The 57079-nt window shown below is 55.7% G+C and carries 54 protein-coding genes, 3 pseudogenes and 2 riboswitches (1 of these 59 cut by a window edge); of the genes and pseudogenes, 42 read left to right on the top strand and 15 right to left on the bottom strand.

Features of this window, described 5'->3' with window-relative positions; genetic code table 11:
• On the top strand, nt 1-701 hold the 3' portion of the coding sequence (locus tag VMV64_RS16120) for a methyl-accepting chemotaxis protein (RefSeq protein WP_325332181.1). Its footprint begins 1453 nt before the window's first position; the window shows 701 of its 2154 coding nt (coding positions 1454-2154); its start codon lies beyond the left edge, outside the window; it ends in the stop codon at nt 699-701.
• Nucleotides 702-714: 13 nt separating this feature from the next.
• The gene (locus tag VMV64_RS16115; RefSeq protein ID WP_325332179.1) at nt 715-6414 is read left to right on the top strand and encodes an Hpt domain-containing protein; all 5700 of its coding nucleotides are present in this window, start codon (nt 715-717) and stop codon (nt 6412-6414) included.
• Nucleotides 6415-6640: 226 nt separating this feature from the next.
• Here VMV64_RS16115 and VMV64_RS16110 read toward each other — a convergent pair whose 3' ends face one another.
• Together VMV64_RS16110 and thiC are read right to left on the bottom strand one after the other, a co-directional pair.
• Nucleotides 6641-7468 (bottom strand): undecaprenyl-diphosphate phosphatase, encoded by an 828-nt coding sequence (locus VMV64_RS16110; RefSeq protein ID WP_325332177.1) that lies wholly within the window; start codon nt 7466-7468, stop codon nt 6641-6643.
• 3 nt (nt 7469-7471) lie between these two features.
• Nucleotides 7472-9343 carry a phosphomethylpyrimidine synthase ThiC gene (gene thiC, locus VMV64_RS16105; RefSeq protein ID WP_325332175.1) on the bottom strand — a complete coding sequence of 624 codons (1872 nt, stop codon included), beginning with the start codon at nt 9341-9343 and terminating at the stop codon, nt 7472-7474.
• A 30-nt stretch (nt 9344-9373) separates the two neighbouring features.
• Nucleotides 9374-9477: riboswitch (TPP riboswitch) on the bottom strand.
• A gap of 62 nt (nt 9478-9539) precedes the next feature.
• On the opposite strand from thiC, the gene VMV64_RS16100 reads away from it, so the two are divergent.
• Together VMV64_RS16100 and VMV64_RS16095 are read left to right on the top strand one after the other, a co-directional pair.
• On the top strand, nt 9540-10205 hold the full coding sequence (locus VMV64_RS16100; RefSeq protein WP_325332173.1) for a protein-L-isoaspartate O-methyltransferase: 666 nt from the start codon (nt 9540-9542) through the stop codon (nt 10203-10205).
• Nucleotides 10206-10290: 85 nt separating this feature from the next.
• Nucleotides 10291-11625, top strand: a complete 1335-nt coding sequence (locus tag VMV64_RS16095; protein ID WP_325332171.1) for a TolC family outer membrane protein — start codon at nt 10291-10293, stop codon at nt 11623-11625.
• Nucleotides 11626-11949: 324 nt separating this feature from the next.
• On the opposite strand, the gene waaA is transcribed toward VMV64_RS16095, so the two are convergent.
• Nucleotides 11950-13206, bottom strand: a complete 1257-nt coding sequence (gene waaA, locus VMV64_RS16090) for a lipid IV(A) 3-deoxy-D-manno-octulosonic acid transferase (RefSeq protein ID WP_325332169.1) — start codon at nt 13204-13206, stop codon at nt 11950-11952.
• Nucleotides 13203-14162, bottom strand: coding sequence for a lipopolysaccharide heptosyltransferase I (gene waaC / locus VMV64_RS16085; protein ID WP_325332167.1), 960 nt, complete (start codon nt 14160-14162; stop codon nt 13203-13205). Before waaC ends, waaA begins: the two co-directional genes overlap by 4 nt.
• 216 nt (nt 14163-14378) lie before the next feature.
• Between waaC and VMV64_RS16080 the strand changes: the two genes are divergently transcribed.
• The 11 genes from VMV64_RS16080 to rfbD all read left to right on the top strand — a co-directional run bounded on the left by VMV64_RS16080 (nt 14379) and on the right by rfbD (nt 21437).
• Nucleotides 14379-15140, top strand: a complete 762-nt coding sequence (locus tag VMV64_RS16080; RefSeq protein ID WP_325332165.1) for a glycosyltransferase family 2 protein — start codon at nt 14379-14381, stop codon at nt 15138-15140.
• Nucleotides 15137-16153, top strand: coding sequence for an NAD-dependent epimerase (locus VMV64_RS16075; RefSeq protein ID WP_325332163.1), 1017 nt, complete (start codon nt 15137-15139; stop codon nt 16151-16153). Before VMV64_RS16080 ends, VMV64_RS16075 begins: the two co-directional genes overlap by 4 nt.
• Complete coding sequence (rfbB, locus tag VMV64_RS16070; protein WP_325332161.1) at nt 16150-17205, top strand: dTDP-glucose 4,6-dehydratase; 1056 nt, start codon at nt 16150-16152, stop codon at nt 17203-17205. Before VMV64_RS16075 ends, rfbB begins: the two co-directional genes overlap by 4 nt.
• A complete protein-coding gene (locus VMV64_RS16065; protein ID WP_325332159.1) occupies nt 17198-17590 on the top strand; it encodes a four helix bundle protein in 393 nt (130 codons plus the stop codon). Before rfbB ends, VMV64_RS16065 begins: the two co-directional genes overlap by 8 nt.
• On the top strand, nt 17587-18501 hold the full coding sequence (gene rfbA, locus VMV64_RS16060) for a glucose-1-phosphate thymidylyltransferase RfbA (RefSeq protein WP_325332157.1): 915 nt from the start codon (nt 17587-17589) through the stop codon (nt 18499-18501). The genes VMV64_RS16065 and rfbA overlap by 4 nt, the downstream gene beginning before the upstream one ends.
• The gene (gene rfbC, locus VMV64_RS16055; protein WP_325332155.1) at nt 18501-19043 is read left to right on the top strand and encodes a dTDP-4-dehydrorhamnose 3,5-epimerase; all 543 of its coding nucleotides are present in this window, start codon (nt 18501-18503) and stop codon (nt 19041-19043) included. The genes rfbA and rfbC overlap by 1 nt, the downstream gene beginning before the upstream one ends.
• A gap of 194 nt (nt 19044-19237) precedes the next feature.
• Nucleotides 19238-19555: a nucleotidyltransferase domain-containing protein gene (locus VMV64_RS16050; protein ID WP_325332153.1), complete on the top strand. Its 318-nt coding sequence runs from the start codon at nt 19238-19240 to the stop codon at nt 19553-19555.
• Nucleotides 19548-19934 (top strand): HI0074 family nucleotidyltransferase substrate-binding subunit, encoded by a 387-nt coding sequence (locus tag VMV64_RS16045; RefSeq protein WP_325332151.1) that lies wholly within the window; start codon nt 19548-19550, stop codon nt 19932-19934. Before VMV64_RS16050 ends, VMV64_RS16045 begins: the two co-directional genes overlap by 8 nt.
• A gap of 144 nt (nt 19935-20078) precedes the next feature.
• The gene (locus tag VMV64_RS16040; protein ID WP_325332149.1) at nt 20079-20396 is read left to right on the top strand and encodes a nucleotidyltransferase domain-containing protein; all 318 of its coding nucleotides are present in this window, start codon (nt 20079-20081) and stop codon (nt 20394-20396) included.
• Complete coding sequence (locus VMV64_RS16035) at nt 20393-20515, top strand: hypothetical protein (protein WP_325332147.1); 123 nt, start codon at nt 20393-20395, stop codon at nt 20513-20515. Before VMV64_RS16040 ends, VMV64_RS16035 begins: the two co-directional genes overlap by 4 nt.
• Before the next feature lies 1 nt (nt 20516).
• Nucleotides 20517-21437 (top strand): dTDP-4-dehydrorhamnose reductase, encoded by a 921-nt coding sequence (rfbD, locus tag VMV64_RS16030; RefSeq protein WP_325332145.1) that lies wholly within the window; start codon nt 20517-20519, stop codon nt 21435-21437.
• A 279-nt stretch (nt 21438-21716) separates the two neighbouring features.
• On the opposite strand, the gene VMV64_RS16025 is transcribed toward rfbD, so the two are convergent.
• Nucleotides 21717-22763 (bottom strand): NAD-dependent epimerase/dehydratase family protein, encoded by a 1047-nt coding sequence (locus VMV64_RS16025; protein WP_325332143.1) that lies wholly within the window; start codon nt 22761-22763, stop codon nt 21717-21719.
• Nucleotides 22764-22770: 7 nt separating this feature from the next.
• A complete protein-coding gene (locus VMV64_RS16020) occupies nt 22771-24060 on the bottom strand; it encodes a nucleotide sugar dehydrogenase (protein WP_325332141.1) in 1290 nt (429 codons plus the stop codon).
• 171 nt (nt 24061-24231) lie between these two features.
• Between VMV64_RS16020 and VMV64_RS17465 the strand changes: the two genes are divergently transcribed.
• The 25 genes and pseudogenes from VMV64_RS17465 to VMV64_RS15910 all read left to right on the top strand — a co-directional run bounded on the left by VMV64_RS17465 (nt 24232) and on the right by VMV64_RS15910 (nt 43637).
• Entirely contained in the window at nt 24232-24408 is a 177-nt protein-coding gene (locus VMV64_RS17465) for a sugar phosphate nucleotidyltransferase (RefSeq protein WP_414718913.1), read from the top strand.
• 157 nt (nt 24409-24565) lie between these two features.
• Nucleotides 24566-24865: a hypothetical protein gene (locus VMV64_RS16015; RefSeq protein ID WP_325332139.1), complete on the top strand. Its 300-nt coding sequence runs from the start codon at nt 24566-24568 to the stop codon at nt 24863-24865.
• Entirely contained in the window at nt 24862-25341 is a 480-nt protein-coding gene (locus VMV64_RS16010) for a hypothetical protein (RefSeq protein WP_325332137.1), read from the top strand. Before VMV64_RS16015 ends, VMV64_RS16010 begins: the two co-directional genes overlap by 4 nt.
• A 416-nt stretch (nt 25342-25757) precedes the next feature.
• The gene (locus VMV64_RS16005; RefSeq protein WP_325332135.1) at nt 25758-25976 is read left to right on the top strand and encodes a hypothetical protein; all 219 of its coding nucleotides are present in this window, start codon (nt 25758-25760) and stop codon (nt 25974-25976) included.
• A pseudogene (locus VMV64_RS17460) lies at nt 25966-26199 on the top strand (hypothetical protein); the annotation flags it as partial. The gene VMV64_RS16005 and the pseudogene VMV64_RS17460, both read left to right, overlap by 11 nt.
• Before the next feature lie 406 nt (nt 26200-26605).
• Nucleotides 26606-26848 carry a sugar phosphate nucleotidyltransferase gene (locus VMV64_RS17305; RefSeq protein ID WP_349255111.1) on the top strand — a complete coding sequence of 81 codons (243 nt, stop codon included), beginning with the start codon at nt 26606-26608 and terminating at the stop codon, nt 26846-26848.
• Nucleotides 26849-26968: 120 nt separating this feature from the next.
• A complete protein-coding gene (locus VMV64_RS16000; RefSeq protein WP_325332133.1) occupies nt 26969-27958 on the top strand; it encodes a nucleotidyltransferase domain-containing protein in 990 nt (329 codons plus the stop codon).
• Nucleotides 27959-28056: 98 nt separating this feature from the next.
• Complete coding sequence (locus VMV64_RS15995; protein WP_325332131.1) at nt 28057-29475, top strand: mannose-1-phosphate guanylyltransferase/mannose-6-phosphate isomerase; 1419 nt, start codon at nt 28057-28059, stop codon at nt 29473-29475.
• A gap of 14 nt (nt 29476-29489) precedes the next feature.
• Entirely contained in the window at nt 29490-30362 is an 873-nt protein-coding gene (locus VMV64_RS15990; RefSeq protein WP_325332129.1) for a Wzz/FepE/Etk N-terminal domain-containing protein, read from the top strand.
• A gap of 6 nt (nt 30363-30368) precedes the next feature.
• Nucleotides 30369-30446: pseudogene (locus tag VMV64_RS15985) on the top strand (glucose-1-phosphate cytidylyltransferase); the annotation flags it as partial.
• 76 nt (nt 30447-30522) lie between these two features.
• Entirely contained in the window at nt 30523-31842 is a 1320-nt protein-coding gene (locus VMV64_RS15980; protein WP_325332127.1) for an MATE family efflux transporter, read from the top strand.
• Between the two features lie 69 nt (nt 31843-31911).
• The gene (locus tag VMV64_RS15975; RefSeq protein ID WP_325332125.1) at nt 31912-32646 is read left to right on the top strand and encodes a class I SAM-dependent methyltransferase; all 735 of its coding nucleotides are present in this window, start codon (nt 31912-31914) and stop codon (nt 32644-32646) included.
• Nucleotides 32647-32659: 13 nt separating this feature from the next.
• A complete protein-coding gene (locus VMV64_RS15970) occupies nt 32660-33793 on the top strand; it encodes a glycosyltransferase family 1 protein (RefSeq protein WP_325332123.1) in 1134 nt (377 codons plus the stop codon).
• Nucleotides 33786-34754 (top strand): methyltransferase domain-containing protein, encoded by a 969-nt coding sequence (locus VMV64_RS15965; RefSeq protein WP_325332121.1) that lies wholly within the window; start codon nt 33786-33788, stop codon nt 34752-34754. Before VMV64_RS15970 ends, VMV64_RS15965 begins: the two co-directional genes overlap by 8 nt.
• A gap of 21 nt (nt 34755-34775) precedes the next feature.
• The gene (locus VMV64_RS15960; protein WP_325332119.1) at nt 34776-35894 is read left to right on the top strand and encodes a hypothetical protein; all 1119 of its coding nucleotides are present in this window, start codon (nt 34776-34778) and stop codon (nt 35892-35894) included.
• Nucleotides 35891-37042 (top strand): glycosyltransferase, encoded by a 1152-nt coding sequence (locus VMV64_RS15955; protein WP_325332117.1) that lies wholly within the window; start codon nt 35891-35893, stop codon nt 37040-37042. The genes VMV64_RS15960 and VMV64_RS15955 overlap by 4 nt, the downstream gene beginning before the upstream one ends.
• A gap of 18 nt (nt 37043-37060) precedes the next feature.
• Entirely contained in the window at nt 37061-37993 is a 933-nt protein-coding gene (locus tag VMV64_RS15950) for an NAD-dependent epimerase/dehydratase family protein (protein ID WP_325332115.1), read from the top strand.
• A 192-nt stretch (nt 37994-38185) separates the two neighbouring features.
• Nucleotides 38186-39103, top strand: coding sequence for a GDP-mannose 4,6-dehydratase (locus VMV64_RS15945; RefSeq protein WP_325332113.1), 918 nt, complete (start codon nt 38186-38188; stop codon nt 39101-39103).
• On the top strand, nt 39100-40074 hold the full coding sequence (gene gmd, locus VMV64_RS15940; RefSeq protein WP_325332111.1) for a GDP-mannose 4,6-dehydratase: 975 nt from the start codon (nt 39100-39102) through the stop codon (nt 40072-40074). The genes VMV64_RS15945 and gmd overlap by 4 nt, the downstream gene beginning before the upstream one ends.
• 79 nt (nt 40075-40153) lie before the next feature.
• Entirely contained in the window at nt 40154-41524 is a 1371-nt protein-coding gene (locus VMV64_RS15935) for an undecaprenyl-phosphate glucose phosphotransferase (protein ID WP_325332109.1), read from the top strand.
• A gap of 365 nt (nt 41525-41889) precedes the next feature.
• Nucleotides 41890-42150, top strand: a complete 261-nt coding sequence (locus tag VMV64_RS15930; RefSeq protein ID WP_414718911.1) for a type II toxin-antitoxin system RelE/ParE family toxin — start codon at nt 41890-41892, stop codon at nt 42148-42150.
• Nucleotides 42128-42433: a helix-turn-helix domain-containing protein gene (locus VMV64_RS15925; RefSeq protein WP_414718921.1), complete on the top strand. Its 306-nt coding sequence runs from the start codon at nt 42128-42130 to the stop codon at nt 42431-42433. Before VMV64_RS15930 ends, VMV64_RS15925 begins: the two co-directional genes overlap by 23 nt.
• Nucleotides 42432-42854: pseudogene (locus tag VMV64_RS15920) on the top strand (sugar transferase); the annotation flags it as partial. The gene VMV64_RS15925 and the pseudogene VMV64_RS15920, both read left to right, overlap by 2 nt.
• Nucleotides 42855-42928: 74 nt before the next feature.
• Nucleotides 42929-43228, top strand: a complete 300-nt coding sequence (locus VMV64_RS15915; protein ID WP_325332103.1) for a type II toxin-antitoxin system MqsR family toxin — start codon at nt 42929-42931, stop codon at nt 43226-43228.
• 1 nt (nt 43229) lies between these two features.
• The gene (locus VMV64_RS15910) at nt 43230-43637 is read left to right on the top strand and encodes a type II toxin-antitoxin system MqsA family antitoxin (protein ID WP_325332101.1); all 408 of its coding nucleotides are present in this window, start codon (nt 43230-43232) and stop codon (nt 43635-43637) included.
• A 435-nt stretch (nt 43638-44072) separates the two neighbouring features.
• Here VMV64_RS15910 and VMV64_RS15905 read toward each other — a convergent pair whose 3' ends face one another.
• The 9 genes from VMV64_RS15905 to rfaQ form a co-directional block, all read right to left on the bottom strand.
• Nucleotides 44073-45125, bottom strand: a complete 1053-nt coding sequence (locus VMV64_RS15905; protein WP_325332099.1) for a glycosyltransferase family 9 protein — start codon at nt 45123-45125, stop codon at nt 44073-44075.
• Between the two features lie 271 nt (nt 45126-45396).
• Complete coding sequence (locus VMV64_RS15900; RefSeq protein ID WP_325332097.1) at nt 45397-46701, bottom strand: O-antigen ligase family protein; 1305 nt, start codon at nt 46699-46701, stop codon at nt 45397-45399.
• Nucleotides 46702-46762: 61 nt separating this feature from the next.
• On the bottom strand, nt 46763-47809 hold the full coding sequence (locus VMV64_RS15895) for a CgeB family protein (RefSeq protein ID WP_325332095.1): 1047 nt from the start codon (nt 47807-47809) through the stop codon (nt 46763-46765).
• A complete protein-coding gene (locus VMV64_RS15890) occupies nt 47806-48132 on the bottom strand; it encodes a glycosyltransferase (RefSeq protein WP_325332093.1) in 327 nt (108 codons plus the stop codon). Before VMV64_RS15890 ends, VMV64_RS15895 begins: the two co-directional genes overlap by 4 nt.
• A gap of 43 nt (nt 48133-48175) precedes the next feature.
• The gene (locus VMV64_RS15885) at nt 48176-49291 is read right to left on the bottom strand and encodes a glycosyltransferase family 9 protein (protein WP_325332091.1); all 1116 of its coding nucleotides are present in this window, start codon (nt 49289-49291) and stop codon (nt 48176-48178) included.
• Nucleotides 49284-50375 (bottom strand): glycosyltransferase family 4 protein, encoded by a 1092-nt coding sequence (locus tag VMV64_RS15880; RefSeq protein ID WP_325332089.1) that lies wholly within the window; start codon nt 50373-50375, stop codon nt 49284-49286. Before VMV64_RS15880 ends, VMV64_RS15885 begins: the two co-directional genes overlap by 8 nt.
• Nucleotides 50376-50377: 2 nt before the next feature.
• Complete coding sequence (gene msbA / locus VMV64_RS15875) at nt 50378-52135, bottom strand: lipid A export permease/ATP-binding protein MsbA (RefSeq protein ID WP_325332087.1); 1758 nt, start codon at nt 52133-52135, stop codon at nt 50378-50380.
• Between the two features lie 42 nt (nt 52136-52177).
• Nucleotides 52178-53359: a glycosyltransferase family 4 protein gene (locus VMV64_RS15870; RefSeq protein ID WP_325332085.1), complete on the bottom strand. Its 1182-nt coding sequence runs from the start codon at nt 53357-53359 to the stop codon at nt 52178-52180.
• Complete coding sequence (rfaQ, locus tag VMV64_RS15865) at nt 53352-54437, bottom strand: putative lipopolysaccharide heptosyltransferase III (RefSeq protein WP_325332083.1); 1086 nt, start codon at nt 54435-54437, stop codon at nt 53352-53354. The genes VMV64_RS15870 and rfaQ overlap by 8 nt, the downstream gene beginning before the upstream one ends.
• 154 nt (nt 54438-54591) lie before the next feature.
• On the opposite strand from rfaQ, the gene VMV64_RS15860 reads away from it, so the two are divergent.
• Together VMV64_RS15860 and VMV64_RS15855 are read left to right on the top strand one after the other, a co-directional pair.
• Nucleotides 54592-55779 carry an ATP-binding protein gene (locus VMV64_RS15860; RefSeq protein ID WP_325332081.1) on the top strand — a complete coding sequence of 396 codons (1188 nt, stop codon included), beginning with the start codon at nt 54592-54594 and terminating at the stop codon, nt 55777-55779.
• Nucleotides 55780-56014: 235 nt separating this feature from the next.
• Nucleotides 56015-56222, top strand: a riboswitch (cobalamin riboswitch).
• 110 nt (nt 56223-56332) lie between these two features.
• On the top strand, nt 56333-57079 hold a 747-nt coding region (locus VMV64_RS15855; RefSeq protein WP_325332079.1), incomplete at its 3' end, for a TonB-dependent receptor.

The raw sequence follows: 57079 nt of genomic DNA, 5'->3' as shown, positions 1-57079 counted from the left end.
ACTCCATTAACGAGGTGTCGGCCAACGCCGCCGAGTCGGCGAAAGTGGCGCAGCAATCCCTGCAGGCTGCGGACAAGGGTGCCGTGGCGGTGCAGAACTCGATTGCCGGCATGAACGAGATTCGCGGCCAGATTCAGGAAACAGCGAAACGGATCAAGCGGCTGGGTGAAAGCTCCCAGGAGATTAGCGAGATCGTGGAACTGATTTCCGACATTACCGAACAAACCAACATTCTGGCGCTGAACGCGGCGATTCAGGCTGCTTCCGCCGGTGAGGCGGGACGCGGCTTCACGGTGGTGGCGGAAGAGGTGCAGCGGTTGGCGGAGCGTTCGGGCGAGGCAACCAAGCAGATCGGCGCGATCGTGAAGACCATTCAGACCGATACCCACGATGCGGTGGCAGCCATGGAGCAGAGTACCCAGGGTGTGGTGGAAGGCGCCAAGTTGTCGGATGCGGCGGGCCAGGCCCTGTCCGAGATCGAGCGGGTTACGCGCAGCCTGGCGGATCTGATCGACACCATTTCCAGGGCGACCCAGGCACAGGCGGAGGCCGTTGGCAAAGTGGCAACGAACATGCAGGATATTCAGGACATTACCAACCAGACCACGGACGGTACCAGGCAGACCGCCGCTTCCGTGGGTCAGTTGACCGAACTGGCTACCGAGCTGAAAGGCTCGGTGGCGGGCTTCAAACTTGCATAGGTAACCGAAGAGTATGGCCACCGAGTTGGACATCGGCCCACTGACCTGGGTCAAAGGCGAAATCGACCAGGCGCTGGACCAAGCCAGGCAGAACCTGGCGGGTTTCTTTGGCAACCCCGGCGATCTTTCCCCGCTACGCTATTGCCTGACCCACCTGCATCAGGTGAACGGGGCCATCATGATGGTCGGCCTGGATGGGGCCGCGCGAGTTAGCAGTGAAATCGAAAAACTGGTGGCCGCTCTGGAGAAGCAGGAGGTTGCTTCCTCCGCCGCCAATAGCGAAGTCGTTAACCAGGCCATTGCTGCGCTCTCCAAATATCTCTCCGGTCTGCTTGATGGCGAGCCGGATGTGCCGCTCAGGCTCTACCCCGTCTATAAAAGTTTGCGCCAGGCACGTAATGCCTCGGGTTTCGCCGAAAGCGACTTGTTTTTCCCGGATTTGTCCGCGCGCGCACCGAAGGACGCCAATGCGAAGCCAGTCAGCGAGGCCGAACTGCAAGTGCTGGCCAAGGCTGAGCGCGCGCGCTTTCAGAGGGGGTTGCTTAAATTTCTTCGCACGCCGGACGACCCGGCGGGGATGGAGGAGATGCGCGTGGCATTGCTGGCCATCGAGCGAGCTCAGAGCTTGCCGGCGCAACGCACCTTCTGGTGGTCCGCGGGGGCGCTGATAGAAGGTTTGCTCAACAAGGGGTTGAGTCCCGACGCCGAAGCCAAGCGGTTGCTGGGCAAGATTGATCAGCAGATTCGCAAGCTTGTCGAATCCTCGCCCAAGGTGGCGGAACACCTGCTGCGCGATTTGCTATACCGGGTGGCATGCAGCCAGCCGGTGAGCGAGCGGATCAAGCAGGTCAAGCATGTGTTCGATCTGGATAGCTGTTTGCCGCAGGCGGCCACTGCTGTCGAGGTCGACTCGGCTCGGCTCCAACCCCTGCTTCGGGAACTGAAGGAGTTGCTGGCGCCGGTCAAGGAGTTGTGGTTGAAATTCACCACGGGCCATAAAGAAAGCCTGAAGAATTTGCAGGAGCCCTTGAGCCGGCTGGTGGAAAAAAGCCGGGCGCTGGATAACCGCCCTTTGCATGGCCTGCTCGCGCAGACGCAAGCGCTCGCAGTAGTTCATCCGGAGCAGGATGGTGCCGGGGAAATGCTAGCGATAGAAGTGGCCACGGCTCTGCTGCTGGCGGAGAATGTGCTGGAAAACTTTGTCCAGTTCAACGATGAATTGGCAAAGCAGCTGGAAATTCAGACCCAGCGTATGTCGGCCGTTTTAAATGGCCGTCCGGAAGAAATTGATGCAGCGGGAATCCCCCACCTTGGCGACATCAGCCGCAAAGCCCAGAGAAAACTCCTGTTGGCTCAGGTAGCGCATGAAATTCAGGCCAATCTGCGGCGGATTGAGGAAGTGCTGGATGCGTTCTTCAGGGATACGACCAAGCGGGAGGGCATTCCCTCTCTCGAATCTGCCCTGAAGCAGATTTCCGGTGCCCTGACCATCCTCGACCTTGGAAAGGCGGACAAGCTGCTTGGCATCTGCCATTCCAGTATCCAGCGCTTTGCCGATCCGGCTTACGAGCCGAGCCCAGAGGAGCTGGAGGGGGTGGCTGAAGGCTTGAGCAGCCTGGGTTTCTACATCGAAGAAGTCCAGCATGGTCGCGCGGATGCGGAAAATATTATTAGCCGGACCCTGTCTCGTCTGACGGGCGAGCCGGAGGAAAAAACGGCTGTTCCGCAAGAAGAGGTCGAGGAAACACTTGCGGAAGAAAGCATCGAAGCCAGTCTGGATTCACAAAAACATCTGGCGCAGGAAAACTTCCAGGAGTGGCAGGCTAACCCCGAAGATTTGGCGGCGCGTCAGAAGTTGGAAAAATCGCTGTCCGGTCTGGCTCAGGACGCCGAACTGGTGGCCGATTCGGAGCTGAAGGAACAAGCCACAACCGCGAGGCGTCTGCTCGATGAAGAGCCGGAAGCGCCCGCTGCCGGACTGGCGGGCGCGGTTGCCGCCTTGGCCGAGACCAAGGTGCCCGTGGCGCCCTCGCAAGAAACCGAACGATTGCTGAAGGCCTCCGCGGAAGCGATCGACGCCGAATTGCTCGAGACTTACCTGGAAGAGGCGGCCGAGGTATTGGCCACCGTCAGCGAGAATCTGCAGGCCAGCCATGAGCAGCCTGGCGATCGCGAGGCGCTAACCACGATCCGGCGCGGCTTTCACACCCTTAAAGGCAGTGGACGCATGGTCGGCCTGACAGATCTGGGGGAGGTCGCATGGGTGGTCGAGCAGGTGATAAACAAATGGCTGCAGGATGAGAGGGCCGCCACTCCCGCCCTGCTGAATTTTATCGAGCAGGCGTGCGCAGCGTTCGAGCAATGGGTGGGGCAACTGCAAAGCAAAGGCGCGGTGGCTGTCGAGGCCGATGCCCTGATCGCTGCGGCGGAGCAGTTAAGGAGCGGTGAGGAAATGGCCGAGGTTGCGCCGCAGGCCAGTGCAACCCCCGCTCCCATCGAGGAGGAACTCGCGCCCGCGGAGGAGTCTGCTGAGGAAATCGAAGAAATCAGCCTGCCCAGCTTCGAAGTCATTGAGGAGGTGGCTGCTGAAATCGGTGCGCCTGGCATGGAAGAGCCGCTCGCCTTCGAGCTACCGCTTGAAGAGGCGGTGGCGGATGGCGTCGAGCCGGTCGAGGAAATCGGTTTGCCGGTTATGGATTTTGATTTCATCGAAGAGGTAGCGACCGAAATGGTTGCGCCTGCCGAGGAACAGCTAGCGGCTGAGGTGCTGCCTGCTGAAGAGACCCTGCTGGAAGCCACGGAGCCGGATGAAGAAATCAGCCAGCCGACCTTCGAGGCCATAGCGCCGGCGGCTGGAGTTGAAATCGAGGCGCCTGCCATTGATGAGCTTACTTCTGTGGCCCCTGGGCTGGGTGCGGAAGAGATAGCGCCAGAACCGTTGCCGGAAACCGAGATTGTGATTGGCGATGTCACCCTGTCGAGCGCGCTTTTCGATATTTTCATGAGCGAAGCCAAGCAGCGGGTTGCGGTGCTGCAGGAAGAACTGGCGCGTCTGGAAGATCAGCCGGATCTGCCAATCAGGGAAGACTTCATGCGCGCTGCCCATACCCTGTGCGGCATTTCCCGCACGGTGGGACTCCCGGCGCCGGCCGAGCTCAGTTTTGAACTGGAGGAATGGCTCAAGGAAATGCTGGAGCACCCGCAGCCGGCTAACGGTAAGCAGGTCAAAGTGACCGGTGACGCAGTTATCGCGCTGAACAAGATGGTGCGGGCGATCGAAGAACAAAAAATGCCGAAACCGGCAAAGCAGGTGGCGCGCTCGCTGCAGGCGTTGGTCAAAAAAGCGCGTGCGGACGGCGAAAAGGCTGCATCATCGGCGCTGGCGGAGCGCGCAGTAGCTGAAGTGGTGAGGCCGACAGCCTCATTCCCCGAGGTGGAGAGGCGAGCCGAAGCGGTTCGGACAGCGGCGTTTGAGGTGCCGATGCCGACATCTCGCGATGACATCGATTTGGATATCCTGCCCCTGTTTCTGGAGGAAGCGCAGGACCTGTATCCGCTGGTGGGCACTCAGGTACGTGCCTGGCTGGCTAAACCTGCGGACCAGCAGGCGCCGCAGGATCTGCAGAGATCGCTGCATACCTTCAAGGGCAGCGCCCGTATGGCCGGTGCGTTGCAGCTGGGCGACCTGGTACACAACATGGAAACCCGGGTGGTTGATTCAACGGAGGCAGGGGCTCCGGCTGCCTCCTTGTTCGATGAGCTGTTCGCCTATTTTGACAAAATCGGCGACATGCTGGATCGCCTTCAGGCCGGTCCAGAGGCTCCAATTGCCAAGGAAGTCGCAGCGGGTCAACCGGATATCCAGCCGCCGGCATCGGCGGCAAAACCCGGCGCGCAACATTTGCGAGTGCGTGCCGATGTTCTGGACCGGCTGGTCAACGAGGCGGGTGAGATCAGTATCGCGCGCTCCCGTGTCGAAGGCGAGATGCAGGGCTTCAAGCAGTCGCTGCTGGAGTTGACGGAAAACGTCATCCGCCTGCGCAACCAGGTGCGCGAGATTGAAATCCAGGCAGAAAGCCGGATGCAATCCCAGGCAAATCAGACCGGCGGCGTCGCCGAGGCATTCGATCCGCTTGAGTTCGACCGATTTACCCGTTTTCAGGAGTTGACCCGCTTCCTGGCCGAGAGCGTCAACGACGTCGCCACGGTGCAGCAGAGCCTGCTGAAAAGTTTGGGCGAAGCCGATGCGGCGCTGCTGCAGCAGGCACGGCAGAACCGTGAATTGCAGCAGGAGCTGATGCACATCCGCATGGTGCCGCTGTCCAGCATTGCCGATCGGCTCCATCGCATCGTGCGGCAAACCGCCCGGGAACTGGACAAAAAGGCGAGCCTGGAGATCAAGGGCGGCGAGGTGGAGCTGGACCGAAGCGTGCTGGAAAAAATGACGGCACCGTTCGAACATCTGCTGCGCAATTCCCTGGCTCACGGCGTGGAAAGCGCGGCAGACAGGATTCGGGCCGGCAAGCCGGAAACCGGGGCTATTCGCATCGAGGCGCGCCAGGAAGGCAACGAAATCGTGTTGGCCTTGGGGGATGACGGGGCCGGATTCAATCTGAAAGCGATTCGTCGACGTGCAGTCCAAATGGGCCGGCTCCCGGCAGACAGCGATATTTCTCCCGCGCGTCTGGTCGACATGGTCTTCGAGCCCGGATTTTCAACGGCTCAGGAGGTGACCCAGGTTGCCGGGCGAGGTGTGGGTCTGGATGCGGTGCGCAGCGAGATCACCGGTCTCGGCGGACGTGTCGAGGCTGCTCCAGGAGAGCATGGCGGGGTAATCTTTAACATCTATTTACCGCTTACCCTTGCCGTAGCACAGGCCGTGTTGGTGCGTACCGGCGAAAAAATTTATGCCCTGCCATCAGCGATGGTGGAGCAGGTAAAGGAGTTCAAATCAGCCGGGCTGGAGGAGATTCGGCAGAAAGGCGAGATCGAGTGGCAGAATAACCGCTATCCGCTATTCTATCTGCCGCGGCTCCTGGGCGACCTGGAGCAAGTGCCGGAGACGCACCGCTACGCCATGACGCTGCTGCTCAGGAGCGGCAACCAGCGTGTCGCGGTGCAAGTGGATGAGATTCTGGGCAACCAGGAAATCGTGATCAAGAATATCGGGCCGCAGCTTGCCCGTGTACCCGGTATTGCCGGGGCGACGGTGCTGGGCAATGGCCAGGTCGCGCTGATTATCAACCCCGCTCCGCTGGTGCAGCGCATCGCCATGCAGGTTCCCGCCGCCAGCGCAGCGGCGCCCACGGTGCCGAGAGTGGAAACCGTCGCACCGACCATCATGGTGGTCGACGATTCCCTGACGGTGCGCAAGATCACAGCCCGCCTGCTGGCGAAGGAAGGTTACCAGGTGGTGACTGCCAGGGATGGTGTGGACGCCCTGCAGCACCTGCAGGAGATTGTGCCGGACGTCATGCTGGTGGATATCGAAATGCCGCGCATGGACGGCTTCGAATTGACCAAGAACGTGCGCAGCGACCCGCAAACCGCGCATATTCCCATCATCATCATCACCTCGCGCACTGCGGAAAAGCACCGCAACTACGCGATGGAGCTGGGCGTCAACGCCTACCTGGGCAAACCTTTCCAGGAAGATGAGTTGCTCGGCCACATCGCCGGTTTCCTCAAGGCTGGTTTTATCAAGAAGCCGTAGAAGCGCATATTCCCAATCATGTAGCCGGATGGAGCAGGGCGGAATCCGGGATTTCCCCGATTCCGCTGCGCTCCGTCGAGGCTACGAATAATTCGTTTGAATTCTGCCTGGAATTATCCGAATTCTATTTCAGAATGCCAATAATTATGTAGGGTGCGTCCCACGCACCACAATCATTGGTGCGTGGGACGCACCCTACGATTCCACTATTGATTTAGATATGGAATTAGCTGACTGACCAGCTGACCGCTCCGGTGTAGGCGGTTAGAAGCACGATGATGCCGAAGCCGATGCGGTACCAGGCGAAGGCGGAAAAGTCGTGGCGGCTGATGTAGCGCAGCAATCCCCGCACCGCGAAAAAAGCGCTGACAAACGACGCCACGCCGCCCACCGCAAACATCCCCAGGTCATCTGCATTAAGCAGGTGGCGGTATTTGACCAACTCGTAAGCCGTGGCCGCGAACAGGGTGGGAATGGCCAGGAAGAAGGAAAACTCCGTGGCCGCCTGACGTGACAGCCCGAAAAACAATCCCCCAATGATGGTTGCACCGGAGCGCGAGGTGCCGGGAATCAGCGCCAGCGACTGCGCCAGTCCGACCTTCAGCGCATCGCGCCAGCCCATGTTATCCACCCGCTCAACGCGGATGACATGCTTGCGCCGTTCCGCCCACAAAATCAGCAGCCCCCCGACGATGAATGCCAGCGCTACCGGCACCGGCTTGAACAGGTATTGTTTGATATTGCTGGCGAACAGCAGGCCGAGCACTGCTGCGGGCATAAAGGCGACAGCCAGGTTGAGTACGAAGCGCTGCGCATCCTCCTTGCCCGCCCGCAGGCCCGAGACGACGTTACCCAGCCGGGCGCGGAATTCCCAGCACACCGCAAGTATCGCCGCGAACTGGATGACGATTTCGAACATCTTGCCCTTGTCGTCGTTGAAATCGAGCAGGTCGCCCACCAGGATCAGGTGGCCGGTGCTGGAAACCGGCAGAAACTCGGTGAGGCCCTCGACGATGCCGAGGGTCAGGGCTTTGAGCAGAAGCGGCAAATCCATTTATCAGGCTTTCTGGTAGAGTTTGGCGCCGGTTTTCACGAATTCTACCGCCTTTTCCTGCATGCCTTTTTCCAGGGCCTCGTTTTCGGATACGCCTTGAGCGGCCGCATAGTCGCGTACGTCCTGGGATATTTTCATCGAGCAGAACTGTGGGCCGCACATCGAGCAGAAGTGCGCGACCTTGGCCGAGTCCTTGGGCAGGGTCTCATCGTGAAATTCGCGCGCCTTCTCAGGGTCAAGGCCGAGGTTGAACTGGTCTTCCCAGCGGAACTCGAAGCGCGCCTTGGACAGGGCATTGTCACGAATTTGTGCGCCGGGGTGGCCCTTGGCCAAGTCGGCGGCGTGAGCGGCGATCTTGTAGGTGATGATGCCGACGCGCACGTCCTCCTTATCCGGCAGGCCGAGGTGTTCCTTGGGCGTGACGTAGCACAGCATGGCGCAGCCGTACCAGCCAATCATGGCAGCGCCGATGCCGGAGGTGATGTGGTCGTAGCCGGGGGCGATGTCGGTGACCAGCGGGCCCAGAGTATAAAATGGCGCTTCGTCGCAGTGTTTCAGCTGCTGGTCCATGTTTTCCTTGATCATATGCATCGGCACGTGGCCGGGACCTTCGATCATGGTTTGCACATCGTGCTTCCAGGCGATATGGGTCAGTTCGCCGAGGGTCCTGAGTTCAGCGAACTGGGCTTCGTCGTTGGCATCATACAAAGAACCTGGACGGAGGCCATCGCCGAGGCTGAAGCTGACGTCGTAGGCCTTCATGATCTCGCAGATATCCTCGAAATGGGTGTAGAGGAAGTTTTCCTTGTGGTGCGCCAGACACCATTTGGCGAGGATGGAGCCGCCGCGCGAGACGATGCCGGTCATGCGCTTGGCCGTCATCGGCACGTAGGCGAGCAGCACACCGGCGTGGATGGTGAAGTAGTCCACGCCTTGCTCGGCCTGCTCGATCAGGGTGTCGCGGAAGAGTTCCCAGGTCAGTTCCTCGGCCTTGCCGTCGACCTTTTCCAGCGCCTGGTAGATCGGCACCGTGCCGATGGGTACCGGGCTGTTGCGGATGATCCATTCGCGCGTTTCGTGGATGTTCTTGCCGGTGGAAAGGTCCATCACCGTGTCTGCACCCCAGCGGATGCCCCACACCATTTTTTCCACTTCGTCGTGGATCGACGAGGCCAGCGCCGAGTTGCCGATGTTGGCGTTGATCTTGGTGAGGAAGTTGCGGCCGAGAATCACCGGCTCGAGTTCGGGGTGGTTGATGTTGGCCGGGATGATGGCGCGGCCGCGGGCGATTTCGTCGCGCACGAATTCCGGTGTGATGATCTTGGGGATAGAGGCGCCGAAGCTTTCGCCGGGGTGCTGACGGGTGATCAGGTCGGAAAGGTTGTCGCGGCGCTGGTTCTCGCGAATGGCGACAAATTCCATTTCCGGGGTAATGATGCCCTTGCGGGCGTAGTGCATCTGGCTGACATTCATGCCGGCTTTGGCGCGGCGCGGAGTGCGGTGCAGGTTGAAGCGCATTTCCGCCAAGGCAGGATCATCCAGGCGTTTCTGTCCATAAGTTGAAGTCAACCCGGGCAGGTTTTCAGTGTCGCCCCGTGCTTCGAACCAGGGTGCACGGATGGCAGGCAACCCTTGGCGGATGTCGATTCTGACTGCCGGATCGGTGTAGGGGCCGGAGGTGTCGTAAACATAAACCGGCGGGTTTTTTTCCGCGCCCATGCTGGCCGGCGTGTCGGACAGGCTGATTTCGCGCATCGGCACGCGGATGTCGGGGCGAGACCCTTGCACGTACACCTTGCGGGAATTGGCGAAGGGTTGAACCGCAGCCTCGTCAACGCGGGCGGTCTGGCTCAGGAATGTGGGATTGGCGTTCATGATGTTACTCCTTGGAAAATCGCGAGGAGCATTGTGGTGGCAATGCTTTCCTACGACGGTATTACCCGTATCAGGTTCAGAGGGTATCTCTCACCGGCTTCAGGTTGATGAAGCGCGGACCCCTAGCAAAGTGTGTGAAACTAATGGAAATGTGGAATAATTGCAAGTATTAGCATAACCTTAATTTCAGAGGGGAATGGTCATGGACATGGAGCAGGCCCGTTTTAATATGGTGGAGCAGCAGATTCGCCCTTGGGATGTGCTGGATCAGGATGTGCTGGACTTGCTGCGCCAGGTTCGGCGCGAGGATTTTGTTCCCGAACAATACCGCGAGCTGGCTTTTTCCGATATGGAAATTCCCTTGGGCCACGGTGAAGCGATGCTGTCGCCCAAGTTTGAGGCAAGGATGCTGCAGGAAGTCGGGGTGAAAGCCACGGACCAAGTGCTGGAAGTGGGCACCGGTAGCGGCTACATGACCGCCTTGCTGGCGCGCATGGCACACAAGGGTTACGTGCGCAGCGTGGAAATTATCCCTGAATTCTCGTCGCGAGCCGCGGCTATACTGAGGGAGCATGGCATCAAAAATGTTACCCTGGAGGTAGGGGATGCTGCCCGCGGATGGAAACAGGGCGGGCTCTATGACGTGATTGTGCTGACCGGCTCGGTTCCGGTGTTGCCGGAGGCGTTTCAGGCGGATCTGAAAGTTGGCGGCAGGTTGTTTGCCGTGGTTGGTGAGTCGCCGGTGATGGAGGCCCAACTGATCACCTGCGTTGCCGAAGGCGTGTATCGCACGACCAATTTGTTTGAAACCAGTGTTCCGCCCCTTAAGAATGCGATGCAGCCCCAGCGCTTCGTATTTTAATAAAGGTTTTTTCGCCGTCATGCTGTTGACCGATCGGTCGGTCAGTGTGTGTTGGCCGCTGTCGTCGTTGTACTGAGGAATAGAAATGAAGTCTCGCGTGACACCCAGCTTGCCGGGCATCAGGATGAAATCCTTGCCTCTCGCGCTTCTTGTGCTGCTCTCCAGCCCTGCCTTTGCCGCCAACCTGATGGAGGTGTATCGCGAGGCGCAGCAGCAGGATGCGGCATACGCCTCGGCGCGTGCCGCTTTAGAAGCAGGCCAGGAAAAGCTCCCTCAGGGCCTGGCATTGCTGCTCCCCACAGCGAGCCTGAACGCGGATACCACCGGCAACCGGGTGGACCGCGGCGGCACCACCACCGACTTCAATTCCCACAGCTACAGCCTTTCCCTCAGCCAGCCTATCTACCGCAAGCAGAATTTCGCCCAGTATGAGCAATCCAAAAGCCAGGTTGTTCAGGCCGAAGCGCAGTTTGCCATTGCCCGGCAGGACCTGATCACCCGTGTTGCTCAGGCCTATTTCGACGTTCTGCTTGCCCAGGACAATGTTGCCCTGGCCGGCGCCCAGAAGACCGCCATCGGCGAGCAACTGGAAATGGCCAAGCGCAACTTCGAGGTTGGCACCGTCACCATTACCGACACTCACGAGGCGCAGGCGCGATACGACCTCACGACGGCCCAGGAAATTGCCGCGCAGAACGATCTCGAAATCAAGAATCGCGCTTTGCAACTGGTCCTCGGCAAGATTCCAGGGCATCTCAATGCGCTGAATGACCAGCTTCCCCTTGTCCTGCCCGAACCCAACGACATGACCAAATGGGTCGAGCAGGCCGAACAGCAAAGTCCGCAGATCGCTATCCAGCGCGCCGCACTCGAAATTGCCAACCAGGAAGTTGAAAGAAATCGTGCCGGCCACTATCCCACCCTTGACCTGGTGGCGTCCTATCGGGACAGCACCAACGCCAGCCTGAGTTTTGGAGTCGGCGGCGAGATCAAGAGCTCGGCGATCGGCCTCCAGCTCAACCTGCCGATCTACCAGGGGGGAGCGGTGAACTCGCGGGTGAGGGAGGCATTGGCCAACCAGGAAAAATCCCGCCAGGATCTGGAGCTGGGCAATCGACAGGCCGCATTGCAGACCCGTCAGGCTTTTCTTGGCGTGACCAGCGGCTTGGCCCAGGTCAAGGCACTGGAGCAGGCGCTGGTGTCGAGCCAGAGCTCGCTCGATTCCACCCGGCTGGGACAGGAAGTGGGGGTGCGCACCAACGTGGACGTGCTCAATGCCCAGCAGCAGCTCTTTTCTGCCAAGCGCGATTTGTCCCAGGCACGCTACAACTACATCCTCAGCCAGATCAAGCTCAAATCCGCCGTGGGAACCCTGCGTGACGAGGATGTCGAACAGGTCAACCGCTGGCTGGGACAGTAAAGTCCTGAGTTCTGAGGTGTAGGGCGGAAAAGCGTAGCGCCTTCCGCCGTATGAAACATTCCCCGGATTGCGTCGCTTATCCAGGCTACGCACTAAAAACGGCGATTAACCACGAATGACACGAATGTTCACGAATAAACTCGAATTTAGAGACAATCATCGTGTTGCCTAGAGGCACCTACTTTTGGCACCAAACAGGTGAATTAGTTTGTCAAGGCTAACCAACTGATTATTCGAGAGCATTCGTGCTTAATTCGTGTAAATTCGTGGTAAAAGCTTTTTCTAGGATGAAACATTCCCCGGATTGCGCTTCGCTTATCCAGGCTACGCACTCAGCACTTCATCTATCAACGCCATCAGCCGTTCCGTCGCTCCGCGATGCCTGTCGGAAAAAGCCAGCGCTGCAACTGACATGGTTTTGATTTTCTCCGGCGCCTTCAGCAAATCCCCAACCGTTAGCACCAATTCTTCGGCATTAGCCACGCGTAACGCAGCGCCAGCCTGAACGGCAAGTTCGGAAACTTCCGCAAAGTTGAAAGTGTGTGGGCCGATCAATACTGGCTTGCCCATCGCCGCTGCCTCGATCAGATTCTGGCCGCCGAGCGACAGCAGGCTGCCGCCGATGAAAGCGATATCGCAGGCGGCGTAATAGGCGAACATCTCCCCCATGCTGTCGCCCAGCACCACTTGGGTTTCCGGTGCGACGGGCAGGTTGTCAGAGCGGCGCTGAAAACGGACGTCGCGCTGCGCCAGCAGTTCCGCCACCAGGTCGAAGCGCTGCGGATGGCGCGGCACGATGATGATGAGCAGGTTGGGGATGTCGATTTTGGCCAGTGCTTCCATAATCAGCACTTCCTCGCCCTCCCGCGTGCTGGCGGCAAGAAACACCGGGCGTGTAGCCCCGAACCGTTCCCGCAGGTTTTTTCCCAGGTCGATTGCGCTCTGCGGTATGGCCACATCGAACTTGAGGTTGCCGGTAATTTTCACCGAAGGTGCGCCCAATTCGACCAATCGGCGTGCATCCGCCTCGGTCTGGGCGGCAATCGCCGACAGTGCTTGCAGGCTGTCGCGGCTGAGAGTCTTGAACCGGCCATATTTGCGTGCCGATATTTCCGACATCCGTGCGTTGACCAGCAATAGCGGCACCCTGGCTTTCGTGCAGGTCTGCACCAGATTGAACCAGATTTCGGTTTCCATCAGCAGTCCGATTTCGGGCTTGAAGTGGCGGAGAAAGCGTTTTGCCGCAAACGGAAAATCATAGGGCAGGTAGCATTGCAGCACCTGATCGCCGAACAACTGTCTGCCGGTTTCCCGGCCAGTGGGTGTCATGTGGGTGAGCAGGATACGGTGCGCCGGGTAGCGCACTTGCAATTGGGCAACCAGCGGCACTGCAGCGCGGGTTTCTCCCACCGATACAGCGTGCAGCCAGATCAGCGGGGCGGCTGGCTTGCCGCGATAAAAACCAAAACGCTCACCGATATGGCGCAGGTATTCGGGCTGGCGCCGGGATCGCCACAGCAGGTGGAACAGGATGTAGGGCAGGAGCAGGCAGAGCAGCAGGGTATAAAGACGGCGCATCATAATGCGGCAATTCCATTCAGGGCGTCGATCACGCTTGCCGCGTCGGGCGGCATACCCGACCTACCCAGATTGATGGCCTGGCCGCTGGTGTAGAGTCCGGTAAGTCCGGGGTCGGAGGCACAGTAAATGGCGATGGTCGGTACATTCAATGCCGCCGCCAGATGGACCAGACCGGTGTCCACCCCGACTGCCGCGATGGAGTGTGAAAGCAGCGTTGCAGCTTGCCCTAGGGTGAGCGCAGGAGGGGCGACGCTAAGGGGGATTTCTCCCGCCAGTCGCTGGCTGCGTTGCTGTTCGGCCGCACTTCCCCAAGGCAATACGCAGGCAATTCCCTTGCCGGCAAGGTAAGCGCCCAGTGCTATCCAGTCGGCTTCGGGCCAGAGCTTGTCGTCGCGGCTGGTGGCGTGCAGCAGTACGACGAAGGGCGTTGTGGGCAACCAGGGCAGGGCCAGGGACGGCGCCGCGATGCCATAGTTCACCGGCTCATCGGGGGAATAGCCGAAGGCGCTGCCGGCCAGCAGGCGATTGCGCACCACCGCGTGCTGGTTTTTTTCGACCCGCAGCGTTTTGTCATAGAACAGCGCGGCCAGCGGTTCGCGGGCGCTTTGCCGGTCGAAGCCGCAGCGGGCGCCTTGGGCAAGTCGGGTAATGATCGCGCTTTTGATCAGCCCCTGAGTGTCGAGCACTACGTCATAAACCTTGCTGCGCAGGTGGGTGACGAAAGTCGAGATTTCGGCGTGCACGGTGCGGCTGAACAGGTTCTTGCGCCAGCGTCGCACGGCGACGGGAATGATTTCCCCCACGCCCGGGTGCAGGGCAGGAATGCCGGCGAAGGATTCTTCTACCACCCAGTCGATTTCGGCTTCCGGGAAATGGGTACGAATGTCGCTGACGACCGGCAGGTTGTGGATGACATCCCCCATCGAGGAGGTTTTGACGAGCAATATCTTCGGCATCGGTGCATTTTAGCCTAGAATAATGGCTTTATCCTAGACGGCAATTGCTTAACCGCAGAGGCGCAGAGGCGCAGAGGAATAAATGAGTCACAACAATTTTCTGTCTCTCCAAATGGGTGAGGTCGTACAATATCATCACTCATTGTTTTTCCTCGGCGTCTCCGCGTCTCTGCGGTTCAACTGAGTTCTTTAGGTTTATTTCGGCAGATAATGCGGATGCAGCAGAAAACCCCCTTGTCGGTGGTCATCATTGCCCTGAATGCGGCAAGCCAGATCGAGGCTTGCCTGAAAAGTGCCGTTTTCGCCGATGAAATCGTGGTGGTGGATTCCGGCAGCCGGGACGATACACGGGAAATCGCGTTAAAATACAATGCTCGGGTGCTGCATCAGGACTGGCTCGGGTTTGGCCGGCAAAAACAATTCGCGGTCGAACAGGCAAGCCATGACTGGGTGCTGTGTCTGGATGCGGACGAGCGGGTCAGCGACCCGCTACGCGCGAGCATCGTGAAGGCGCTGCAGGCGCCGCGCTTTCAGGCTTATCGGATGCCGCGCTGCAATCGCTTCATGGGCCGCTGGCTCAGGCATGGCGAGGGCTATCCCGACTGGAGCCTGCGCCTGTTTGATCGACGCGTTGCCAACTGGAGCGAGGACGAGGTGCACGAAAAAGTGCTTACCGCTTCAACGGTGGGCAGCTTGCAGGGCGATTTGTTGCATGAGTCGCAGGAAAGTCTCGCCGCCTACCTGGAAAAACAGAATCGCTATACCAGTCTGCAAGCGGAAGAGCTTGGCCGGCGAGGAAAACAGGCTTCGTTCGGACGCTTGGTGGCCAGCCCGCTGCTCAGGTTCGTGAAGTTCTATTTCCTCCGGCTCGGCTTTCTCGACGGCATACCAGGGTTGGTGCATATCTCGATAGGATGTTTCAACAGTTTCGTGAAATACGCGAAACTGCATGAATTGAACAAAAAGGGAAAATTTTGAAAGTTTTAATTACCGGCGTGGCCGGCTTTATCGGCATGCATGTTGCCCAGCGTTTGCTGGCACAGGGTTTCGAAGTGGTCGGTATCGACAACCTCAACGATTACTACGATGTCCAGTTGAAGGAAGATCGCCTGAAGCAGCTCATGCCGCTCCCGGGCTTCCGCTTCGTCAGGCTGGACATGGCAGAGCGCACTGCAATGGAAGCGCTTTTCTCCACGGAGAAATTTCAGCGCGTCGTCAACCTCGCTGCACAGCCCGGCGTGCGCTATTCGATAAAGAATCCCCATGCCTATGTCAACACCAACATCGTGGGTTTCTTGAACGTGCTCGAAGGCTGCCGCCATAACGGTGTGGAGCACTTGGTCTATGCCAGCAGCTCCAGCGTCTATGGCGCCAATACGCATATGCCGTTTAGCGTGCACGACAACGTCGATCACCCGGTCAGCCTCTACGCCGCCACCAAAAAATCCAACGAACTGATGGCCCACACCTACAGCCACCTGTACCGCCTGCCGACCACCGGGCTGCGGTTTTTCACCGTCTACGGGCCGTGGGGCAGGCCGGACATGTCGCCTTCCCTGTTCGCCAGCGCGATTCTCGAAGATCGGCCGATCGACGTATTCAACCAGGGCAAAATGCAGCGCGATTTCACCTATATCGACGACATCGTCGAAGGGGTGGTGCGGGTGCTGGATAAAGTTGCGGAACCCAATCCGTCGTTCGACCGGGAAGCGCCCGATGCCGCCAGCAGCGACGCGCCTTTCCGGATCTACAATATCGGCAACCACGAGCCGGTGGAGTTGATGACATTCATCGAAACCATCGAAAGCGCCGTCGGCAAGAAGGCCGTCAAGAACATGCTGCCGATGCAGGATGGCGATGTGGTCGCCACTTATGCGGATATCGAGGAACTGAGCCAGGCAGTAGGCTTTGCACCGCATACGCCGTTGAGTGTGGGGGTGGCGAAGTTTGCTGCCTGGTTCAAGGATTATTACGGGGCGCGTTCAAAATGATACTGGTCACAGGCGGCGCGGGCTTTATCGGCTCGAATTTCATTCTGGACTGGATTGCATCTACCGGTGAAGCCGTCGTCAACCTGGATAAACTGACCTATGCCGGCAACCTGGAAAACCTCGCCAGCCTGAAAGACGACCCTCGTCACGTCTTTGCCCAGGGCGATATCAACGACGGGAAGCTGGTGGCCAAGCTGCTGAGCCAACACCAGCCTCGCGCCATCATCCATTTCGCTGCGGAAAGCCACGTCGACCGATCCATCCACGGCCCTGGCGAATTCATCCAGACCAACATCAACGGCACCTTCAGCCTGCTGGAAGAAGTGCGGGCTTACTGGCAGGGGCTGCAAGGTGAAGAAAAAGCCGCATTCCGCTTCCTTCACGTTTCCACTGACGAGGTGTACGGCTCGCTCGGCCCAAACGATCCGCCGTTCACTGAAACCACGGCATATGCGCCGAATAGCCCCTACTCCGCCTCCAAGGCGGCGTCCGATCATCTGGTGCGGGCCTACCATCACACCTACGGGCTGCCGACGCTGACCACCAACTGCTCGAACAATTACGGCGCATTCCAGTTCCCCGAGAAGCTGATTCCCCTGATCATCCTCAATGCCCTGAACGGCAAACCGTTGCCGATTTACGGTGACGGACTGAACGTACGCGACTGGCTGTATGTCGGCGACCACTGCACTGCGATCCGTGCCGTGCTGAGCGGTGGTCGGTTGGGCGAAACCTATAACATCGGCGGCTGGAACGAGAAAACCAACCTCGACGTGGTGTACACCGTGTGCGCCATTCTCGACGAACTGAAGCCAAATCCCGGCATCACCCATTACTCATCCCTCATTACCTACGTAAAAGACCGCCCCGGCCACGACCGCCACTATGCCATCGATGCGCGCAAAATCGAGCGCGAGCTGGGCTGGAAGCCGATGGAAACCTTCGAGACCGGTATCCGCAAGACGGTGCGCTGGTATCTCGATCACCAGCCATGGATCGCGAATGTGGTGAGTGGAGAGTATCGGGGGTGGGTGGGGCGGCATTATGGCTAGTGGCGAGTTGCGAGTGGCAAACCCCAAGCCACATCAACGGTTGGAGATTTGGCGGCAAGCGATGCTGCTGGTGAAAGAAACCTACTCGGTCACTGCCGGTTTCCCGAAAGAAGAGATATTCGGGCTGGTAAGCCAAATGCGGCGCGCTGCGGTGTCTATTCCCTCAAACATTGCCGAGGGTGCTGCAAGAGAGGGAGACAAGGAATATCTGCATTTTCTAAGCATTGCCCGGGGCTCTTTGAGCGAACTCGATACGCAAGTACATATTGCAGCGATGCTGGGTTATCTGGCTGTCGATCATCAATTGAACGATCTGGTTGATCGGGTCGGAAGGCTGCTGAATGGATTAAGCAAGAAATTGAAAACGGATGTGACCAAACCATGACTGCCACTCGCCACTCGCCATTCGCCACTCGCCAAACAAAAGGAATCATCCTCGCCGGCGGCTCCGGCACGCGCCTGCATCCAGTGACCCTGGTGGTTTCCAAGCAGTTGCTGCCGGTTTACGACAAACCGATGATTTATTATCCCCTGTCCACGCTGATGCTGGCCGGGATACGCGACATCCTGATCATTTCCACACCCCAGGATACGCCGCGTTTCGAGCAATTGCTGGGTGACGGGTCGCGCTGGGGCCTCAACATCCGCTATGCGGTGCAGCCCGAGCCGGAGGGCATTGCCCAGGCGTTCATTATCGGCGCGGATTTCATCGGCAATGATCCGTGTGCCCTGGTGCTGGGCGACAATATCTTTTACGGCCACGAATTGGCGCAAGATTTGCGGGCCGCGGCGCAAAAGGACAGCGGGGCGACGGTATTCGCCTACCCGGTGCACGACCCCGAGCGCTATGGTGTGGTGGAATTCGATCAAGCCGGTCAGGCTCTTTCCATCGAGGAAAAGCCCCTCAAGCCGAAATCCCGCTATGCGGTGACCGGCCTGTATTTCTATGATAATCGAGTGGTGGAAATAGCGCGGTCGCTCAAGCCCTCCGTCCGAGGCGAACTGGAGATTACCGACGTCAACAGGCTATACCTGAGCCAAGGGCGGCTGGAAGTGGCGGTCATGGGCCGCGGCATGGCCTGGCTCGATACCGGTACGCACGAATCCCTCCTGGAGGCATCCCAGTTCATCGAGACAATTGAAAAGCGCCAAGGCCTCAAGATCGCCTGCCCGGAAGAGATCGCTTACCGCATGGGCTATATTTCAGCGGAACAACTGGAAGCACTGGCTATACCATTGAGCAAAAATGGCTATGGGCGGTATTTGCAGGGGTTGCTGCATGAAAGACTATTCTGATGAAGGTTATTCGGAGCACCATTCCCGACGTATTGATCCTCGAACCCAAAGTGTATGGCGACGAGCGCGGCTTTTTTTTCGAGAGCTACAATGAAAAAGTACTGGCGGAGGTGGCGGGGGTTACCGCGCATTTCGTCCAGGACAACCATTCCCGCTCGGCAAAAAACGTGCTGCGCGGCCTGCATTACCAGATCAAACAGCCTCAGGGCAAGCTGGTGCGAGTGATTGCGGGTGAGGTGTTCGACGTTGCGGTGGATATCCGCAAGAATTCGCCCACCTTCGGGAAATGGGCGGGGTTCAACCTGTCGGCGGATAACAAGCGCATGGCCTGGGTCCCGCCCGGATTTGCGCACGGCTTTCTGGTATTGTCCGACTACGCCGAATTCTTGTATAAAACCACTGATTACTGGGCGCCCGAGCATGAGCGCTGCATTGCCTGGAATGATCCGGACTTGGGTATACAGTGGCCTTTGTCGGGAGAGGTGCAACTCTCGGGTAAAGATCGCCGGGGAGAGGCTTTTTCTGCTGCGGAAGTTTTTTGATAATATTGAACCCGAATTGTCCATTAGGCCGTTCGTGGTGAGCTTGTCGAACCACATGCACTGTAAACAAGCCCTTCGACAAGGCTCTCCTGAGCGCAGTCGAAGGGCTCAGGGTGAACGGATTCTGGCAAACATTGCGATATCAGACCTAATGAACAATCTGGGTTGAAAAAATCCTACAGGGGAATGGTGCCATGTTGCATGCAGATAAAGAACGCGAACTGGAAATCAAGGCAATGCTAAGACGGCAATTACAAAAAGCCGGGCCATTATTGCATGGCCATAAAGTATTTCTCTTTGGCTCCCGCGCCATGGGGGATGCCGGCCCCCGTTCAGACTTCGACGTAGGTGTGTTTGGGGGGGAACCCTTGCCCCTGCGCGATTACTTCGCGATCGAAGATATGCTCGACGCGTTGCCTACGCTCTACAAGATCGATTGGGTGGACTTCAATCGTGTCAGCCCGGAATTTAGAGAACGCGCCATGAAGCAGATTGAGTTTCTATATGAATAAGATGTGGATTCTGGCGGATTTTGAGAATGCGCTGATCCAGTTGCGTTCAGCATTGTCCCAACCCGCGAACAGCGATCTGCTAAGAGCTGGATGCATCCAGTATTTCGAGTTTACCTTCGAACTTGCCTGGAAGGCGGTCAAAGCCGCATCTCGGGATGCTGGCCTGCCGGAATGCCTGTCTCCCAAGGCTTGTCTGAAGCAGGCCTTTGCAAACGGCTGGATCGATAGCGAAGAGGTTTGGCTTGAAATGCTGGAGGCCCGCAACAGGATGTCCCATACTTACAAGGCCAAGGATGCCTTGACTGTTTACGACTCCCTGCCAAGTTTTATCCCGGCGCTGATGGGACTATGCTCGGCACTGAAAACGGCGAGCACCTGACGGAAGGGTGACGTGAAAATCCTTCTAACTGGCCAGAATGGCCAAGTCGGGGAGGGGGCAACGTTCGGCGAAAGATCGCCAAGGGGTGGCTTTATTCTGCGGCGGAAGTTTTTGATAAGATGACAGCAAATTGAAAGCAAAGATATGAGATTGCAGCCAAAAGAACTGGATGCCATCGTGCAAGCCGCCCGCGATGCTTTCGCCCCCGGAACGGCGGTGTTTCTCTTCGGCTCGCGGTTGCAGGACGCGGCGCGCGGCGGTGACATCGATCTCCTGGTTGAAACGCCGGAGGCCATGTCGCCAGCGGAGCTAGTGCAGCGCCGCACCCGTTTCGTATCCCGTATTTATCGAGCACTTGATGAGCAGCGCATCGACGTCGTGATTGCCACACGGGGCCAGCAAGACTCGCGGGCGGTGGTGGCTATGGCGAAACGTGATGGCTTGAAGGTGGCACAAGTATGAGTGCGACGGACAAGATCAAGGCGGCGATCTGGGAGGCGGATCGCCACGTGGAAACGCTCGCTGAAGCGCTTGCCGAGTGGGATCGTTCGCCAGCCACTACATGGGCATCGCTGGATTGACATGAAAATTCTTCTAACGGGCAAAAACGGCCAAGTCGGCTGGGAATTGCAGCGGACCCTGGCCACCTTGGGCGAGGTGGTCGCCGTCGACCGGCGGGGCATGGATCTGGCCAACCCTGACTCGATCCGCGGTGCCATCAGAGCGATTCGACCGGACTTGATCGTCAACGCCGCCGCTTATACCGCCGTCGACAAGGCGGAGAGCGAACCCGACCTGGCCATGGCGATCAACGGTATTGCGCCCGGCATCATGGCGGAAGAGGCCAAACGGCTCGGCGCCGCCATGATTCACTATTCCACCGACTACGTGTTCGACGGTACCAAAGCCTCGCCCTATACCGAAGAGGACGCACCCAACCCACTCAACGTCTATGGCAAAACTAAGCTCGCCGGGGAGCAGGCGGTTCAGGCGGCGGGCATTCCCCATCTGATTTTTCGCACCAGCTGGGTATACGGCCTGCGAGGCAAGAACTTCCTGCTGACTATCTTGCGCTTGGCAAAGGAGCGGGACGAATTGAAGATCGTGGACGACCAGGTCGGCGCACCCACCTGGAGCCGCATGATCGCAGAGGCCACGGCGCAAATTCTCGCACAGATATTGATGCCTATTGCTCATAACCCATTACGCATTGCTGAAGTAAGCGGCCTTTACCATTTGACGGCAGCCGGCCAGACTTCCTGGCATGGATTTGCCCGAGCGATTCTGGAACATCCCGGGTTGGCCGCCATCAAGCCTCTGCCCAGGCTGGTGGCCATTCCCGGCGCCGATTACCCGTTGCCGGCGCCAAGGCCCTCTAATTCCGGGTTGAACAATAAAAAAATGCAGCAGGTTTTCGGGCTGGCCCTCCCCGCGTGGGATGCGGCGCTGACGCTGTGCTGCCAGGAAATGAATGCGTCGCCTGAATCCGGCGGCGCCGCATGAGAAGCTCATGCTTCGGCTAAGTGATCGAGCAAAAACAACTTGAACATGGAGTCACTCTCCAAAGATTACGCAGATGAATGTAGGTTGGGTTAGCGGCTTTATCGCGTAACCCAACAAACCCAATCTTCCTTCTAAACACCGGTGTTGCCTAGAGTCACCTACTTCTGGTGAATGTTTGGGTTTGTTGGGTTACGGCGCAAAAAACCGCGCCTAACCCAACCTACATGACTGCCAGGAAATGAATGCGTCGTCTGAATCCGGCGGCGCCGCATGAGAGGCTCAGGCTTCGGCCAAATGCAAACCCTGGGCGATGTACCAGGCCGCGGCTTCATTCAGCCCCTGCTGGATGGAATGGGTGGGTGAGTAGCCCAGCAGGTTTCTCGCCTTGCTGATATCCGCCAGGGAATGCCGCACGTCGCCTGCCCTGAAATCGCGATAGACCGGCGTGGCGCTCGAGGCCTCCGGGCAGGAAACGGCGACCCGCTCTCGAATCAGGTTGAAGAGCTCGTTCAAGGTGGTGCGCTCGGAAAAGGCGACGTTGTAGACTTGCCCGATTGCCGCCGCATTTTCCGTGCAGGCGGCGAGCAGGTTGGCCTGAACCGCATTCTCCACGTAGCAAAAATCCCGGCTGGTTTCGCCGTCCCCGTTGATATAGACGGTTTCCCGGCGCAGCATGTCGGCGAACCATTTCGGAATCACGGCGGCGTAGGCGCCATCGGGGTCCTGGCGGCGGCCGAAAATGTTGAAATAGCGCAGGCCGATGGCGCTTACCCCATAACAGCGCCCGAACACATCGGCATAGAGCTCGTTCACGTATTTGGTGACCGCATAGGGGGAAAGCGGCCCGCCGATCTGATCTTCCACCTTGGGGAGGCCGGGGTGATCGCCGTAAGTCGAGCTGGAAGCGGCGTAAACGAAGCGCTTGATGCCCGCATCGCGGGCGGCGATCAGCATGTTCAGAAAGCCGGTGACGTTGACCTCGTTAGTCAGCAAGGGGTCCTCGATGGATCTCGGCACCGAGCCCAGGGCCGCCTGGTGCAGCACAACATCCGCGCTGGCGCATGCCGCCCGGCAATCTTCGGGGTTGCGGATGTCGCCATCGATAAAGCGGAAATTCTGCCATTGCCGCATCGAAACGGACTTCTCCACTTCGTCGAGGTTGTGCCGGTAGCCGGTGGAGAAATTATCCAGCCCCACCACCTTCTGATCCAGCTTCAGCAGCGTTTCGAGAAGATTGGAACCGATAAACCCGGCCACGCCGGTAACCAGCCAGGTTTGCGGGGTTTTCAGGAGGTGCGTTTTCAATTCCGGGTAGGTATTGTTCATGGTTTCCCTATAGCCGCCATAGACGAATATCCGCGGCGCGTATGGCCTGCGGGTCGTACATGGCCTTCACGTCGATCAGGACCGGGTTCTTGCCCATCAGGCTTTTTATCTGCTCCACGCCCATTTCACGATAAGCGCGGTGGGAGACTGCGGCGATGACGGCATTGGCGGGCTGGAGTTCGTCCATTTTCACCAGGCTGATGCCATATTCCCTGATCGCTTCTTCCTCATCCGCAAGCGCATCATGCACCTGCACCGTGATGCCGTAATCCTGCAGCTCCCGGTAGATGTCGATGACGCGGGAGTTGCGCAGGTCGGGGCAGTCTTCCTTGAACGTGAGCCCGAGCAAGGTCACCGTGCCACCCAATATGTTATGCCCCGCCCGGATCATTTCCTTGATGGCCCGCTGGGCGACAAACCGGCCCATGCCATCGTTGATCCGCCGCCCGGCCAGAATCACCTGCGGGATATAGCCGATTTTCTCGGCCTTGTGGGTCAGATAATAGGGATCGACGCCGATGCAATGCCCTCCCACCAGGCCTGGCCTGAATTTGAGAAAATTCCACTTGGTGCCGGCGGCTTCCAGTACTTCGTTGGTGTCTATCCCCATCCGGTCGAAGATCAAGGCTAGCTCATTCATCAGGGCGATATTCAAATCCCGCTGGGTGTTTTCGATCACCTTGGCGGCTTCCGCCGCCTTGATTGAACCCGTCCGGTGCACGCCGGCAGTCACCACCGACTCATAAACCTGGGCGACGATTTCCAGTGTTTCCTCGTCCTGGCCGGAAACCACTTTCTTGATTTTGGTGAAGGTGTGTTCCTTGTCGCCGGGGTTGATCCGTTCCGGGCTGTAGCCGACCTTGAAGTCGACACCGCATTTCAGCCCCGACAGGCGTTCCAGAATGGGGACGCAGTCCTCCTCGGTGGCGCCGGGATAGACCGTGGATTCGTAAACGACGATGTCGCCTTTTTTAAGCGCCTTGCCGACCGTTTCGGACGCCTTGAGCACCGGCGTCAAGTCCGGCTGATGGGCGTCATCCACCGGCGTCGGGACGGCGACAATGTGGAAGTCAGCCAGTTTCAGATCTTCAATTTTGTCAGTGTAGAGAATATCGGTGGCATTCAGGTCGGCGTCGTCCACTTCGCCGGTATGGTCGTGGCCGTCCTTGAGCGCCTGCACGCGCCTGGGGTTGATGTCAAAGCCGATGGTCCTTGCGTGCTTGCCGAATGCCACCGCAACCGGCAAGCCGACATAGCCGAGGCCGACGACGGAAATAATTCTTTTTGATGTTTTCATATTTACCCACTTATGCTGAAACGAGGAGAGTTGCAAGCCAGGATTTCCACATACATGCACTTGCCTGGAGCCATTCCGGTCATTTGAATCCGCAAGATGCTATGATTAATTTAATTCCAGATAAGCAATGTATGCAATAACTATAGGTTAAAACTTTAGGCAACTCTAGGCATGCTCATACCCATTATCCTCTCCGGCGGAGTTGGCGCCCGTTTGTGGCCGGTTTCCCGCGCAATGCAGTCTATAAAGCAGCCGCAAAGTAGCCGCGAAGCGGTAATGAATTCAATTGCTACGCCGGTCAAAGACCAAAGGGAAAAATGGGGTCTAACTCCAATGCTGTTCACTTAGACTCTCCCGACCGTTCGCCCTGAGCTTGTCGAAGGGCAATTGTGGTGGTTCGACAGGCTCACCACGAACGGCTAAAGTGAACAGTATTGGGCCTAACTCCAATTGCTCAATTGTCTTCAATCGCTATTTCGAAATTTTCGGGGGAAGTTCAAAAAGCATGCGCCTGACTGACTACCAAATCCAGGCTATTCGCCAACTTGCTCGCCAAGTTGCGGGAAGCCAGTCCCGCGTGCGAGTTTTTGGCTCCAGGCTGGATGATGCTGCGCACGGTGGAGATCTTGATCTCATGCTTGAATTGCCGGAACCCGTAGACAACCCCGCACTCATGGCCGCGCAGATGTCCGCTCAAGTGTCGCGGGCCATGCACGGACGCAAAGTGGACGTACTGCTCATCGCACCCAACCTCATGCGCCTGCCCATTCATGACATGGCATTCAAAGAAGGGGAATTGCTATGATAGTGGAACCGAAAATAGAACTGCGTCTGCAATTTTTAGCTCGAGTCGTGAGCAAAGAATGCAAACACCTCACCACCACAGACCAGCGTCTGTTTGGAAGCTTGTTTACTCTAGAGCAAGCAACCCGGCTCGAAGAAGACCCCGATCTGGCAGAGCGGGTGGAAGCCTTTGTGGGCAGGTTTGGCCGCCTACAAGACACCGTGGGTGACAAACTGTTGCCGTTACTCTTGGCCGCCCTGGGTGAAAAACCATCCGCCGCCATCGACAATCTTGACCGGGCCGAACGCTTGGGGCTGCTTAAGTCTGCCGACGAATGGATGACCATGCGCAGCCTCAGAAACCAGATGGTTCACGAATACGTTGAAGACCCAGTCGTACTCAGCAGCGCCCTGCAAAGCGGTCATGATTTTGTGCCAGCACTCATAACCACAGCCAACAAAATGTGTGCCGAAATCGAGCGGCGGGGCTGGGCATGATGCAAAATAGCACAATGACAGAAAGACCGGAGTGCTCAACTTCTGATCACCTTGCCGAAACAAGTCGACTTAACGCCGCCAGCAAAAATAATTGGGATGAACCCAGATTATCCATTAGCTCCGTCATTCCCGCGAGGGCGGGAATCCAGCGAGACAAACACTCCGCAAAACGGACAAAGCCTCAGTTCTGTCCCGCTACGCGGGAATGACGCTGTTTCGATCTTAATGAACAATCCAGGATGAACGAAGCATGGGACCGGCATTTTCGCGGGGCTACGAGCTGGACAACCTTGCCCCGCCGCTGAGCGGTGGCAGCTGTTATTGCGCGGCATATCTGTTTTGCTTATTCAGCGAGACGTGCCAAAATACAAGCAAAGTTGTATTTTAAAAATCAGGATGGACCAAGGAGACGCATCATGGGGTATTCCGACATCATTGCACGTGAAGCTGAAGCGCTGCCTCCTGAAAAGCAGGCTGAGGTACTGGATTTCATCGCCTTCCTCAAAGTGAGGCGGTTGCCCCCGGAGCTTGCGTCAGTCCCCAAAACAGCCGAGGAAATCGAAACTTTCTTCCGCAGCTTCAAGGTGGACATCAGCGGCTACAAATTTGACCGGGAAGAAGCCAATGCCAGGTAAGTCCTTTATCGACACCAATATTGTCATCTACGCACTCGGGCCAGCCTCTACCAAAGCACCCCTTGCCGCCCCCTTATTTGTCGGGACTCCCTACATCTCCACGCAAGTGCTTTCCGAAACCGCCAGCGTTGCTTCCAAGCGCCTAGCGCTCTCGGTGTCGGAAATCCGCAAGCTCATCACCTCCCTTGAGGCGATGTGCCGGGTGGAAATTATCTCGTTGACCACCATCCATACCGCCCTCGATATCCGGGAGCGGTACGGCTTTTCCTGGTATGACAGTCTTAATTGTCGCCACGGCGCTGGAAGCGGGCTGCGATACCCTCTACTCCGAAGATATGCAGAATAGCCAAGAGATTGAGGGCCGTTTGCGCATCGTCAACCCGTTTGCCTGACCCATGCCCCTGTTAAGCCGGCTGACCCGCGAGGAAAATTTGCGGCGCGCCCATGGCGACCCTGCCACGGAAAACATGCTTATCCAGTGCGAGGCTACTGGCACCGCGTGGCATTTCTCACTCCGGGCCAGGTGTCTAGTCGAAGGCATCAAGTGGTTTTCCGTGCATAAATGCCGATTAAATAATGACAACACATTAATTTTGGATTTAAACCCTCTCCAAGCACAGTAGCGCACTATGCTCATACCCATTATCCTCTCCGGCGGAGTTGGCGCCCGTTTGTGGCCGGTTTCCCGCGAATCCCACCCCAAGGCTGGAAAAGAAAGCCTGCTATTACCAGCCCTCACCCCGGCCTTTATATTCCTTATTTGTCGAATGACAAGCTATCCGAGCTTTCGGCATGAAGTTGCCGCTACGGGAAGATTCCTTGGCGCTTTGCATGGCCTGACAAGGCCCCGTTTTTTCTTAAAATATCTATAGCATATGTTTCCGTCAAAAATAACATTTCCTGTTTTTTGACGGAAACATATTGATATTATATTGATAATATGCGATATTTCCGTCATATAGTTATTCCCATGATTTAGGACGGAAACATCCATGCAACCCCTATCCAACCAGCAGCGCCTGCATCTGGTAAACAGCCAGCAGCTTTACGAAAACTATATCGCGGCCTATCGCCATGCGCGCACTCACGCCTATGGCATGCGCTGGAAAACTATCCGTGGTGTCGAATATCTCTTCCGGGAACGGGATCGAAGAGGCAACGGCAAGCTCCTGGGGCGGCGCACACCGGAAACCGAACAGATTCTTGCCGCATTTCAGGAGGGCAAGGCACGGGCACAAGAACGCCTGGCGGCGATTCGGCAACAGCTTGACGAGCAGGCGCGCCTGAACAAAGCTCTGCGGCTTGCGCGTGTGCCCCGCGTGGTCGCGCGCATCCTGCGTGAGCTGGAAGAGCACGACTTGGGTAACGCCTTCACCGTGCTGGGCACACAAGCCCTATATGGCTATGAAGCTGCCGGTGGCGTACAGTTCTTGCTCGAATTGCTTGCTTCCGGTGATGTTGATCTGCTCTATGACGCGCGCAAAAAGATCACGCTCGTTTCCAGCCGTCTCGATGGAGAAGGATTGCTGGGGCTGTTGAAAAAGGCCGACCGCACGTTTGAGCCTATTCGCAAGCGAGGCTTTCGGGCCGCCAATGCGGGACAATTCATGGTTGATCTCGTCGTTGGGCCACGTTCAATGCGCGAGTCTGAGCCCGTAACTTTTGGTGAAGATGATCTGGTGGCTTCTGAAGTACCGGGTTTGCAGTGGCTCATCAACTCGCCCAAACTTGAAACTGTGGCCGTGGATGAGGACGGACAACCAGTGCCATTCCGCGTTCCGGACCCGAGAGCTTTCGCGCTGCACAAGGCATGGCTTTCCCAGCAGCCTACCCGCGAGCCGGTCAAGAAGCCGCGCGACCTTGCGCAGGCAAGGGAGGTGGCGCAGCTGGTATGTGAATATATGCCACACCTGAGTTTTGGTGAAGCGCTTACCTCCTTGCACGGCAATGTGCGAGCTATGAGTGAACTTCTAGGTGTCTAGTCGAAGGCATCAAGTGGTTTTCCATGCATAAATGCCGATTAAATAATGACAACACATTAATTTTGGATTGAAGCCCTCACCAAGTACAATAGCGCACTATGCTTATACCCATAATTCTTTCTGGTGGGGCCGGCACCCGATTGTGGCCGGTTTCCCGCGAATCCCACCCCAAGCCGTTCATGAAGCTTCCCGACGGGCAAAGCCTGTTGCAGAAGACCTTTGCGCGTGCCGCCGCGCTGGATGGCGTCGGTGAAGTGCTGACCATCACCAACCGCGAACATTACTTTAAAAGCCGGGACGAATATCAATCCGCCAAGAAGGGCTTCCCGGGAGTGACGGATACTTTCCTGCTCGAACCTTTCGGGCGCAATACCGCCGCGGCGATTGTCCTGGGCGCAATGAGCGTTGCCGAGGCGCATGGCGGCGATGCTTTGATGCTGGTATTGCCGGCAGACCATCTGATCGACGATCAGGCGGCTTTTGCCGCTGCCGTGAAACAGGCCGCCGGCCTAGCGGAGCAGGGCAACCTTGTGACCTTCGGCATCGTTCCCGACGCGCCGGAAACAGGGTTTGGCTACATCGAGGCGGACGGCCAAGTCGTCAAGCGCTTCGTGGAAAAACCCTCCTACGAAGCCGCCCAGGAATACGTCGACTCCGGCCGCTACCTATGGAATTCCGGGATGTTCTGCTTCAAGGCCGGAACCGTACTGGAGCAGTTCAAAATTCATGCCCCCGCTATCTACGAACACGCCTTGCCTTGCTGGGAGGCAACCCGCAATAAAACCCCGGCCAACATGCCAATGATGGAAATCGATCCGGAAAGCTTCGCTGCCATCCCGGAAAACTCCATCGATTACGCCGTAATGGAAAAATCGGCCGTGGTCATGGTCGTGCCCGGCCGCTTCGGCTGGAGCGATATCGGCTCGTGGAACGCCATCAGCGACCTCACCATCCCGGACGATGCGGGCAACCGCGTCGTCGGCGAGGCGGTGCTGGTCGATGTGGGCAACAGCTTCATTCAAAGCGAGGGGCGCATGGTCGCCGCAATCGGCCTCGATAATTTGCTGATTATCGACACCCCGGATGCCCTGCTCGTGGCCGACCGGGCGCGCGCCCAGGACGTCAAGAAAGTGGTGCAGCAGCTCAAGCTCATGAACCACGACAGCCACAAGCTGCACCGCACCGTCGCGCGCCCATGGGGAACCTACACCGTGCTGGAAGAGGGCAAGCATTTCAAGATCAAGCGCATCGTCGTCAAGCCCGGCGCTGCCCTTTCGCTGCAAATGCATTACCACCGCAGCGAGCACTGGGTCGTGGTGAGCGGCACGGCCAGCATCGTCAATAATGACAAAAACATGCTGGTCAGAACCAACGAATCAACGTATATTCCCGCCGGGCACAAGCACCGCCTGGAAAATCCGGGGCTGACGGATCTCATCATGATCGAAGTACAAAGCGGCGAATATCTCGGCGAAGACGATATCGTGCGTTTTGACGATGTATATGGGCGCGCATAGCGTCGACTTATTCAATGGCCGATGACATGACAAATCAAACCGACAATCAAATATCACCGGATGAAATTAGCCTGCTGGAAATTTGGCAGGTATTGGTGCGGCAAAAAAAGTGGGTGATTGGCATACCTGTATTGGCGCTGATTGCGGCGGCAGCCGTTTCGGCTTTGATACCTCCGGTTTGGGAGGCTACCCTGGTCGGACAGATCGGACAGATCGGACAGGTCGGGCAGCAACTCATCGAACCGGTGGCGCGTGTGGTCGAGCGGATCAAGCAAAAGCCTTTCCAGGGTGAGGTGCTGGTCAGTATGGGCATCCCGAAAGATGAAGAAAATTCGAAGGGGAAGTTGTATCGCGACTCCATAAAAGTCCAAATTCTGCCAAACACCGACTTGATCGAAATAAAGGTGCGCGGCTACTCCAGGGAAGAGGCAAAGCGCAATGCCGAGGCGACCATTGGTCGTTTGTCAAAACTCCACGAAGAGCTTGCCCAACCCACTATTCAGCGTTTGACGCAGCAAATGGAGCGGTTAAAGCAACAAATTAATGAGTCGCGGGAAGAGCGCGAAAGCTTAAAGAACACGCAGCCAAATAAATCGAAAACGGATTCCGGCGGCCGATTCATGGAAAGCATCATACAGGCCAACATTCTGGTCCAAAGGGACGGCGAACTGCGTAACCTGGAACAGCTCAAGCTGTCTTACGAGGAACAACTGAGCCCGTTGCGTACATACCCAACCGCGCGAATTGACAGCACTTATGTAAGCGAAAAACCGGTGGCGCCCAAAAAGGGACTGATCGTGGTTTTGAGCGGTGTATTAGGATTGATGGCCGGGATATTTGCCGCATTTGTTCTCAATGCAATTCAGGCACGCAAACCGAGGGATTAACGAGCGATGAAAGCAGTGATATTGGCGGGTGGCCTGGGTACGCGCATTAGTGAAGAAACATCTGCCAGGCCAAAAGCCAATATTGTGGCAGTGAAGGGGGGAGGAAAATAGTTGCTTGGGTAACCGCGCTTTCCCGCGACCAAGAAAGCACAGCCCCACGATGATCAAGCCGATTGTCCCACGTCATCTGCTTGTCGCCGCCAGTGCCTGGGCAAGCCGCATCGTAATGGCATTTGTTCAATTGGCAAGCATTCGCGTACTTATGAGCGGACTTGGCATAGAACAATATGCCGCATATGCACTTCTAGCTGCCCTGATGGGTTGGTTCATGCTCGCTGATTTTGGAATCGGCTTAAGTCTACAAAACCACATTTCCGAACGTCGCTCCAAAACAGAGCAGTATGATGATTACATCATTCTTGCGGTTGCCATGGCGGCAATTTTGCTCATTTTAACGATTATTGCATTGTATTTTTCTAGCCCTTATATCGCACCAATATACCTTAAGCAATTTCCCCTATTAACTACAATTGAAAAAACGCGCCTTTTTTTCATTACCGGAGCCCTATTTATTTGCGCAGCCTTGGGTGGAATAAGCTACAAAATCTGGTATGCGGAACAAAGGGGCTATTTTTCGAACGTCCTGCCAGCAATTAGCTCCGTAGTTGGTTATGTAGGCATTGTTGCAGTAAATTCTAGCACGTTGACGGACAAGCTTCTGTATAGCTTAGTGGCGTTTCTAGCACCCTCTGCCGTACTTCCGCTAGGAGTGCTTGTTGTTCAAGTCTGGAGGCGTTTTAGAGACGGCATCAAAGAAGCGACATTCGAAATCGCTATCAAAATACTTAAACGAGCAACCAATTTCTGGCTGTTAACGCTGATGACATCACTGTCTTTGCAAATTGATTATCTCGTTATTTCACAGTTCCTGAAACCAGCGGATATCGTTGTCTATAATTTAAGTACAAGAATTTCTTGGTTCATATTATTTATCTATATTTCAGCATTAACCGCACTTTGGCCAGTATTTTCTGAAGCGATTGCGCAGGGAAATTGGGTTGTAGTCAGGCGGCTCACCCGTAAATATTTAGAAATCGGCTTGGGATTCACGCTGATATGTTCACTCCTCTTAGTTTGGCTAATGCCTATGGCGGTCCAAGTACTTGCACCTAACGAGACTATTGTCATCCCTGTGATGTTTATACTCCTGTTGGGGATATATCAACTGCTACGGGTTTGGACAGATACATTTGCGATGATTCTTCAAAGCATGAGTGAATTAAAACCGCTTTGGATAGCTGGGCCTATTCAGGCATTCTTGTCCGTTGTATCTCAATGGTATCTCGCTCAATCGTTAGGTCTTTATGGCATAATTCTCGGGAACACTTTATCTTTTGCATTGACCTCATCTTGGTTACTACCACTCGCTGTAAATGCGCACTATAAGAAACATGTAGCATCACAAAAACCAATCCTCTAGGTCGCCAAAGTTTTTCTTCATATTTATATCCTCATTAATTAATTCTATTGTTTAGCACGGTAAAGTGAAATGTCAGACACGGGTGGAGAAAATTACATTAGGTGGAAACAATGGGATTTTGAGAAATTTGCCCAAGTTGACCCTGGATCCAGTTTTTATTTCGACCAATTTTTTAACAGAAATAAAGTCCTGAGTTTCAAAAACAGCGTTCTTGAGATTGGATTTGGCAATGGTGAGCTGTTGGGGTATCTGCGTGCGCATGATCACAGAGTAATTGGTGTAGAGATCAATGCGCATTTAGTGGAAAGGGCAATCAAATCTGGATACAAAGCCTTTACGGGGCTCATTTGGGACATCCCAGAATTGCAGCTTGAGAAATTCGATTTGATCGTCGCCTTTGATGTTGCCGAGCACATGACACACATGGAACTGAATGCATTATTTTCTTGGGCAAAAAACCACCTTAACAAAGGCGGTAAGCTGATTTTGAGATTTCCAGAAGGCGCCTCACCTTTCGGCTTGGCCTATCAGAACGGTGATTTTACTCATGTGACTAGCCTCACAAAGGGGAAAATTACAGCCCTTTGCGACATGAACAGCTTACAACTGTTGTCGTATAGGGACGAATTTTTGAGATCAAATAAACTATGCTCTTTTGGGTTTTTTGGAAAGATGGTCTTGCTGATGCTGCAAGGATACGCAAGTTTGCTTAGATTGATTATGAGGGTTCTGCTGTATCCCTTGTCAATCGATCTGCGATTGGGCACAAACAGTATTGCGGTAATTGCCGCCGTTGAAATCTGAGCCGGGTAGGGACATGCATGTAATTTTCGATGGCAGAGTGATGGCTTATCAATATACCGGTCTCGGTAGATTTACCGGTGAACTCTTGTTTGCGTTGCTCGATATGAGCCGTGATGACGGTATCAAATATACGGTGATTATTTGGGAGAATCCGGCGACTGTAGAAGAGAATTTTTATTACCTCAAACTCAGGCAATATGAGAAAAACGATATTTGTCGAGTTTTATCCGTGCCATGCAGACCGGTATCACTTGGTCAGCATTTTTGTCTTGCACGTTTTATAAATCGTCTTGGCGGAGATCTTTATTTTTATCCCCATTTCGATCTGCCCTTTGGGATTCGGATTCCATCCGTAATCATGATTCATGATTTATTTCCACTCAAAGTTCGTGGCTATATAACCAAAAATCCAAGGCTGAAAATAGCCTATTTCAACTTGATGTTGCGTGCGGTTGTAAGGAAAGCAAAGTTTGTTTTTGCCTTGTCAGAGACCAGCCGAAAAGATTATCTTGCAGTGGTAGGCCGTCGTTTTTCTGACAAGGTTGGTGTTTCACTCGCGGGGCCGATAGTTAGAAACCTACCTATCAATTCAAATTTTTCACCAACATTCACGGTGCCAGATAAATTTCTCCTCTATGTTGGCGACAGACGCCCACACAAAAATATCAAGCGAATAATTGATCTGTTCATTCTGCTTAAGGATAAAGCATCGTATTCAGGCAAGCTATTGTTAGTCGGATCCACCAAGAACCACGACTTTGATGTGGAGCGCTACATAGGCTCGCGAACCGATATCCAGATCGCGGGGCAAGTGGATGATGCCACACTTGCCTTGCTTTACCAACGAATGGATGCGCTTGTATTTCTATCCAAATATGAAGGTTTAGGTTTGCCGGTGGTTGAAGCCAGCCTCTTTAGAAAAAAAATGATTGTTTCAGATGGTGGTGCGCTACCTGAGTTTGCGCCGCCGTGGGCATTCGTGCTGCCAAATGATGTTGAGCTAATTCACTTTGCTTTTCCAATTAAGGACTATTTAGATAGCCCTGTTTTGCCCGACGAGAGCTACGTGAATAAATTTACTTGGCATAGTGCTGCCCAGCGAATTAGGAATAGATTTATCGAAATTATGGATTCCAATCATGCATAAAGAACAAATGACTGTTCCCAATAGAGCCATTCCATGGGACATTGTTCGGTGTCCTACATGTCTTGGCTGCGTCGAACGTCAAGACAATGTTATTGTTTGCAGCAACCCCTTGTGCCACAAAACATACCCGCTGGTAGAAAGCATCCCTGTATTGATCAATGAAGAGTCCAGTGTCTTTTCTTTTGCCGATTTTGCAGTAAATAAAACAACGTTCTTTCAGAAAAGAGGGCGGCTTGTCGAATGGCTCAATCAGAATGTTCCTTCGATCAGCCATAACCTAGCCGCGAAACAGAACTATAAAAAGCTGAGTGAATTGGCGCTTACAGAAATGTCATCCGCTCGTATTCTGGTCATTGGGGGCAGTGTCGCTGGTCAGGGATTTGAAATGCTCAGTGAGAATTCTGCGCTTGAGCTGGTGGAAACCGATGTGTCCTTCGGCCCAAGGGTTACCATGATTTGCGATGGGCACGACCTGCCGTTTGTTGATGGATGTTTCGATGTCGTCATCGCGCAGGCGGTATTGGAACACGTTGTTGATCCTTTTCGTTGCGTCAGTGAGTTTTACAGAGTGTTGCGCGATGATGGTCTAATCTACGCGGAGACTCCATTTATGCAACAAGTGCATGGTGGCAAGTATGATTTCATGCGCTTTACTTATCGTGGACACAGAAGACTTTTCCGAAATTTCGAGGAGATTCATGCGGGAATAATTGGTGGCCCTGGGATGGCCTTAGCCTGGTCTTGGCAGTATTTTCTTCGCAGCTTTGGTAGATCGACACGCGCTCAAATGTATCTCGCCATGTTGGGGCGCCTTACGGCTTTTTATCTGAAATATTTTGATTATCTATTTAAGCGCGCACCTGCTGCATACGATTCTGCATCCGGTTTTTATTTTATGGGCCGTAAAAGCAAGATCGTATTAAGCGACAAGGATCTTGTTCGATTTTATACCGTCCCATAGTTTGTTCTACGGATAATAGACATGGAGGCTACATCTCTATACTTAGTTGCAATCGAATTATTACTGGCTTTTTGCGGCTGGAATTTTTTCCTTTATTGCGCATTTTCAAAAAAATGCTTGTTTTCAAAAGCTGATATTTATGTCGTGCTGCTCACAGTAATATCGGCAATTTGGTTTGTGCTGGGCGATGCTGATGGTGGTCGCTGGCTCAGCTTCAAAACAACTTTATTTGTGTGTTGTTTTTATCTTTCCTCCAAGTACCCTCGCCAAGGTATGTTATTGCTGGCTGTGTTAGCACTCGTGGGGTTTCTCTTGGATGATGTTGCTAGTGGAGAGTATCTTTCAAAGCATGTTGGAACGAATGCTAACCAACTTCTAACAATTCCTTTCACGTTGATCGCGTGCGCACTGTTTTTGTATAGACGCGACAATTATATCAATCTAATGATGTTGTACTTTGTAGCTGGCTTCGAAATCTTTTGCGCATTTATTATCGGTGCGCGAGCCGCTGCCATCAGTGCACTACTCGTAATTATTCTTGTGAGCTCGGTAAAAGTTTCGAGAATATTTATTAAGTTCGGACAATGGGTTCCCTTTATTTATTTGATAATTGCACTTATCAGTTACTACAGCATGCAATCTGAGGTCAATTTGGTCCCTGCTACACCGAGCAATATCGAAAGATCATCCATGATATTCGCCGCCATTAGTCATTTTTTTGAGTACCTGTTCACAGGCCCTAGGGGGGAGTTTGACCAGCTTGCTGGTGCAGCTACAAGAGTTTTTGATTTCCAAATCTATAGCAATATTAAAGGCGTCGATCCACATTTTTTCTTTTTATCTCTTTGGCGAGATGAAGGAGCGATACTTACTCTTCTATGGCTTTTTACATGGTTTTATTATTGGAATGCGGTTAAAAGCCTAAGAACTCAACTGGACGAAACGCGAATACGGGTTATTCTTGGTATGTTGGCTATAGCCGTCGTCCAGTTTTCTATCGCCCCTCCAAGCACAGGAAAACGTCTCCTTGTAGCACTGATTATGGGGTCCGCGCTGGGGTTTGCCAATAAACGCTCTTCGGTCAAGGCCAATCATTTGTACAATCGCAATTCTCATTCAGCCCTGTTCAGGTCAGTATGATTCAAGGGAATATTCAATCACAGAGTAAGAGAAGTGCCGCTTCCGGTGCTTTCCGTGTAGTTCATGTGACTGAATCCTTGGGTGGAGGTGTTCTTTATCTCCTACATCAACTGATCAAAGCGCAAGTTGAGGCCGGCCTTGATGTCACTTTGGTGCATTCTTCCCGGCGAGACACTCCTGAATCGGAAATGCTCGACCAGTTGTTCCCATCGCCTATTTCTCGTGTTGTTATACCCATGGCTACCAATATTTCAATCAAGGCCGATTTCAGGGCTTTTCAGGATATTGCAAAGTTGCTGAGGACCATGCAGCCGGATGTTATACACTTGCATTCTTCAAAAGTTGGTGCTTTGGGTAGGGTCGCGGCTCGATTTGTAGGTCTGAATAAATCTTTGTATTATTCCCCGCACGGTTTTTCTTTTCTCAGGCAGGATGTCTCTCTACCTAAGCGTGCGATGTTTTTTGCTTTGGAAGTTATTGGCGGTTTTTTCGGTGGCAAGATAATCGCCTCTTGCGCTTCAGAGGGTAGATTGGCCAATACACTCGTAGGCCATCGACGCGTCAGCGTTGTTGAAAACTGCACAGATGTGCCAGAGTTTACTTGGCCTAAGAGAGCTCATGAAACTCGGATACGAGTAATGTCAGCAGGCAGGCTTTGCTACCAGAAAGCGCCTTGGCGTTTCTGGAAACTCTCCACTTCACTTTTCTTAGAAAACGCAGAGTTTTACTGGATAGGTGATGGTGAATTAAGAATCCGGCTTGAAGGGGATGCTACTCATGCGAAAGTTCGAGTTACTGGATGGGTGGATAGGGATAGTTTGTGGCGTGAAATGTATGCGGCTGATGTGTTTGTAATGACTTCTTTATGGGAGGGTATGCCCCTGACACTACTAGATGCTCAAGCTATCGGCCTTCCCGCAGTGGTGCCTGATGTTGTTGGGTGTCGTGACGTGATTATTGATGGTGTAACCGGCTTCATTTGTAAAAGCGATGACGAGTTAATCGAAAAAACCAGGTTGCTAATTCGCGATGCAGAATTGCGTATCCGAATGGGGCAAGCAGCCAGATCCATGGCTTCGGTGCGTTTCTCAATCAAGCGGATGCATAGCGAAATTTTGAATGCCTATGATCTATCCCATTGCATATAAATATAAATTAGGACATCGATGCGTATTTTGATATTAGGGGGTTGTGGTTTTATAGGTTCACATGTGGTTGACGAGCTCATCGCATCAGGCCATGAAGTGGTTGTATTTGATCGTTACCCCGAGCGTTTCCGTTCACCACTTCCTGACGTGCAGTTCTGTCAGGCGGACTTTGGTAATCGCGGTGAACTAGAAGAGGTATTAGCGGGTGGCATCGATGTAGTCATACATTTGGTCTCTAGTACGGCACCACAAAGCTCTAACGATGACCCAATATTTGATGTACAGACGAATCTTGTTGAGTCCATCGCATTGTTTGAGATGTGCATTAAGCACCATGTCCGCAAGGTCGTCTTTATTTCGTCAGGGGGTACTGTGTACGGTGTTCCGCAGGCATCTCCTGTACCAGAAACTCACCCTACATTGCCGCTGTGTTCTTATGGAATTACGAAGCTAGCAATCGAGAATTATTTGCACCTGTTTCATTTGCTACATGGTCTGGAATACGTTGTCTTAAGAGTGTCCAACCCATATGGTACAAGACAGGATCCCCATCGCAAGCAGGGTGCTGCGGCTGTCTTTATGTACAAGATACTTAAAGGTGAGCGCATAAACGTTTGGGGCGATGGTTCTATTGTGCGCGATTTTGTGCACGTTTCGGATGTCGCGCGTGCATGTTTGGCTGCAGCCGAGTCTCAATACGTCGGCATGTGCAATGTGGGCAGTGGTACAGGCTTAAGTATTAAGCAGTTAATCGTTGCGTTGCAGGAAGTTACCGGCAAAAAGGCGAACGTGAATTGGTTGGAAAGCAGAAATTTTGATGTGCCTGAAATTGTGCTCGATTGTTCGCGTATTGAAAGAGAGCTTTCTTGGCGCCCTCAAACGAGCTTACAAAATGGATTGGTAGATATGCAAAACTGGATGATCACAAACATTAAGTCTACTAAGCTTTGAAGTAGTGTTCCTATCAATTGGCTGTGGCGATTCAGCAGGCGGTTCACCAGTTCGAGCAAGAGCGGGATCGGATTGCTCTGGTTGCCTGCCGCGTCAATGTGCGATGCCGCTTGCGCCAGAGCGGTTCCCGCAGGAGTTTCGAGGCTTTGTTGAGCAGGCCTGGGCCGATTTTCAGGCAAGGCGCATACAAAATTGAATTTGGATTTCAGCGAGATGCGGATATTGTTAACGGGTGCAAATGGGTTTGTCGGCACATACGTGCAGCAGCAGATCGCCTGCGATCATTTTCAGGATGGCCATGGGGCTTCCATAGATTTGCGAAATGCTGAACAGGTGGCGCAAGGGGTTGCGGCGATAGCGCCCGATGCGGTGATTCACTTGGCTGCGCAGAGTTTTGTCCCAGAATCTTTCAAAAACCCCTTGCATACTTATGAGGTCAATTTCCTGGGGACGCTCAACCTGCTTGCCGCCCTCAAGGAGAACGGTTTTAGGGGGCGTATGCTGTATGTGGGGTCCAGCGACACGTATGGGCTGGTTGATCCGACAAGCTTGCCAGTTGTCGAAGATGCGCCGTTGAGGCCAAGAAACCCTTACGCGGTGAGCAAGGTGGCGGCGGAGGCGTTGTGCTATCAGTGGAGCCAGACGGAGCCGTTCGAGGTGGTGATGGTTCGACCTTTCAATCATATCGGGCCGGGGCAAAGTGAACGTTTTGTCATTTCCGATTTTGCTCATCAGGTGATGGAAATAAAAGGTGGCCTGCGCCCCCCGCCGATCCGAGTTGGCGATATCGATGTGACACGTGATTTTACCGATGTGCGCGATGTGGTGCGTGCCTACGCACTGCTGCTGGAGCGTGGCGGGAATGGCGAAGCGTACAACGTCTGCTCTAGGCAGGAGCGCTCCGTTCGTTCCATTTTGGAGGCACTTTTGAGGCTTGCGGACGTCGAGGCAGAAATTGTTCAGGATGCCGATCGGGTGCGGCAATCCGAGCAGCGCCGAGTTTTCGGCTCATTCGCCAAGTTGCACGATGCCACTGGATGGCAGCCGGAAATCCCGTTCGAACAAAGCTTGAAAGATATATTAACTGATTGGGAGAAAAAATTATTATGACAAAAAACGCATTGATTACAGGGATTACCGGTCAGGATGGCGCTTACATTGCCAGGCTGCTGCTGGACAAAGGCTATGAAGTTTTTGGGTTACACGCCCGGCGCGCAAGCGATACGCTTTGGCGGTTGCGGGAGTTGGATGTACTTGATCGGGTGGAGCTGATCGAGGGGGATTTGACCGATTTGTCTTCAATGATCCGCGCCATGAATAAATCGCAGGCGACTGAAGTTTACAACCTGGGCGCTCAGAGTTTCGTGGCGACGTCCTGGGAGCAACCCATTCTTACCGGTTACGTCACAGGATTGGGGGCTCTCAACATGATGGAAGCAATTCGCTTGACGAATCAGAAGGCGCGTTTCTATCAAGCTTCCACAAGCGAAATGTTCGGCAAAATTCAGGAGTCGATGCAGAGTGAAGCGACGCCATTTTATCCGCGGAGTCCCTACGGTGTGGCGAAATTGTATGCGCACTGGATGACGGTCAATTATCGCGAGAGCTTTGACATGCACTGTTCCAGCGGCATTCTGTTCAACCATGAGTCGCCCTTGCGCGGGATCGAATTTGTGACGCGCAAAGTGACGGACGCGGTGGCCCGAATCAAGCAGGGCAAGCAGAAGGAGCTGCGGCTCGGCAATATCGATGCCAAGCGCGATTGGGGTCATGCGGCCGATTATGTCGAAGCGATGTGGTTGATGCTCCAGCAGGATGTGCCGGATGACTACGTGGTGGCCACGGGCCGCACGACGACTGTGCGCGATATGTGCAAAATCGCTTTTTCTCACGTGGGTCTGAATTATGAGGATTTTGTGGTGATCGACCCCAAATTCTATCGCCCGGCGGAAGTGGAAGTGCTCTTGGGAAATCCGGCAAAAGCCAAGGCGAAGCTTGGCTGGGAGGCCAAGATTAGCTTGGAGGAGATGATCACCACGATGGTGAATGCGGATATGAAGCGGGTAGCTCGCGAAGTATGAGTCGGTTGTGGGTACCCATGCCAGGGTTTGAGAGGAAAGTGTTTTGAGTTATCGGGGCTTGCTTAAGGAACACTCTAGTGTGCTGAACGCGGCGCTGCACGCCCTCGATTGGGCGGGAATTATCCTCGCCGCCTGGGCTGCCCACCGCCTCTATCTCGGTAGTTGGGTTTTGCCGGATTCATATTCCATCGTGGCTGGTGTCGTGGTGTTGTTGGCCGCATTGATCTTTCCCCGTTTCGATCTCTATCAGGCGTGGCGCGGCGCGTCGATTTTCGACGAGGTGAGGGCGACGACGCTGGCTTGGGCGCTGGCGCTGTTTCTGCTCTTTGCCTTTGCTTTCACCACAAAGATGGGGATTCGTTTTTCCCGGGGTTGGATTGGAATCTGGGCATTACTGGGCTGGGTTGTTCTGATCAGTGGCCGAATTCTATTGCGCGTGGGTTTGCGCTGGCTGCGCAGCCATGGCTTTAACCAGCGGCGCATTGTGATCGTGGGGGGCGAAGGTTTAGGCGAGGAGGTGGCTAGGCGCTTGCTGGCATCTCCCTGGATTGGCTTGCAGGTGGCGGGATTTTTCAACGCCGAAACCGCGATGGCTCATGCCAAGCCGGGTGTGCCGATTCTGGGCGGCTTGGCGGACGTTGCAGGTTACGTGGCAGAGGAGCGCATCGACCAGGTGTGGATTGCCCTGCCACTCAAGGAGGAGGACAAAGTAGAGTCATTGCTCCACGAGTTGCGCCATAGCGCGGTGGATATCCGTTTTATCCCTGACATTTTCGGCTTCCGGCTGCTGAACCATTCCGTGACTGAGGTGGCTGGGTTTCCGGTGATGAATCTCTCCGTCACGCCGATGGTGGGGGTGAACCGGTTGGTAAAGGCGCTGGAGGACCGATTGCTTGCATTGCTTATTCTGCTTCTGATAAGTCCCCTAATGCTGCTGATTGCGCTGGGAGTAAAGCTTAGTTCGCCGGGCCCGGTGCTGTTCAGGCAGAAGCGGCTGGGTTGGGATGGACAGCTTTTCAAGGTGTGTAAGTTCCGGAGCATGGTGGTACATCAGGAGGGGAGCGGCCAGCTCACCCAGGCATTCAAGGGCGATGCCCGTGTGACCCCCTTTGGTGCGTTTCTGCGCAGGACCAGTCTGGATGAGTTGCCGCAATTCTTCAATGTGCTGCAGGGTACGATGTCTATCGTGGGTCCTCGCCCGCATGCAATCGAGCACAATGAGCAATTCAAGGACCTGGTTGACGACTATATGCGCAGGCATAAGGTGAAGCCGGGAATTACTGGCTGGGCCCAGATCAATGGCTGGCGCGGGGAGACCGATACGCTGGAGAAAATGCGCAAGCGGGTTGAGTATGACCTCTATTACATTGAAAACTGGTCGTTGTGGTTTGATTTGCGGATTATTTTGCTGACGGTATTCAAGGGGTTTATCGGCAAGAACGCGTATTGAGTTTCATGAAGCCGTTCAACGTGTCTTCCACGGTCAGATTCGCCACATCCAGGCTTGGTGATTAAAAATGCGTTGTGTTGCTACGCAACGCTTGGTGGGTTACGAGAAAAACGCTAACCCACCCTACATTTGGCTTAAGTAAGTGCCATTCGGGACAGACCCTTTATTGCGCGGTCAGTTTTGTACGTTGATTAACATCCTGCTGGCGGCGCTCGGGATTTTGGCGCGCTACTACGGCCACGAGCGAAGCAGGCACAGACAAACAGTTGCACAACTATCCGCTTCTAGCGGATAATGCACCCATGGTATTTGTTGAATTACCCATCTTCATCCGGTGTGCGAGCGCTCTGTTTTCGGATGGGGACTTGGCCGAAATGCAGAATACGCTGCTCGAGAATCCTGCTGCCGGGGACTTGATCCCCGGTGGCAGAGGTCTGCGCAAGTTGCGTGTTCCGCTGCCAGGGCGAGGCAAGCGGGGTGGTGCGCGGGTGATCTACTACCACTGGGTCAGCAAGGAGCAGTGTTACCTGGTTTATGCCTATGCGAAGAATGTGGCCGCTGACCTGACTCAGGAGCAGTTGCATCGCTTGGCGGCTGTGATTGATGCGGAGGTGCGAAATGAATGACAAACAGTTTGATGAGTTGCTTGAGAGCGTTCGGGGCATGGGCCGTCACATGCGTGGCGAGACTGTCGCGGGTGTTCGCCTGCAGGAGTTTCCTGAACCGGACGTCAAAGCAATTCGGGAGCGCACCGGTTTGTCGCAGAGTCGTTTTGCTTACCTGATTGGAGTCAAGCCCAAGACGCTGCAGAACTGGGAGCAAAAGCGTGTGCGACCTGCTGGCCCGGCGCGTGCGTTGCTCAAAATTGTCGAGGCTAATCCTGATGCCTTGTCGGCGATTCACGCTTAAAATCCGGAGCATGGTGGTACATCAGGAGGAGAGCTGCCATCTCACCCAGGCATCCAAGGGTGATACTCGTGTGACCCCCTTCGGTGCTTTTCTGCGCAGGACCAGTCTGGATGAGTTGCCGCAATTCTTCAATGTGCTGCAGGGCACGATGTCTATCGTGGGTCCTCGCCCGCATGCAATCGAGCACAATGAGCAGTACAAGGAGCTGGTTGACGACTATATGCTCAGGCATAAGGTGAAGCCGGGAATTACTGGCTGGGCCCAGATCAATGGCTGGCGCGGGGAGACGGATACGCTGGAGAAAATGCGCAAGCGGGTTGAATATGACCTCTACTACATTGAAAACTGGTCGTTGTGGTTCGATCTGCGGATTATTCTGTTGACGGTGTTCAAGGGGTTTATCAACAAGAATGCGTATTGAAGGAGCGGGAGAAGAAGCGGAAAGCAACGTAAGGTACGCTTGCACGAATTCCCCTATTGGGGGATAATTCACCCATGGAAAAGCACGCGCCCCACTACTCGCTAGCCGAAATTCAGGCGCAGATGACAACGGTGCAGGAGATGAGCCTGACTGTTTCCGCCCGTGGCGGCATCCGGGCGGTGGGTTTGAGTCAGGCGGATGCCTTGGCCGTGGTGCAGGGGCTGACCCGCAAGGACTTTTACAAGAGCATGACCACCCACGCCGATCATCGCGTCTGGCAAGACGTGTATCACGGGCAGTGGAACGGCAGTGCGCTCTACATCAAGTTCCAGCGGGCAGGCGAATACTTCGTGGTGTCGTTCAAGGAGTTGTGAGATGGCAAGCAAATGGAATGGCAAGCCCTGCCACCTGTGCGGGGCGGGGACATTGCACGATGGTGTCAAAACCATTACGCAGGAATACAAGGGGCACCCCTTTAGCTCGGAAACCCGAGGGGCGTTCTGCGACCACTGCGCGGATGGTTTTGTCGAATTCGATGCGGCGGAAGAGGCCGCCTGGCTGGCTTTTCGTGACCGGGTGGATGCTATCGAGGCGGCGGAGCTTATCCGCATCCGCAAAAAGCTGAAGCTCACCCAGCTTGAGGCCGCCCGGCTGGCCGGGGGCGGCAAGAATGCCTTTTCCCGTTACGAGCGCGGGCAGGCCAAGCCGGTAGCGGCGGTGGTCAATCTGTTCCGCCTGCTGGATCATCACCCGGAACTACTCTCTGAGCTAAAAACCGGATAAGGCGTTTTGGCGCGTTTTGCGCTTTAACGTGAAACGTGGAACATCTGCGTGAAACAATTCCGTTCGTGGTGAGCTTGTCGAACCATGAACGGCCCTTCGACAGGCTCAGGGCGAACGGTTTCATCATCAGGGGTGGCGCCTGTTGCCATGATCGTTAGGGTGGCCGAATCAGCGTGAAATCAGTGGCCGAATGGGGGTGAAATTCGCAGATTTCAAAAATATGAGCTGATTGTGAGCCGATTGTCGCTTATTTTTCAGGCTGAGCGGAATGCCGGAAAACTTGGTGAGGGGTATAGTGCCTGCGTAGCTGGAAGCGCAGGAAATTTTTGCTGCAAAAAACGCCCTCATAAGTCATTGACTCATTATAGTATTGTAAGCAATTATGTACACTTTATCAAAACGTTAAGTGAATGGCTAGGTCACGGCCCCAGATTTTTATAACTCTGGCGCTTGTAATAAGACATCGCCCAACAAATGGGCAAAATCTGTCATCGCATCTTCTACGCTGATATCGCTGACATTCTGACTCGTGGGCTGACGTATTCGGTGAGGCACTCCCCAGGGATGCCAGCGGGTTGCATCCGATTTTCCAAAAAAACACAGAATGGGCTTGCCTAAACCGGCTGCCAGGTGCATGGCTCCGCCATCGCTGCAGATAACCATATCGCACAAAGATAGCCCCGCAATCAGTTGCCCCAATTCTTGAGTAGGGTAAGCCAATAAGGGTATTCCCTTTGTCGCGACGATAATTTCGCGTGCTTTGGCGTCGTCCCCAGGATGCAGCGGGTTGCTGGTGTCCCCAGGTGACCAGAAAAGCATGAAGCCGGCGTTATGTTCTTTATGCAGACGCTTTATGAGTGCGGCAAAGTTTTGTGTCGGCCAGCGCTGGCTGGGTTTTCGGGCGCTGATGTGCACGCCGATAAGTAGCGGTGGTTGAAGCGGAATAGCGCGGTGCAGTGCTTCCTTTGCGCGAGCGAGCTCGTTTGCCTGGGGGTGCACTTGAGTCGGCGGCGGTTGCCCGGTGATGCCGAGCGGCGACAGCAGCCTGAACACATCTTCCACTTCATGGGGTGGGTGGATTGGCCCGTAAGGTACGCCGATGTCGATGTGGGCTGTACTGGGTGTGTCAGGTTCGATGAAGCCGACGACGCGCCGAGCACCTGCGAAGTGCGCCAACCGCAGGAGGCGAGGCTGGAATCGCGGCGCCGCAAGGATTGCATAGTCGAAGTGCATTCGTCTGAGTTGCGCGAAGAGCCGCAGCCGATCCCAGTAAACTTTTGCGATGCTGGTCCCGGGTGGTCGGTGTTTGGCCTTGGTGTAGGCAAACACCGCATCGATATCCGGGTTATTGGCGAGCACTGGTGCGTTGTAGCTGTTCACTAGCGCGCAAATAGTGGCTTTGGGAAAATGCTGGCGCAGGGCATGAATCAACGGCGTGTTGCAGACCAGGTCGCCGATGTTGTCACGGCGGATGACGAGGATTTTCATGTCATTAGGCATAGATTGTACTAAGGAAGTGCTGATTTATTCGTTCCGTTCGGGCTTGTCGAAGCCGTTTCTAACATTATGATTTACATAGAATACCCTTCGACGGGCTCAGGGCGAACGGATTTAATCGGCGTTTACCTAAGGGCCTCTAAATTCCAATTTGCACTCATCCCAAGCTCGATTGTTACTAAACCACAAAATACAAATGGCACAGAAAAAAGGTGCTGTTATTGCCAGAAATCGCACTTGCCGGAACGACAGTCACCAAACGTCAGGTGCCACTATTTTGCCTGGTTTCATTCCAGTTGCTTATGACCCCTGCCAGTGCCCCAGTTAGCAACCAGAACATCAGTGCGTTGTCCCGGATGAAATAGTCGTCGGTAAGATTCTTTGCGATGATGCCTCCAATCATGGCGATGCCCGCGCCGGAATAAACCGCCAGGGCAGGTTGGCTGTCCATGAGTTGGCGAGTGGGCTTGATTGTCCACGCAAGAGTGGCGAGCAGGAGCGTGAAAGCAATTATTCCAGGCAGCCCCATTTGGACACCCTTGTTCAGAAATACGTTGTGCGCATGCCAGTGTAACGTGCTTGTTTTTGCAACATCAGGATTGCGTAACTTGTATGCGTTTCGGCCGAATCCTCCTCCTGACCAAGGGGAGGTGCGAATGTTTTCGATGGCCGCTGGCCATAAAAGGGTGATACGAACGTCTTGAGGGGCCTCTGCAGCCGGTGCATTTTGAAGGTGTGCCGGCGTGCGTCGTGCCATTTGAATATTGAACAGTGTCGCGAGACTCAAGATGGCAAGGACTAACAACCCGCCCAGCATCAGCTGGCGCCGCCGAGATAAGCGGCTGGCATAGTACGAAGCCACCACGACGGCGGCAATTGCGATCTCGATTATGAGGGCAAGCACGGCGGCCCGACTGATGGTGTAGTAGAGTGCCACAAGGTTCGCTACTAATAGGATGGCCAAGAACCAACGAAACGAGTGGTTCCGGAAGTGCAGGAAGGCGTAAGCGACTACGAAGGGAATGACTGTCACCAGATAAGTGCTGAAGGTGCCGAAGCCGCTATTGAGAGAGCCGCGGGGGGCGGGCGGCATATCCCTAAAGAGCACTACCCCCTGGAAGATTGCATAGCCCACCAGGAATGCGTTGCCTAGCACAAGCAACACCATTAGCCGGCTGAATGAGATTTCGTTGCGTATCCAGGTCGCGCCCAAGATGAAGACCAAAATTCCGTAGATCAGTTCTGTCTTGATTTCAAACAGCGAATAGCCGGGATCAATGGCATAGAAAAGGGAGAGTACAGCGACTACGCCATAAAGCCCCCACGCCCAGGCAACCGGAAAGCGAGGTCTGAGTTCACGTTTCCAGGCCGCCCACATGGTCAGGAAAATCAGGGAAAAAAACATGAGATTGCGCAGCGCCGTGGTATGGTCGATCGGAAGAATCCAGATGTAGACGGCTAGCAGCAGGAACGCCGCGCACGCCAAACCGGATCCAACGGACGTTTTTGGCAGTTCCCATTTCAGGGGGGTACAAATTTTTTTAAGTAAGGTAGTGTCCTGAACCAAGATTATCTCGCCGTCTTATTTGGTATATTGATTTTGATTGCGCGGTAACTGCACAGTGAGTTCATGTTTCAAGCCGCATTAACAGGTTGCGCATCTTGTCGGTGTAGCTTTCGAAGCCCAGTACCTTCTGGTAGCTGGCGTGAGCGAGTTTTTCCCGCTCCTGATCGTGGCTGAGATAGTAGAGAATTTTTTCTCGCAGTTCATCGGGACTCGAAAAGGTTTCCAATTCTCGCCCGAGTTCGAAGTGTTGTGCCAGTTCCTCGGAATGGTCGGTGAGCAGGAATGCTCCGGTGGCGGGCACGTCGAATACCCTCAGGTTGAGGCCGGTGAGACCAGGATCCCAGGAAGAGATATTGAGCACGATTTTGGTCTCGTTGTAAAGGGCGATCAGGTCTTCGCCCCAGATGCGGCTTGCCTTCACTTTTTCCCGCAACTGCGGATTGAACCGGTTGCGCCGCTTGAGCCAACCCGGGCCGTAGATTTCCACCGGCAGGTCGAGCAGTTTTTCCATTGCTTCCTGGCGTCGCGGGCTCCAGCCGCCAACGAACACCACCTCGTGGCGGTAGTTTTTCTCCTGGGAAAGTGGGCGGTACAAGGCTCTGTCCACCCCCAACGCAGGCAGGTAGTGGATGTTGTCCCTCTCGCCGTAGCCGAAGTGGTGGATGCAGAAGTAGTGGTCGTAGATTCGTGAGTCTTCAAGCATCTCATTGGTGGCGCGCGGATCCTTTACCCACCAGCCGACCGTGTGCCGGATGCTGTAGCGGCTTTTCAGGCGTTGGATCACTTCGGCGTCGAAACTGTTGCCGCGGATCACCAGCAGCAGGTTGGGACGGAACGCGGCAACGGCCTTTTCCAGTTGCAGTTGGCGGTAATTATGGTTGCCCCATGGGGTGTGGCGGGAGATGTCTACCGAGCGCAAGCCGAACAGCCGGATGAGTTTGTTGACCCATTTCAGGAAATAGCGATCCACCGGGCTTTCTGCCTGGCTGTTGAAGCAGTACACGTCCCAGCCCAGTTCTCGGAAACCCGCCGCGCAGGAGGCGCCTAATGGAATGGTTTCCTTGTCGAAGAAGTAGCTGATCAGGACGCGGGGGTTGGTGGTACTCATGGTTTGCTGCATTCGATTCTGTGCGCATGCGCGGCTCGGGAGGCAAATTCCATCGCCGAGGCAACGCGCTGTTTGAATTCGAGAAAGGAGAATTTGGCCGGGCGCAGGCTGACGGGCTCGGTCTTAGGCCGCGGGCGGCCTGCGGTCAGCTCGTCCAGCAGCCGCGCAAAATCCTTGCCCTGGTCTTGTCTGGGGTCGGTGTAAAACAACCCGGTTTCTCCTTCCGTCACGGTTTCCGTGAAAGGCGGTGAGTGTATCGCAAGCACTGGAGTGCCGCAATGTTCAGCCTCGACGATGTTGAGGCCTAGAGCTTCTTTTTCCACCGAAGCCTTGCTGCAGGTTGATTTGGTAGCAGACCTTATTCATCTACTCGTCGCGTATTCCCAGTTCTTCGATGGCCCGGCGTACGTCAGCCACCTGAATGCCGTCCATGCACGCTCCGACATTGACACATTCACGCTGGCCGCGACCGCACCGCCTCACCCAGCCGATGGTTCGTTTGAAAATTACGCGTTGATCCCGGCATGGGAAATTATCAACCGTGACGGCACGGTATGGACTATTTCTCCAGAACTCGCCTGCGCCGCAGAGGACTGGCGAACCCGGCCCAAACAGCGTCACCGTTGGGATTCCGACGATGCGGCCGAGGTGGGCCGCGCCCGTGTCAGGACAGACCAGCAGTCTGGCGTGGGCCAACAGGTGCCATAGTTGAGCCAAGTCAAGCTGGCCGGCAAACGAAAGATGCTTTTTGTCCGGATCGATTTTATCGACGACGCTTTGTTCGCCTGGGCCGCCGCTCCAGACAATTTGGAGCCCACATTTTGTCAGGAACTCGGCCAGAGCGCGCCACTTTTCCGGACTCCACAGCTTGAGCACAGTGCTTGCCCCTACGTGCAGGATGCAATATGGCTGCGGTGGTAAAGCGAAAGGGCGGAAGTCCGGCGCTGGCCAATCTTCAGGTTTGTAGGGTGCCGGTGGCGAGCCGTCTATCAGCCCGGAAACCATATCGCCCCAGGCAGCGGGTTGGTCGGGATACGGAACGAAACGGTCAACCGGCCAGTTTTTGTAGGCCGGGCGGTCGCCGGAAAAAGCGATAATCCAGCGCGCGCCGGCGGCCCGTGCCAGCCAGCTGTAGCGGTTGTCGCCGGGGACGATGGCGAGGTCGAACCCGCCCGCTTTGAGCAAGGCCCTGAGGGTGGTACCGTCGCGCGGGTCGTAGGGTAGGGCGATGACGCCGTAGGGGTGGTTCCGGTAGAGCGGGGCAATCGCCTTGGGAGTGGCCATGATAATTTCCGCTGCAGGGTAACGTGCCCGCAGTTTTGCCAGCAGCGGCGTCAGCATCAGGGTGTCGCCCAGCAGCAGGTGGTGGGCGATGAGGATACGGCGCGGTGCATCGGGCGGCTGGCGCCGCCCCGGCGCGGCCAAGCTGTTCCAGGCCGCCAGGGCCAGCACCAGCAGGCGGGCGGGAAGCCGGCTAGACATCGCGAGCCGCGTCTCGGAAGATAGCCTCCATTTTGTCCAGCATGGCCTGGATGCCGAATTTTTCCAGTCCGTGCGCGCGGGCGCGCTCGCCCAGCGTGCGGCGCAGCTCCGGCTCCAGCAGCAGGCGTTCGATGGCCTGCTGCAGCGCCGCGGCGTTTTTCGGCTCGACGATCAGCCCGTTCTGCTCGTCTTGCACCGCTTCGAGGATGCTGCCCACCGGCGTGGTGACGACCGGCAGTCCGCACAGCATCGCCTGCAGGATGGACTGGGGCACGCCTTCGTTGGCGTAGGAGGGGAGCGCGAAAATGTCCATTGCCTGCAGCCAGGGCAGCACGTCGCGCTGGTTGCCGGGCATGACGACGCGCTCGCCGAGGCCGAGGGCGGCGACTTGCTTCTGCAGCGCGGCATGTTGCGGCCCGTCGCCGACGATCAGCAGGCGGGCGTTGCGGTTGGGCAGGCGGGAGAAGGCTTCGATCAGGTAGCGGTGCCCTTTCCAGCTGCGCAGGGTGGCGACGATGCCGACGATAATGCCTGCCGGCGCCAGCCCGAGGTTATCCCGCGCCTGGGCTCTGTCGCCCGGTGCGAAGCGGGCGGTGTCTACGCCGGTGGGAACGGAGGTGATTTGCTGCGGCGGGTAGCCGTTGCGCTGGATCAGCTGATGGCGCAGCCGTTCGCCGGTGGTGACGATATGCCGCGTGGCCCGGCGGTAAAGCCAGCGCGTCGGGGCATTGTCGGGAATGGGCGCCGAGATGTGGCGGGTGCGCACCAGCGGTGCCGGGTTTTTCAGGAACAGAGAGGCCAGCGCAACCAGCCAGGTATCCGTCGAGCTGTGCGTGTTGATCACGTCCACCGCGTTGGCCTTCAGCCAGCGGCGCATGGCGAGCAGGCCGCGCAGGTTTTTCCGGCCGATCGGCAGCGCGGTCACGGCGATGCCACGGGCCTCGGCCTCGGCATGAATCTTTGCTTCGGCCGGACAGAGCAGGGTGACGTGGTGTCCGCGCTGCATCATGCCCGCCGCCTCGGTAAGGATGCGGATTTCCTGGCCGCCCCAGCCGCGCGAGGCCTCGGTGTGTACGATACGCATGGTCAAATGTCCGGAGAAGGCCGTGTGCTGTCCAGGGCGAACTGGATGCGATAGAGGTTGGCGTAGACGCCGTTCATGTCCAGCAGTTCGCGGTGCGGGCCGATTTCAACGATGCTCCCCTTTTGCATGACGACGATGCGGTCGGCTTTTTCGATGGTGGACAGGCGGTGTGCGATGACGATGGTGGTGCGGTTCTGCATCAGGTTTTCCAGAGCAGCTTGCACATGGCGTTCGGATTGGGTGTCGAGGGCGGACGTGGCCTCGTCCAGAATCAGGATCGGCGCGTTCTTGAGAATTGCCCGGGCGATCGCGATGCGCTGGCGTTGTCCCCCTGAGAGCTTGACGCCATTTTCGCCAACCCAAGTTTGTAGTCCTTCCGGCATTTCCCGGATGAATTCCATGGCATGGGCTGCTTCAGCGGCGGCAATGATATCCGCTTCACTCGCCTTCGCTTGGCGACCATAAGCGATGTTGGCGGCGATGGTGTCGTTGAATAGCACTACGTCCTGGCTGACAAAGGCGATATTGTCTCTCAGATTGGCGAGGCGAATGGTTTCGATGTCGTAGCCATCCAGCAAAATCTGCCCACTGGTCGGGTGGTAAAACCGGGGTATCAGGTTGACCAGGGAGGTCTTGCCGCTGCCGGACTGGCCTACCAGGGCAACCGTTTCGCCCGGCGCGATTTTGAGCGAGATGTCCTTGAGCACCCAGGCGGTGTTTTCCTCATAACGCAGACAAATGTTCTGGAGTTCGAGTGCGCCCTTGGCCCGCGCGATTTCCTGGGTGCCATTGTCCGGTTCGGATTCGCGGTCGAGCAGGTCAAATACGATTTCCGCAGCTGCCAAGCCCCTTTGCAGGGATTCGCTGACGCCGGTGAGGCGTTTGATCGGAGCGAGCAGCATCAGCATGGCGGTGATGAAGGATACGAACCCACCCACCGTGGTCTGGTTGGCACTGGATTGCAGGGTGGCGATGTAGACGATGAGCGCCAGTGCAATGGCGGCAAGCAGTTGGACCAGGGGGACGTTGGCACCTGCGGCGATAGTGTATTTCATGCTGAACAGGCGGTTGCGATTGGCGGCCTCGTGGAAGCGTCGTCCTTCATAGTCCTGGCCGCCGAAAATCTTGACGACTTTGTGTCCGTCCAGGGTCTCATCCAGCACGTGCGTGATGTCCCCCATGGAGTTTTGCAGGCTACGGCTCATCTTTCTCAGTCTGCCACTGAATAGACGGACAGTCAGGGCGATGAGCGGGCCCATGACGAGGGCAATCAAGGTCAGCTTCCAGTTGATATAGAGCATCCATCCCAGCAACCCCAGGATGGTGAAGGAATCCCGCACCAGCACGGTGATTACGTTGGTGCCGGCGGCGGTAACCTGGTTCACATTGAAGGCGACATTGGCGATGACCGATCCGGAGGAGGCGTTGTCGTAATACGGGGTGGGCAGGGTGATGAGCTTGTGGAACATCAGGTTGCGCAAATCCATCACCAGCCGGGTCGATACCCAGTTGACGGTGTAGTTGCTGATAAAGGTGAATATCCCGCGCAGCAGAAACAGACCGACTAGCAACAGGGGAACCAGCTTGATGAGCGTCTGGTCGCGACTGACGAAGCTGCCGTCCAGCATGGGCTTCAGTAGCGCCGGCAGTGCGGGTTCAGTGGCAGCGACCGCGATGGTGCTCAGAATGGAAAGTGTGAATACTCGCCAGTAGGGCAGGATGTAGCGCAACAGGCGCAAATAGAGTTGCTTACTGCTCATGGGGTGGGCGTGAGGTTCGAACGGGGCTTAAAAAACAGTGGATTATACAGCAAGCCGAAGGTAAAGCTGAAGCAGCTGCGGGGTGGTGGCCCGGACATCCAGGGCTTCGACGGTTGCGCGGGCGGCCGCCTGCCGATCTGCCAGTCCAGGTCCCAATACTGCCCTCATGGATTGGGCAAGGCAGGCTTCATCGAGTGCCTCGCAGACGTAGCCATTTTTGCCGTTTTCGATTAATTCCGCTGCACCGGACTTGGTGCTGGTGATGACCGGCAGGCCGCTGGCAAAAGCTTCCAGCGCGGCATTGGGGAAGGGGTCGTAGCGTGTCGGCAGGACAAATGCGTCGGCCGCGCCGTAGAAAGGTTTGGCGTCGGTCTGGCCGCCGGTGAAGCGGACGCGATCCTGGACGGCCAAGCGGATGGCAAGGCGCTGAAATCGATCTTGATGTTTGTCTTTGCCGACCACCATGAGATAGGGCGTGTCCGGTAGCTTGGCGAAAGCGGCAAGCAGCGTTTCGACCCCCTTGCGCTCGAAACCGGATCCGACAAACAGGAATAGCGGTGCTTCCTGGGGAATAGCGTATCGCGTGCGGACGCTTTCCCGGTGCAACGCGCTTAGCCCGGGATGGTATGCCGCAGTGTCCACGCCGCTGTAAATCACGTGCAGCTTGTCTTCGGGCACGCCGAAATGGTACCGGATTTCCTCTTTCACCATGCGCGAGTTGCAGATCACCGCCTTGAGTCCGGGGCTGGCGAACAACCTGCGTTCCGCGGCCATGGTGTAGTGGTGGTAAGGGTTGAGCGCGATGCCAAGCCTGCCGAGGAAGCCCATCGACCGGCGGCGCTGTTTTAGCCACTCGCGGTGCACCCCGTCGCCGGCGCGGTACACATCGCAACAGGCGATGCGTTCATGCGATTGCACCAGGTCGAAGGAATGTTTCTTGAGCGTGTTGCAGACGCAGCGCGCGAAGCCCCAGTCGCGCCAGACGCTGCCCAGATAAAAAGGATTGCAGATCAGGGGTTGGCCGTTGCCGTCCGGCTTCCATTGGCGGGTGACTAAGGTGAGCTGTGCCCCCTCTTGGCGCAGCGCTTCCACCGCGTTGGCCACGAAGCGCTCGGCGCCGCCGAAATCGGTGTAGCGCTGGCGGATCAGTGCGATGCGCAAGGGCTGGCGATGGGTGATGGGTGATGGGTGATGAGGATCGCTTTCCCGTTGCGCATCACTCATCACCCATCACCTCGTGGATGGCGTCGAGCACTTGGCCGACAGAAATCGCGGACAGGCATTCGCTCATTTTGCCGCCGCCGCAGCCGTCGTTGCCGCAAGGGCGGCAGGCGTGGGCGGATGTGAGGATGCGGTTCGGCACCTGCCAGGGCCCCCATTCGATCTCCCCGCTTGGGCCGAACAGCGCGACAGTCGGCGTTCCCATGGCGGCGGCGATATGCATCGGGGCGGAATCCACGCCGATGAACAACCTGGCGCGTGCAGTCAGCGCCGCCAATTGTTTCAGGGAAAGTCGGCCGGATAAGTCCACGACGGGTTGCGGCAAGCCGGCCAGGATGCTTTTGGCCATCGCCAGCTCCTCCGTTGCCGGTGCGGCGGTGATGACGATGCGATGTCCCTGTGCCTGCAAGGACGCAATCAGGGCCGCCATCTGTTCCGCCGGCCAGCATTTGAACAACCAGCGCGAGGTGGGGTGAAGGTGGATGAAATCTTTTCCCTTCAACTGATGTTCAGCGAGCAGTCCTTCTATGAAGTTTTCAGCTTCGCCACCCGGCTTCAGAGTCAGCCCGCGTTCTCCTGCACTGGGGTAGATGCCGATGCGGCGCAGGGCGTCGAGGTGGGTTTCCACGGTATGGCGGGAATTTCCGCGGCGAACCGAGGAAAAGAAATGGCTGAAGGTGTTTTCCCATGCGCGGCCTTTGCCGGGCTGTCGCTTCGCTACGCCGTATTTCGCGTTGGTTAGACGTTTGAGCCAGGCTCCGCGGTTATGCTCGGTTAAATGAATGACCAAGTCATAGTGCCTTGCCCTTAGTGCCGACAGTAGTTGCCACTCGGCTTTGGCCTGGGCCAGGATGCCGGCGGATTTCCATTTCCGGTCGATGGTGTGTAGCTGGCTGATGGCGGGGTGGAGGCTCAGCATCTCCGCGGTGTCCTGATAAACCAGCGCGTCGATTTCCAGGTGCGGCGCGTGGTTCTTCAGCACGCTGAAAACCGGCGAGGTGAGCAGCACGTCGCCGTGGTGGCGCAGCTTGATGACTAGCACGCGGCTCAGGGTGGATAGGTCGATGGCGTCCTTCAACATGGGCGAACAATAGCAAAATTCAGGGGAAATTCCCATTGGATGAGGATTGGGGACAAGTTTTTCGACTTTCCTTCATCTTCGAATCCAAGGTATTCGGTGATGCCCGCGTCGAATAAATATTGCATTTAGAAAGATAGCCTTTTAATATGCAGCAATGATAAGCCGCAGAATTCTTCCGAATATTGAAAAAGCGTTGGTTCAATTCCCTGCCGTCGCTCTTTTGGGGCCTCGACAGGCAGGTAAAACCACGCTGGCGCATTCTGTCGGATCAAGCCATGTAAATAGCCTGTATCTGGATCTCGAGAGGCCTTCTGATCTGGCCAAGTTGGCTGATCCGGAATTGTTTTTGTCTCGCCACGTGGATCAACTTGTTGTGCTTGATGAGATTCAACGGCAGCCTGACTTGTTTCCCGTTTTGCGCGCGTTGATCGATGAAAACCGTCGCCCTGGACGATTTCTGTTGTTGGGTTCGGCTTCGCCGCAGTTGTTAAGGCAGACTTCAGAATCCTTGGCAGGTCGAATTTCTTTTCATGAGTTGGCGCCTTTCGATGTCAGCGAAATTAAGCCAGGACATGCCGGGCTGGCCGATTTCTGGCTGCGTGGCGGGTATCCGTTAAGCTGGTTGGCCGAGTCGGATGAGACCTCTCTCGCGTGGCGCGAGTCTTTCATACTCACGCATTTGGAACGTGATATACCCGCTTTCGGCATCCGGATTCCCGGCCCGACGTTGCATCGCTTCTGGCGGATGCTTGCTCATCTGCATGGGCAGATGTGGAATGCATCGCGACTTGCCTCCGGTTTCGGGGTTTCGGCACCGACCGTGCAGCATTATCTGGAAATTCTTGAGGCGACCTATATGGTCAGGCGGTTGCCCCCACTGCATGTCAATTTAGGCAAGCGTTTGGTGAAATCTCCGAAAATCTATCTGCGCGACAGCGGGTTGCTGCACGCGCTACTCGGAATTCGCAGCCTGGATGAACTCGCCGGACATCCCGTCGTTGGGCCATCGTGGGAAGGATGGGTGTTGGAGCAGATTGCGCAGTTATTGTCACCGCAGTGGCAGTTATCTTTTTATCGTACCGCGACCGGTGCGGAAATGGATGTCGTGGCGGAACGTGGTGAGAGAAGAATAGGATTTGAGATCAAACTTTCCAGCGCGCCCTCTTTGTCAAAAGGTTTTTGGTCCGCGATGAAGGATTTGCAGCTCGAACAAGCGTATGTCGTTGCCCCGGTTGAAACAGGCTATCCGATTGCTGAAAAAGTAGAGGTTTTGCCGGCGAATGAATTGGCGCAATGGTGCGCATCATTGAACCCAGATTGTTCATTAGGCCGTTCGTGGTGAGCTTGTCGAACCACATGCACTGTGAGTAAGCCCTTCGACAGGCTCAGGGCGAACGGATGCTGGAAAAATGACGTTAAATTGAGCCTAATGAACAATCTGGGTTGAATGGATAGCCCCCAACCCTCTTCCGCAAGGCTATAGAGAAATTCAAGACGGGCGGAAGTGCTTTTGGTAGAATGTCCGCCTGAGTTTTAGTTCCGGCATCACATTGGCCTTCGGCAAATATGAGCCTGCACTGAAACCTATGGTTTTAGGTGCCTGTTCCGCCTTCCGGCGGACAGGTTAAACGGGAAACAGGTGAGCCCAGCAATGGGCAAAGCCTGTGCTGCCCCCGCAACGGTAAGTGAGCGCGAACGCATCAACCATGCCACTGTGGCTTAAGCCATGGGAAGGCGGTGCGTTTTTTCACGAGCCCGGAGACCGGCCTGGAACTGATACGGAAATGCCGCGGGGTTGCGGTTAAGCCAAAATGGCTTTTTTCGCCATTCTCGCGGTGTTTCCATTGTTCTCAAACCACGGTATGCGGGGTCGCTGCCGAACGATGGAAAACATAATGAAATCCCCTTTTAAGCTCAGCTTGATCTCTCTAGCCATTCTGGCGCCCGCGGCATCCGCCGAGGAAATTCCTGCCTATCGCCTCGACGACGTGGTGGTGACCGCCACACGCACTCCCCAAACCCTTCGCGCTTCGCTGGGCGACGTCACGGTAATGACCGCGGAACAGATTCGCCAGGCCGGCCAGTCCAGTCTGGCGGAATTGCTGCAAACCCAGCCCGGCGTGGAAATTTCCAGTAACGGTGGCCCCGGCACCACCACTTCGGTTTACCTGCGCGGTGCCAACGCCGGCCACACCCTGGTGCTGGTGGACGGCATGCGCCTCGGCTCCGCCACCACCGGGGCGACGGCACTGGAAAACATTCCCCCCGACCAGATCGAGCGCATCGAAATCCTGCGCGGCCCGGCCAGCCATTTGTATGGCTCCGATGCCATAGGCGGGGTGATCCAGATTTTCACCAAAAGCGGTCAAGGCGCGCCCAGGGCGAACTTCTCCGCCGGTTTCGGCAGCTTCAACACGCGGAACCTGAGCGGCGGCTACGGCGGCGAGATCGGGAATACCCGCTTCAGCCTGCAAGCGGGGCAGACCGAGAGTGACGGCATTTCCGCCTATGCCAACGGCAACCCGGGCTATGTCAACCAGAACCGGGACAAGGATGGCTACCGCAACACCAATCTGGCGCTGAAACTGGCCCAGACCGTGGCCGCGGGCCACGAGATCGGCGTGAACGGTTTCGTAAGTTCC

It is taken from the genome of Sulfuricella sp. (genome assembly GCF_035531155.1).
Classification (GTDB): domain Bacteria; phylum Pseudomonadota; class Gammaproteobacteria; order Burkholderiales; family Sulfuricellaceae; genus Sulfuricella.
The sequence above is the reverse complement of the archived record's forward strand: the minus strand, read 5'-3'. Positions and strand labels throughout refer to the sequence as shown.

Bases quoted from the DNA above. Each gene is read 5' to 3' on its own strand.
- VMV64_RS16115 (WP_325332179.1), top strand. From the start codon at position 715: ATGGCCACCGAGTTGGACATCGGCCCACTGACCTGGGTCAAAGGCGAA.
- VMV64_RS16110 (WP_325332177.1), bottom strand. From the start codon at position 7,468: ATGGATTTGCCGCTTCTGCTCAAAGCCCTGACCCTCGGCATCGTCGAG.
- thiC (WP_325332175.1), bottom strand. From the start codon at position 9,343: ATGAACGCCAATCCCACATTCCTGAGCCAGACCGCCCGCGTTGACGAG.
- VMV64_RS16100 (WP_325332173.1), top strand. From the start codon at position 9,540: ATGGTCATGGACATGGAGCAGGCCCGTTTTAATATGGTGGAGCAGCAG.
- VMV64_RS16095 (WP_325332171.1), top strand. From the start codon at position 10,291: ATGAAGTCTCGCGTGACACCCAGCTTGCCGGGCATCAGGATGAAATCC.
- waaA (WP_325332169.1), bottom strand. From the start codon at position 13,206: ATGATGCGCCGTCTTTATACCCTGCTGCTCTGCCTGCTCCTGCCCTAC.
- waaC (WP_325332167.1), bottom strand. From the start codon at position 14,162: ATGCCGAAGATATTGCTCGTCAAAACCTCCTCGATGGGGGATGTCATC.
- VMV64_RS16080 (WP_325332165.1), top strand. From the start codon at position 14,379: ATGCAGCAGAAAACCCCCTTGTCGGTGGTCATCATTGCCCTGAATGCG.
- rfbB (WP_325332161.1), top strand. From the start codon at position 16,150: ATGATACTGGTCACAGGCGGCGCGGGCTTTATCGGCTCGAATTTCATT.
- VMV64_RS16065 (WP_325332159.1), top strand. From the start codon at position 17,198: ATGGCTAGTGGCGAGTTGCGAGTGGCAAACCCCAAGCCACATCAACGG.
- rfbA (WP_325332157.1), top strand. From the start codon at position 17,587: ATGACTGCCACTCGCCACTCGCCATTCGCCACTCGCCAAACAAAAGGA.
- rfbC (WP_325332155.1), top strand. From the start codon at position 18,501: ATGAAGGTTATTCGGAGCACCATTCCCGACGTATTGATCCTCGAACCC.
- VMV64_RS16050 (WP_325332153.1), top strand. From the start codon at position 19,238: ATGTTGCATGCAGATAAAGAACGCGAACTGGAAATCAAGGCAATGCTA.
- VMV64_RS16045 (WP_325332151.1), top strand. From the start codon at position 19,548: ATGAATAAGATGTGGATTCTGGCGGATTTTGAGAATGCGCTGATCCAG.
- VMV64_RS16040 (WP_325332149.1), top strand. From the start codon at position 20,079: ATGAGATTGCAGCCAAAAGAACTGGATGCCATCGTGCAAGCCGCCCGC.
- VMV64_RS16035 (WP_325332147.1), top strand. From the start codon at position 20,393: ATGAGTGCGACGGACAAGATCAAGGCGGCGATCTGGGAGGCGGATCGC.
- rfbD (WP_325332145.1), top strand. From the start codon at position 20,517: ATGAAAATTCTTCTAACGGGCAAAAACGGCCAAGTCGGCTGGGAATTG.
- VMV64_RS16025 (WP_325332143.1), bottom strand. From the start codon at position 22,763: ATGAACAATACCTACCCGGAATTGAAAACGCACCTCCTGAAAACCCCG.
- VMV64_RS16020 (WP_325332141.1), bottom strand. From the start codon at position 24,060: ATGAAAACATCAAAAAGAATTATTTCCGTCGTCGGCCTCGGCTATGTC.
- VMV64_RS17465 (WP_414718913.1), top strand. From the start codon at position 24,232: ATGCTCATACCCATTATCCTCTCCGGCGGAGTTGGCGCCCGTTTGTGG.
- VMV64_RS16015 (WP_325332139.1), top strand. From the start codon at position 24,566: ATGCGCCTGACTGACTACCAAATCCAGGCTATTCGCCAACTTGCTCGC.
- VMV64_RS16010 (WP_325332137.1), top strand. From the start codon at position 24,862: ATGATAGTGGAACCGAAAATAGAACTGCGTCTGCAATTTTTAGCTCGA.
- VMV64_RS16005 (WP_325332135.1), top strand. From the start codon at position 25,758: ATGGGGTATTCCGACATCATTGCACGTGAAGCTGAAGCGCTGCCTCCT.
- VMV64_RS17305 (WP_349255111.1), top strand. From the start codon at position 26,606: ATGCTCATACCCATTATCCTCTCCGGCGGAGTTGGCGCCCGTTTGTGG.
- VMV64_RS16000 (WP_325332133.1), top strand. From the start codon at position 26,969: ATGCAACCCCTATCCAACCAGCAGCGCCTGCATCTGGTAAACAGCCAG.
- VMV64_RS15995 (WP_325332131.1), top strand. From the start codon at position 28,057: ATGCTTATACCCATAATTCTTTCTGGTGGGGCCGGCACCCGATTGTGG.
- VMV64_RS15990 (WP_325332129.1), top strand. From the start codon at position 29,490: ATGGCCGATGACATGACAAATCAAACCGACAATCAAATATCACCGGAT.
- VMV64_RS15980 (WP_325332127.1), top strand. From the start codon at position 30,523: ATGATCAAGCCGATTGTCCCACGTCATCTGCTTGTCGCCGCCAGTGCC.
- VMV64_RS15975 (WP_325332125.1), top strand. From the start codon at position 31,912: ATGTCAGACACGGGTGGAGAAAATTACATTAGGTGGAAACAATGGGAT.
- VMV64_RS15970 (WP_325332123.1), top strand. From the start codon at position 32,660: ATGCATGTAATTTTCGATGGCAGAGTGATGGCTTATCAATATACCGGT.
- VMV64_RS15965 (WP_325332121.1), top strand. From the start codon at position 33,786: ATGCATAAAGAACAAATGACTGTTCCCAATAGAGCCATTCCATGGGAC.
- VMV64_RS15960 (WP_325332119.1), top strand. From the start codon at position 34,776: ATGGAGGCTACATCTCTATACTTAGTTGCAATCGAATTATTACTGGCT.
- VMV64_RS15955 (WP_325332117.1), top strand. From the start codon at position 35,891: ATGATTCAAGGGAATATTCAATCACAGAGTAAGAGAAGTGCCGCTTCC.
- VMV64_RS15950 (WP_325332115.1), top strand. From the start codon at position 37,061: ATGCGTATTTTGATATTAGGGGGTTGTGGTTTTATAGGTTCACATGTG.
- gmd (WP_325332111.1), top strand. From the start codon at position 39,100: ATGACAAAAAACGCATTGATTACAGGGATTACCGGTCAGGATGGCGCT.
- VMV64_RS15925 (WP_414718921.1), top strand. From the start codon at position 42,128: ATGCGGAGGTGCGAAATGAATGACAAACAGTTTGATGAGTTGCTTGAG.
- VMV64_RS15915 (WP_325332103.1), top strand. From the start codon at position 42,929: ATGGAAAAGCACGCGCCCCACTACTCGCTAGCCGAAATTCAGGCGCAG.
- VMV64_RS15910 (WP_325332101.1), top strand. From the start codon at position 43,230: ATGGCAAGCAAATGGAATGGCAAGCCCTGCCACCTGTGCGGGGCGGGG.
- VMV64_RS15905 (WP_325332099.1), bottom strand. From the start codon at position 45,125: ATGAAAATCCTCGTCATCCGCCGTGACAACATCGGCGACCTGGTCTGC.
- VMV64_RS15895 (WP_325332095.1), bottom strand. From the start codon at position 47,809: ATGAGTACCACCAACCCCCGCGTCCTGATCAGCTACTTCTTCGACAAG.
- VMV64_RS15885 (WP_325332091.1), bottom strand. From the start codon at position 49,291: ATGTCTAGCCGGCTTCCCGCCCGCCTGCTGGTGCTGGCCCTGGCGGCC.
- VMV64_RS15880 (WP_325332089.1), bottom strand. From the start codon at position 50,375: ATGCGTATCGTACACACCGAGGCCTCGCGCGGCTGGGGCGGCCAGGAA.
- msbA (WP_325332087.1), bottom strand. From the start codon at position 52,135: ATGAGCAGTAAGCAACTCTATTTGCGCCTGTTGCGCTACATCCTGCCC.
- VMV64_RS15870 (WP_325332085.1), bottom strand. From the start codon at position 53,359: ATGAGTGATGCGCAACGGGAAAGCGATCCTCATCACCCATCACCCATC.
- rfaQ (WP_325332083.1), bottom strand. From the start codon at position 54,437: ATGTTGAAGGACGCCATCGACCTATCCACCCTGAGCCGCGTGCTAGTC.
- VMV64_RS15860 (WP_325332081.1), top strand. From the start codon at position 54,592: ATGATAAGCCGCAGAATTCTTCCGAATATTGAAAAAGCGTTGGTTCAA.